This is a genomic window from Nostoc sp. ChiVER01 (assembly GCF_034531155.1).
In the GTDB taxonomy this organism is placed as follows: Bacteria; Cyanobacteriota; Cyanobacteriia; order Cyanobacteriales; family Nostocaceae; genus Nostoc.
On sequence record NZ_JAVRBS010000004.1, the window covers coordinates 115343 to 173013 of the forward strand.

Annotated in this window: 45 protein-coding genes (2 of these 45 running past the window's edge); 15 read left to right on the forward strand and 30 right to left on the reverse strand. The window is 41.9% G+C overall.

All coding sequences use genetic code 11. The features are described 5' to 3' along the window. On the reverse strand, nt 1-625 hold the 5' portion of the coding sequence (locus RMY00_RS07310) for a site-2 protease family protein (protein WP_322646910.1). Its footprint begins 572 nt before the window's first position; the window shows 625 of its 1197 coding nt (coding positions 1-625); its start codon is at nt 623-625; its stop codon lies beyond the left edge, outside the window. 348 nt (nt 626-973) lie between these two features. Beyond that, entirely contained in the window at nt 974-1228 is a 255-nt protein-coding gene (gene psaK / locus RMY00_RS07315) for a photosystem I reaction center subunit PsaK (protein WP_322646911.1), read from the reverse strand. 111 nt (nt 1229-1339) lie between these two features. Here psaK and RMY00_RS07320 point away from each other — a divergent pair, with 111 nt between their 5' ends. After that, on the forward strand, nt 1340-1972 hold the full coding sequence (locus RMY00_RS07320) for a phosphoribosylanthranilate isomerase (RefSeq protein ID WP_322646912.1): 633 nt from the start codon (nt 1340-1342) through the stop codon (nt 1970-1972). A 116-nt stretch (nt 1973-2088) separates the two neighbouring features. Here RMY00_RS07320 and folE read toward each other — a convergent pair whose 3' ends face one another. From folE to RMY00_RS07340, 4 genes are all read right to left on the reverse strand, one after another. Continuing rightward, the gene (folE, locus tag RMY00_RS07325) at nt 2089-2796 is read right to left on the reverse strand and encodes a GTP cyclohydrolase I FolE (RefSeq protein WP_322646913.1); all 708 of its coding nucleotides are present in this window, start codon (nt 2794-2796) and stop codon (nt 2089-2091) included. 109 nt (nt 2797-2905) lie between these two features. Beyond that, a complete protein-coding gene (locus RMY00_RS07330) occupies nt 2906-3631 on the reverse strand; it encodes an SDR family oxidoreductase (protein ID WP_322646914.1) in 726 nt (241 codons plus the stop codon). 359 nt (nt 3632-3990) lie between these two features. Beyond that, on the reverse strand, nt 3991-4971 hold the full coding sequence (locus RMY00_RS07335; protein WP_229494780.1) for an acetyl-CoA carboxylase carboxyltransferase subunit alpha: 981 nt from the start codon (nt 4969-4971) through the stop codon (nt 3991-3993). A 145-nt stretch (nt 4972-5116) separates the two neighbouring features. Next, complete coding sequence (locus RMY00_RS07340; RefSeq protein ID WP_322646915.1) at nt 5117-6136, reverse strand: long-chain acyl-[acyl-carrier-protein] reductase; 1020 nt, start codon at nt 6134-6136, stop codon at nt 5117-5119. Between the two features lie 50 nt (nt 6137-6186). Between RMY00_RS07340 and RMY00_RS07345 the strand changes: the two genes are divergently transcribed. Then, complete coding sequence (locus tag RMY00_RS07345) at nt 6187-6429, forward strand: hypothetical protein (protein WP_322646916.1); 243 nt, start codon at nt 6187-6189, stop codon at nt 6427-6429. On the opposite strand, the gene RMY00_RS07350 is transcribed toward RMY00_RS07345, so the two are convergent. After that, on the reverse strand, nt 6416-7114 hold the full coding sequence (locus RMY00_RS07350) for an aldehyde oxygenase (deformylating) (RefSeq protein ID WP_322646917.1): 699 nt from the start codon (nt 7112-7114) through the stop codon (nt 6416-6418). The two genes, RMY00_RS07345 and RMY00_RS07350, sit on opposite strands and share 14 nt — an antisense overlap. Before the next feature lie 178 nt (nt 7115-7292). Here RMY00_RS07350 and RMY00_RS07355 point away from each other — a divergent pair, with 178 nt between their 5' ends. Then, nucleotides 7293-8120, forward strand: coding sequence for a carbohydrate ABC transporter permease (locus RMY00_RS07355; protein ID WP_322646918.1), 828 nt, complete (start codon nt 7293-7295; stop codon nt 8118-8120). Here RMY00_RS07355 and RMY00_RS07360 read toward each other — a convergent pair. Both RMY00_RS07360 and RMY00_RS07365 read right to left on the reverse strand, forming a co-directional pair. After that, nucleotides 8110-8259 carry a hypothetical protein gene (locus RMY00_RS07360; RefSeq protein WP_322646919.1) on the reverse strand — a complete coding sequence of 50 codons (150 nt, stop codon included), beginning with the start codon at nt 8257-8259 and terminating at the stop codon, nt 8110-8112. The genes RMY00_RS07355 and RMY00_RS07360 overlap by 11 nt on opposite strands. Before the next feature lie 52 nt (nt 8260-8311). Next, nucleotides 8312-9343, reverse strand: coding sequence for a hypothetical protein (locus RMY00_RS07365; protein WP_322646920.1), 1032 nt, complete (start codon nt 9341-9343; stop codon nt 8312-8314). A 166-nt stretch (nt 9344-9509) separates the two neighbouring features. Here RMY00_RS07365 and moaA point away from each other — a divergent pair, with 166 nt between their 5' ends. Next, entirely contained in the window at nt 9510-10496 is a 987-nt protein-coding gene (gene moaA, locus RMY00_RS07370) for a GTP 3',8-cyclase MoaA (protein WP_322646921.1), read from the forward strand. Between the two features lie 50 nt (nt 10497-10546). On the opposite strand, the gene RMY00_RS07375 is transcribed toward moaA, so the two are convergent. After that, nucleotides 10547-11050 carry a hypothetical protein gene (locus tag RMY00_RS07375; protein WP_322646922.1) on the reverse strand — a complete coding sequence of 168 codons (504 nt, stop codon included), beginning with the start codon at nt 11048-11050 and terminating at the stop codon, nt 10547-10549. A gap of 398 nt (nt 11051-11448) precedes the next feature. On the opposite strand from RMY00_RS07375, the gene RMY00_RS07380 reads away from it, so the two are divergent. Further along, a complete protein-coding gene (locus RMY00_RS07380; RefSeq protein ID WP_322646923.1) occupies nt 11449-11943 on the forward strand; it encodes a quercetin 2,3-dioxygenase in 495 nt (164 codons plus the stop codon). A 215-nt stretch (nt 11944-12158) separates the two neighbouring features. On the opposite strand, the gene rpsD is transcribed toward RMY00_RS07380, so the two are convergent. Next, on the reverse strand, nt 12159-12767 hold the full coding sequence (rpsD, locus tag RMY00_RS07385) for a 30S ribosomal protein S4 (RefSeq protein WP_109010946.1): 609 nt from the start codon (nt 12765-12767) through the stop codon (nt 12159-12161). Nucleotides 12768-13232: 465 nt separating this feature from the next. Between rpsD and RMY00_RS07390 the strand changes: the two genes are divergently transcribed. After that, entirely contained in the window at nt 13233-13940 is a 708-nt protein-coding gene (locus tag RMY00_RS07390; protein ID WP_322646924.1) for a hypothetical protein, read from the forward strand. 482 nt (nt 13941-14422) lie between these two features. Here RMY00_RS07390 and hetR read toward each other — a convergent pair whose 3' ends face one another. The 9 genes from hetR to RMY00_RS07435 all read right to left on the reverse strand — a co-directional run bounded on the left by hetR (nt 14423) and on the right by RMY00_RS07435 (nt 29790). Next, nucleotides 14423-15322 (reverse strand): heterocyst differentiation master regulator HetR, encoded by a 900-nt coding sequence (gene hetR, locus RMY00_RS07395; RefSeq protein WP_322646925.1) that lies wholly within the window; start codon nt 15320-15322, stop codon nt 14423-14425. 1926 nt (nt 15323-17248) lie between these two features. After that, nucleotides 17249-17431 carry a hypothetical protein gene (locus tag RMY00_RS07400; RefSeq protein ID WP_322646926.1) on the reverse strand — a complete coding sequence of 61 codons (183 nt, stop codon included), beginning with the start codon at nt 17429-17431 and terminating at the stop codon, nt 17249-17251. Then, on the reverse strand, nt 17432-19840 hold the full coding sequence (locus RMY00_RS07405) for an EamA family transporter (RefSeq protein ID WP_322646927.1): 2409 nt from the start codon (nt 19838-19840) through the stop codon (nt 17432-17434). Between the two features lie 803 nt (nt 19841-20643). Then, a complete protein-coding gene (locus RMY00_RS07410; protein WP_322646928.1) occupies nt 20644-21933 on the reverse strand; it encodes an inorganic phosphate transporter in 1290 nt (429 codons plus the stop codon). Between the two features lie 224 nt (nt 21934-22157). Continuing rightward, nucleotides 22158-23204: a zinc-dependent dehydrogenase gene (locus tag RMY00_RS07415; RefSeq protein ID WP_322647132.1), complete on the reverse strand. Its 1047-nt coding sequence runs from the start codon at nt 23202-23204 to the stop codon at nt 22158-22160. Between the two features lie 55 nt (nt 23205-23259). Continuing rightward, nucleotides 23260-24090, reverse strand: a complete 831-nt coding sequence (locus RMY00_RS07420; RefSeq protein WP_322646929.1) for a PIN domain-containing protein — start codon at nt 24088-24090, stop codon at nt 23260-23262. Between the two features lie 18 nt (nt 24091-24108). Next, a complete protein-coding gene (locus RMY00_RS07425; protein ID WP_322646930.1) occupies nt 24109-24570 on the reverse strand; it encodes a helix-turn-helix domain-containing protein in 462 nt (153 codons plus the stop codon). Between the two features lie 458 nt (nt 24571-25028). Next, nucleotides 25029-26546 carry an efflux RND transporter periplasmic adaptor subunit gene (locus RMY00_RS07430; RefSeq protein ID WP_322646931.1) on the reverse strand — a complete coding sequence of 506 codons (1518 nt, stop codon included), beginning with the start codon at nt 26544-26546 and terminating at the stop codon, nt 25029-25031. Between the two features lie 7 nt (nt 26547-26553). Next, a complete protein-coding gene (locus tag RMY00_RS07435) occupies nt 26554-29790 on the reverse strand; it encodes an efflux RND transporter permease subunit (protein ID WP_322646932.1) in 3237 nt (1078 codons plus the stop codon). Nucleotides 29791-30383: 593 nt separating this feature from the next. Here RMY00_RS07435 and RMY00_RS07440 point away from each other — a divergent pair. Further along, the gene (locus tag RMY00_RS07440; protein WP_322646933.1) at nt 30384-30887 is read left to right on the forward strand and encodes an N-acetyltransferase family protein; all 504 of its coding nucleotides are present in this window, start codon (nt 30384-30386) and stop codon (nt 30885-30887) included. A gap of 204 nt (nt 30888-31091) precedes the next feature. Here the strand turns inward: RMY00_RS07440 and dacB are convergent, their stop codons facing one another. Next, nucleotides 31092-32561 carry a D-alanyl-D-alanine carboxypeptidase/D-alanyl-D-alanine-endopeptidase gene (gene dacB / locus RMY00_RS07445; RefSeq protein WP_322646934.1) on the reverse strand — a complete coding sequence of 490 codons (1470 nt, stop codon included), beginning with the start codon at nt 32559-32561 and terminating at the stop codon, nt 31092-31094. Between the two features lie 234 nt (nt 32562-32795). On the opposite strand from dacB, the gene RMY00_RS07450 reads away from it, so the two are divergent. Next, nucleotides 32796-33395, forward strand: coding sequence for a hypothetical protein (locus RMY00_RS07450; RefSeq protein ID WP_322647133.1), 600 nt, complete (start codon nt 32796-32798; stop codon nt 33393-33395). Nucleotides 33396-33552: 157 nt separating this feature from the next. On the opposite strand, the gene RMY00_RS07455 is transcribed toward RMY00_RS07450, so the two are convergent. The 5 genes from RMY00_RS07455 to RMY00_RS07475 all read right to left on the reverse strand — a co-directional run bounded on the left by RMY00_RS07455 (nt 33553) and on the right by RMY00_RS07475 (nt 38386). Then, nucleotides 33553-34029 (reverse strand): tellurite resistance TerB family protein, encoded by a 477-nt coding sequence (locus RMY00_RS07455; protein WP_322646935.1) that lies wholly within the window; start codon nt 34027-34029, stop codon nt 33553-33555. Between the two features lie 292 nt (nt 34030-34321). Next, nucleotides 34322-36235, reverse strand: a complete 1914-nt coding sequence (ilvB, locus tag RMY00_RS07460; protein ID WP_322646936.1) for a biosynthetic-type acetolactate synthase large subunit — start codon at nt 36233-36235, stop codon at nt 34322-34324. Between the two features lie 133 nt (nt 36236-36368). Continuing rightward, nucleotides 36369-37631, reverse strand: coding sequence for an MFS transporter (locus RMY00_RS07465; RefSeq protein ID WP_322646937.1), 1263 nt, complete (start codon nt 37629-37631; stop codon nt 36369-36371). Further along, the gene (locus RMY00_RS07470; protein ID WP_322646938.1) at nt 37632-37751 is read right to left on the reverse strand and encodes a histidine kinase; all 120 of its coding nucleotides are present in this window, start codon (nt 37749-37751) and stop codon (nt 37632-37634) included. A gap of 41 nt (nt 37752-37792) precedes the next feature. After that, nucleotides 37793-38386 (reverse strand): hypothetical protein, encoded by a 594-nt coding sequence (locus tag RMY00_RS07475; RefSeq protein ID WP_322646939.1) that lies wholly within the window; start codon nt 38384-38386, stop codon nt 37793-37795. 434 nt (nt 38387-38820) lie between these two features. Between RMY00_RS07475 and RMY00_RS07480 the strand changes: the two genes are divergently transcribed. Next, nucleotides 38821-39942, forward strand: coding sequence for a ferrochelatase (locus tag RMY00_RS07480; RefSeq protein WP_322646940.1), 1122 nt, complete (start codon nt 38821-38823; stop codon nt 39940-39942). Between the two features lie 248 nt (nt 39943-40190). Here the strand turns inward: RMY00_RS07480 and RMY00_RS07485 are convergent, their stop codons facing one another. Then, complete coding sequence (locus tag RMY00_RS07485; protein ID WP_322646941.1) at nt 40191-40352, reverse strand: hypothetical protein; 162 nt, start codon at nt 40350-40352, stop codon at nt 40191-40193. A 639-nt stretch (nt 40353-40991) separates the two neighbouring features. On the opposite strand from RMY00_RS07485, the gene RMY00_RS07490 reads away from it, so the two are divergent. From RMY00_RS07490 to RMY00_RS07505, 4 genes are all read left to right on the forward strand, one after another. Further along, on the forward strand, nt 40992-42392 hold the full coding sequence (locus tag RMY00_RS07490) for a hypothetical protein (protein ID WP_322646942.1): 1401 nt from the start codon (nt 40992-40994) through the stop codon (nt 42390-42392). Nucleotides 42393-42591: 199 nt separating this feature from the next. Next, entirely contained in the window at nt 42592-44271 is a 1680-nt protein-coding gene (locus RMY00_RS07495) for a hypothetical protein (RefSeq protein ID WP_322646943.1), read from the forward strand. 160 nt (nt 44272-44431) lie between these two features. Then, nucleotides 44432-49390, forward strand: a complete 4959-nt coding sequence (locus RMY00_RS07500) for an eIF2A-related protein (RefSeq protein ID WP_322646944.1) — start codon at nt 44432-44434, stop codon at nt 49388-49390. A gap of 339 nt (nt 49391-49729) precedes the next feature. Then, nucleotides 49730-51907 carry a lipoxygenase family protein gene (locus tag RMY00_RS07505; protein WP_322646945.1) on the forward strand — a complete coding sequence of 726 codons (2178 nt, stop codon included), beginning with the start codon at nt 49730-49732 and terminating at the stop codon, nt 51905-51907. A gap of 102 nt (nt 51908-52009) precedes the next feature. On the opposite strand, the gene RMY00_RS07510 is transcribed toward RMY00_RS07505, so the two are convergent. Continuing rightward, nucleotides 52010-52555 carry an NADPH-dependent FMN reductase gene (locus tag RMY00_RS07510; RefSeq protein ID WP_322646946.1) on the reverse strand — a complete coding sequence of 182 codons (546 nt, stop codon included), beginning with the start codon at nt 52553-52555 and terminating at the stop codon, nt 52010-52012. Between the two features lie 331 nt (nt 52556-52886). Between RMY00_RS07510 and ftsH the strand changes: the two genes are divergently transcribed. Continuing rightward, a complete protein-coding gene (ftsH, locus tag RMY00_RS07515) occupies nt 52887-54776 on the forward strand; it encodes an ATP-dependent zinc metalloprotease FtsH (protein ID WP_322646947.1) in 1890 nt (629 codons plus the stop codon). Nucleotides 54777-54940: 164 nt separating this feature from the next. On the opposite strand, the gene RMY00_RS07520 is transcribed toward ftsH, so the two are convergent. Both RMY00_RS07520 and RMY00_RS07525 read right to left on the reverse strand, forming a co-directional pair. Beyond that, nucleotides 54941-55423 carry a hypothetical protein gene (locus RMY00_RS07520; protein ID WP_322646948.1) on the reverse strand — a complete coding sequence of 161 codons (483 nt, stop codon included), beginning with the start codon at nt 55421-55423 and terminating at the stop codon, nt 54941-54943. A 190-nt stretch (nt 55424-55613) separates the two neighbouring features. Continuing rightward, complete coding sequence (locus RMY00_RS07525; protein WP_322646949.1) at nt 55614-55793, reverse strand: hypothetical protein; 180 nt, start codon at nt 55791-55793, stop codon at nt 55614-55616. Between the two features lie 155 nt (nt 55794-55948). On the opposite strand from RMY00_RS07525, the gene topA reads away from it, so the two are divergent. Beyond that, nucleotides 55949-57671: the 5' portion of a type I DNA topoisomerase gene (gene topA, locus RMY00_RS07530; protein WP_322646950.1), read on the forward strand. Its footprint extends 446 nt past the window's final position; the window shows 1723 of its 2169 coding nt (coding positions 1-1723); it begins with the start codon at nt 55949-55951; its stop codon lies off the right edge, out of view.

A 57671-nucleotide genomic window follows, 5' to 3' on the forward strand; every position in this document is an offset into this window, starting at 1 on the left:
CAAGTACTAATTCTCTGGTGACAAAATCTACAACAAATCCTAAAGCGATCGCACTGTAACCCAAAATTTGCCCAGCCCTTGCAGCCCAGTGTACGGCTTGAAAACGATTACCTGTCATTTGCCATAGTGCCGCTTTTAACACTTGCCCTCCATCTAGAGGTAAGCCGGGAATCAGGTTAAATAGCGCCACCACCAAGTTAATTCTCGCTAAATCTCCAACCATAATACTGAGTGGACTAGTATCGGGTATCACAATAACTCCCACCCGGAGCAGTAAAAATAGGCCGATACTCACCAAAGGGCCAGCGATCGCTACTTGAAAGGCTTTGAAAGGAGTTTTAGATTCTTCTTCAATAGCAGCAATCCCGCCAAACAGAAATAGGGTAATTGAATTAACTTTAATGCCTTGCGATCGGGCTACTAAGCTATGACCCAATTCATGTAGCAAGACCGAACCAAATAGCAACAGTGCCATCACTATTCCAGCACTCCAAGCTATAACAGGCCCCCATTCCTGATAAGCTACCCCAAAGTTAAGAGTTGCCAACCCTAAAATCACAAACCATAACGGATCTAAAAACAGGGGAATTCCAAATAAAGACCCAATTTTCCAATTTGTTTGCATTACATTGTCCTAAAACTAGATATCGCCAGCAGTTTCTATACTGCAATATTTGCGTATATACTTATACATATATTTCTGAGCATCAATTCGATAGTGCCGAGTTACGAAATGCTCTTATTTCTAGAATAGACAATTAATGCGTGTGAGCAAAGCTCTGAAGTGGGGCATTGGGAAGAGGCAGAGGGGCAGGGAGCAGGGAGCAGAGGTCAATGAAGAGGAAGAGAACCAGGGTGCAGAAGGGAAAATTCTTCTCCCCTGCTCCCTTGCTTCTTCCCCTCTTCCCCTGCTCCCTTTTAGGAGTTTTGTATTGATCGCGGCGTTACAAGCAATGCCGCGATCATCGCAAAACTACAGACGACCGATGTTAGTCAGTCCTAAAACGATGCCAATGCCGATAATATGACCAAAAGCCATTGCTGCAACGAATGTTGGAATACTAATCGGCAGGATGGGGAACTTGGGGCCAACTAAGGGTTTTTCAATTTTAGTACTTAGTAAAACAATTACTAAGCTGCTGATGCTGATGATGATGCCGACTGTAGGATTCCACGCAGGTGTTGCGGGAACAGTTGCCTGAGCTGCTAGTAAAATAGATGAAATCAAGCTTTTGTCTCCTAAAATGTAGACCTACAAAATTATAAAATTACCAAGGCACAAAAATTTTTCGGATAGTTTAGACTTTCTTGATGATTATTGTAAATTTGTTAAATATTCATGCGCGTTAAAATTTGCGGCATCACTCAACCACAGCAGTCTATAGCGATCGCCTCTCTGGGCGCAACGGCACTAGGATTTATTTGTGTGCCAACCTCACCTCGCTACGTGACTACATCCCAAATTCGGGCAGCAGTAGCAGAACTCCCGGCTAATATTGACACAATTGGTGTTTTTGCCAACGCTAGTATCCCCGAAATCAGTCAGATAGTTGTTGATTCTGGGTTGACTGGTGTCCAGTTACACGGAGATGAATTACCAGATTTTTGCTACCAATTACGTCAAGCTTTACCCAATGTCGAAATTATTAGGGCGCTGAGAGTTCGGAGTATTGAGCATCTTGACACAGTGACTGATTACACAAATTACGTAGATACTTTACTGCTTGATGCTTACCATCCCGAACAACTTGGTGGTACAGGCAAAACCTTAGATTGGACAATGCTAGAGCAATTTAAGCCCAATTGCCCTTGGTTTTTAGCTGGGGGACTAACAGCAGATAATATTGTGGAAGCCCTAAGTCAGGTCAATCCTAGCGGCGTTGATTTATCTAGTGGTGTAGAACGCGCACCTGGAGATAAAGATTTAGATAAAGTAGCTAAGTTGTTTGGGAAATTGGGGAGTAGGGAGTAGGGAGTGGGGATGAGGGAGCAGGGGAGCAGGGGAGCAGGGGGAGCAGAGGAGCAGAGGAGCAGAGGGGAAATAACCAATGCCCCATTCCCCATTCCCCATTCCCCACTCCCCATTCCCTAAATGAACGCTGGTTGATGGCGAATCAAATTAAAAAATTCTTCGCGGGTTTTGTGTTCCTCTTGGAACGCACCAACCATTGCGCTAGTGACAGTCCAAGAGCCTGGTTTTTGAACACCGCGCATCACCATACACATGTGGCTAGCTTCCATCACAACCGCTACCCCTTGAGGTTCTAGAATGGTCTGGATTGCTTCGGCAATTTGGCGAGTTAATCTCTCTTGTACTTGTAAGCGCCGAGAATACATCTCAACAATGCGGGCTAGCTTACTCAGTCCCACAACTTTTTGGTTGGGAATATAAGCAACATGTGCTCTACCCATAAATGGCAGCATGTGGTGTTCGCACATACTAAAGAAATTAATATCTCTAACTAGTACCATCTCGTTGTGCCCTTCATCAAAGATGGCATCGTTAACGAGTTCTTCAAGGGATTGGGTGTAGCCACTGGTAAGAAACCGCATTGCTTCGGCCACTCGCTTGGGTGTTTTGAGGAGTCCTTCGCGTTCGGGGTCTTCCCCAACTCCCAATATTAGTGTCCGCACGGCGTTCTTCATTTCCTCCAGATGTTCCTCTTTTGGCGGGGACACATCCGCTTGTTGCCCGTTGTGGGTGTTGCGATCGGGTCTAGGAGTTATGGCTTCAGACAAATCGGGAATCAGAGGCAATTGAGAGGAATTGGAACCGTTGGAACTAGCAATAGTCATGATTAAGTCTTGGTTATGGTTTTGTCATCAGTAGAGACGCGATTAATCGCGTCTGTATAATAATCATTAGTCATTTGCTTTATACAAAGGACAAAGGACGAAGGACTAATTAGAGTGCGCCGGCGCTGGGCATCAGGGTCAATTCATCAATTACTGCCTGTTGTGGTAACAAAACTGTGTGGAGAATTGACTGAGCAACAATTTCCGGGGTTAACATTTTGGAACGGTCTAAGTTGACACGAACTGTTTCTGTATCCCAAAGTTCGGTATTGACTGCGCCGGGACAGATAGCAGTGACACGAATGCCGTGGGTGCGTTCTTCTTGTGCCAGGGTTTGAGAGAGGGCTATCAAACCCGCTTTGCTGACGTTGTATGCTCCCCAACCGGGAAACGGCTGCTTGGCGGCAATTGAGGCGACGTTGATAATTGTGCCTGTGCCTTGATCGCGCATTGAAGGCAAAATCCCTACAATGCACTGAAACACGCTGGTAAGATTTAAGTCAATTACCTGCTGCCAGTCCTCTAGGGGGGTTTCGCTCAAAGTACCTGTGTAGGCAAGGCCCGCATTGTTTATCAGAATGTCTATATCGCCAAAGTCAAGGGCGATCGCTTGGATCTTTTCTTTTACTTCGGAGATCCGTGCTAAATCTACAGTGTAAGCTTTCGCTTCTACCCCAGTATGCTGTACAGCTTCTTTTACCGCCTCCAATTTCTCCGAAGAACGGCTGACTAAGGCGACATCTATTCCTGCTTTTGCAAAAGCTAAAGCCGTTGCTTTCCCAATTCCACTGCTTGCCCCAGTAATCAGGGCGCGTCGTTTTTGCTCAACACTCATTCATGGTGTCTCCCAATTTTTTGGCAGTTCCCAAACTCTATTACCACCCAATTATTCACGCTTCTCGGTCTAGATAGATTAAAGGAATCTAAAAATCTGATGATTTCCGATTAAGCAACTGCTATGATGCAGTGCAATAGTAGGTATATTGTGGGTTTTACCAGTGAAGACAACAAATCGTCGCCTGGAAAACCACGCCGTATACTCAAATTAAATTACTTGATAATACAAAAGCTACTCAATCAAATTGAGTAGATTTACCAAACATGCAAATGCCTATGGCTAGATTGTTAAAAATCTTTAAGCACATAGGCAATTATAGCATTTATGCTCTGCTAATCAATTATTATGCAGGGTTTTTAGTGGGCAACTTCTGTAAAAACGCCAATTTTGCGGAATTTTTCATAGCGCAGTTGACGGCGTTCTGGAGCAGTTAAACGATTGAGTTCGTCCAAATTTTCCAACAGCACTTGCTTGAGAATAGTAGCGGCTTTTAAAGGATCGGAATGAGCGCCGCCAGTGGGTTCAGGCAGTATTTGGTCGATAATTCCTAACTTTTTCAGGTCGTGGGAAATAATTTTTAGAGCAACAGCTGCTTGGGGAGCTTTACCAGCATCTTTCCACAGAATGGCGGCGCAGGCTTCGGGAGTGGCAACGGTATAAACTGAGTGTTCAAACATGAGTAAGCGATCGCCTACACCAATACCGAGTGCGCCACCGGAACCGCCTTCACCAATAACTGTGCAGATAATGGGTACATCTAAGCAGAACATTTCTCGCAAGTTGTAGGCGATCGCTTCTCCTTGACCTTGGTGTTCTGCTTCTACTCCAGACCAAGCTCCTGGTGTGTCGATAAAAGTTAGTATTGGCATACTAAACTTGTTGGCGTGTTCCATTAACCGCATTGCTTTGCGGTAGCCGCCAGGGTAAGGCATTCCAAAGTTACGGGCAATATTGTCTTTGGTGTCACGGCCTTTTTGATGACCCAACATCACCACAGGTTGCCCACACAGACGACCGACACCACCAACTAAAGCCGGATCGTCACCACCACAGCGATCGCCATGTAATTCCATCCATTCATCACTAATAGCCTGAATGTAATCGAGAGTACTGGGGCGACGCGGATGACGAGCGACTTGCAGCCGTTGAGATGGGGATAGACTACTGAAAATTTCCTCACGCAGTTGCATGGCGCGTGCTTCTAGCTGACGAATTTGACCAGAAACATCGACGCCATTTTCCTCTGCAAGTTGCCGAATTTGATCGATTCGGGTTGCTAGTTCTGCTAGGGGCTTTTCAAAATCTAACAGTAGCGGTTTACGCTCGGTAGTTGCCATCGTAGGGGTTATCAATTACGAGTTATGAGTTATCTATCCTTTGTCTTTTATCTTTTGTCCTTTGTCCTTTATCCTTTGCAAATAACAAATGACTAATGACTAAGGACTATCGTAGAGACGCGATTAATCGCGTCTCTACTAATGACTAAACCAGCAGTGGTCTAAATCCATGTTTTACTGATACTCGACCAATCTGCTCCATTTTTTCTACGGTAATCTGATTCCGTCCCCATGAAAAGTTCGTGTATAACTTCTCAAATTCCAACAGCATTGATTCGGCAAAACAAGCAAACAACTGGCGGGCTGGCACGTCCATATTGACGATTTTCATAATTTTCCAGTCAATATCCAGGGAATGCTCTACAATTCCACCATTTAACACATGTACACCAGGATGCTGAATTTTTGTTGCTAAGTTTTTAGGATAACCACCATCAATCAACAAACAGGGTTGTTTCAAAGTGGTAGGTTCAATTTCAACGCCTTTGGGCATACTGGCAACCCAAACTACAACATCAGCTAGGGGTAGTGCTTCTGTCAAACCCATAATTTTTCCCCGTCCCATTTCGCCTTGCAACTCTTTGAGACGTTCTTGATCGCGGGCTATGAGCAGAAGTTCTTGAACATCTGTTTTTGCATCTAGCCAACGTGTAACTGCACTACCAATATCTCCAGTTGCTCCACATATAGCAACAGTTGCTTTTGATAAATCAATTCCCAGTTGTTTCGAGGCTTCTTCCACCTGCTTACAAATAATGTAGGCAGTATGAGTGTTTCCTGTAGTGAAGCGTTCAAACTCTAGTTTAATGTTGCGGACTTGGCTAAACTGCTCTAACTTAAAGTTTTCAAAAATAATTGAGGAAAATCCGCCTAAAGCTGTGATATTAATGCCGTGCTTCTGTGCATGGGCCATGGCGTTAAGAATTTTGCGTGTTGCGGCTTTGATGCGGCGACTAGCTAGCATCTCTGGCAAAAAGCAAGATTCTACATACCGTCCTTCAATTTGTTGCCCAGTTACACTGGTAACAATAATGCTATCAACAATTTGTGGTGGGGCGCTACACCAAAAGTCTAGCCCTTGATCGGCATATTCTGGGTATCCCAATTCTTGGGCTACCGATTGAGCGTGTTCCAAACTAGTCAGATGTCCAATTAGACCAAACATGTAGTGATTATTAGGCTTATGCTGTCTCGAAAGGGTGGAATTTAGTAGAGGTGGAAGTTGGGAGAGACGCGACGCCAGTCGCTACAACGGGGGGAACCCCCCTTCGGGTTCACCAGTCGCCTACGGCGGGAAACCCGCCTACAGCGCTGGATTCACCGCAACGCGCTGGCTCATTAATCGCGTCTGTACAGGAGTTGGGAGTTAGAAGTACAACTCATAATTCTTTAGCGATCATTCCTCACCGGGGGCAAAGCGTCTCCGGTTTTGCTCCTAACTTTTTTAAGCGGCGATAAGTCCGTAGGCTGATAAGCGCATGATATCGCGTGTCGTAAAACCGATGTTACTTAATGCTTCACCGTACTGAATCATAAAGTCTTCTACTAAAGCATCTTTTTCCATTGCCATTGTGTGGGCATCACCTTCTACTTGGTTGAGCATTTTCCAGACGATGGGTAGGTTTTGGCGATTTGCAAGTTCAAGTTCAGCCTTGGATTCTGTAAAGTGTTCTTTTAACCAAACTTCTCCAAAGTTGAGGTGGCTATATTCCTCTTTTACTACTCCCTCAGTAATTTTACGGGCGAAATCGTCGGCGACGGGGATGTAGATGTTATATGCTGCGATCGCAAAACATTCAATAATCAAAGACTGAATCAACAAGCAAGTAACAACCTTTCCTTCTGCGGCAGCTGTTTGGAAATTTTGGTGTAGTCCAGAGAAAAATTCTTTAGCAAATTGCAAATCTGGGGTTACTTGTAAATTGCGCCCGCAAGCTTCAAATCCTTTCTTGTGCCGACTTTCCATCTTGGATAGGCGAACCAATTCATCATGAGATTCTGGCAGCAGTTGGGCTAGTGTGATGTAATTCTCATGGGCTTCTTGTTCCCCTTCAATCACGATCGCATTGATCCGGCTATAAGCATCTTTGTATGTTTCGCTTTTGAAATCTAAGGAATTAGATTGGTCTGTAAGCTGCTGCATGGTATCTTTACTCCTGTAAACCTGATTATTTGACACCAGGATTCAATTTACCCCATGAACTGAGGGTAATAATCACTGTGGTTTAATTTAACTTAACAAGTAGACTATCTTTATAGATTAATGGTTGCTGGGGGCAATGCTCTAGTACTAGCGAAATAAATGCTTTGCGGCTCAAGTTATGTCTAAACCAAACCCGAATGTGAAATCTGGTGATTTTTTGAGCCTACTAGTATTGCTGCTAGGGGCATTTATCGTTCTACTACCTCTGTTTGTGGTCTTTCTCACCTCCTTTGCACCGACGGCCACCAGCCCGGAAAATTTGGCCAAAAATAGCTGGTCTTTAGCTAATTACCGGGTTGCATGGCAACAGGGAAAATTTTTACTGGCGTTTGCTAATTCTACCCTGGTAGCGATCGCTGTGACGGCGTTTCAGATTGTCACTTCTGCTTTAGCGGGTTACGCCCTAGCCCGGCTGAAGTTTCGGGGACGCCAAGCACTGCTTTTGGTCGTTTTAGCAACTTTGGTGGTTCCCTTTCAGTTATTGGTGATTCCCATCTTTTTGGTTTTGAAGTGGGGACACCTGATAAATACATACTGGGCGCTGATTTTACCCACTGCTGTCAACGGGTTTGGAATTTTTTTGTTACGTCAGTATTTCCAGACAATTCCCGTGGAGTTAGAGGAAGCCGCAGCCATAGATGGGGCGAACCGACTACAAATTTTATGGCGGGTGATGTTACCTTTAGCGCGTCCGGCGTTGGTGACGCTGTTTTTGTTCACCTTCATCGGTGAATGGAATGATGTGTTTAAGCCTTTAGTATTTACGACACGACCAGAATTAAGGACGGTGCAATTGGCGTTGGCTGAGTTTCAAGAGCAATTTACGAATAATTGGCCGTTGATGATGGCGGCGGTGACAATAGCGACTGTTCCAGTGATGGTATTATTTCTCATCGGTCAGCGTCAGTTTATTCAAGGTATTGCTGCGACGGGGATTAAGAATTAGTATCGCTAATTTCGCAATTACCTTGATGCAAGCGATCGCACTTTCTACTTAACTCATCTGTTGGTGCGTTGGCATAGCCCGTCGTAGACATCGCTGATTTGATATAACCTTGATGTAAGCGATCGCCCTTTGTATTCAAATCAGGTGTGGTGTGATCGCTTTTTCACTGTAATCTTCACACGCGAATTGTTTTAACTCGTCTCTTGAATTTGCAGACGTATAGTGTGTTCAGTTGCACCACTAAGTTGCAATTCCATGATTTCACCACCCAGAGGTTCCAAGCAAGTGAGGAGTGATCGCAAGTTGGGTGTACTTGCACCAGTATCTACATATAATCGATCTGCTAAATTACTGATTCGTTTCCAAGTCATGTACAATTTAGCGATCGTTTGTTCAATTTGCGATGCTTGATTCACCAAATCAGCAGCAATGCTCAAGCAGCCGACTCTTTGCGCTTCTTCTAAGGCTGTTTCAATATCAATATTTTCCTGCGTCAGCGCCTGAACTTGAGCCGCCCCTTTAAGATACTTGGCCAAGTTACGCGCTTCGTTAGTTACCTGTTTCAGGGTATCCACATCAGGGTTAGCAGCAATTTCCTTTTGGATAAACTTTTGGTGCGATTCTGGCAGTTTTTCCATTTCCTTCACCAGTGGGGCAATGTAGCGCGGGGGAAGGGTGTTATCTGCTGCTTTTTCTTTGACTGCTTCGGGTAATAAATCTGAGGACATGGCTGTCCATTCATCGCTGAGTTGACGCACTTCTCGCCGGGTGATCCGATCGCCTTTTTGGGCGGCTTCACTCACCATCTGTTGAACTTCTGGGACTGCTTTGGAGGTTTCAACAAATGCTCGTTTGCTAAAGTTGTTCACAGTTCCGGGATCGAGTTTACCGTCTTCGATAAGAGTATCGGCACTATTCGCCAGTTGAATCCATGAGTATGCTTGACTTTTGCTGATTTCCCGTTCTTTTAGCCATCGCAGAAAGCCAGTACCGCGTCCGTCACCACCGACTTTCTCTCTGTCGCGGATAGCCCGTAAAATTCGCCCCCGCCAAATTTCAGTTTGCAAATCAAAGCGATCGCATACCTGCCACGCTACTTCTAGCTGCTGTTGAAAATCTGATTCTAGAATCTGTTCATCTTCTGGATCGGGCAGTTCAAAGCTGATATCTGCTGGCTGTAGTAAAGCAGCAGCAAGGTCGTTTATGGAGTCGGTGTCTTGCACGATTGATGACTAACTAGTGGATGCGGTCGGCTTATTATGCCACAATCTGTGGACTCTCACTTAAGGGGGAGTACGGTATCTTGAGTTACAACCAATAAATATAGTAGAAAGCCGTAAACCAACTTTGTAAAGTCTTTAATTAATTAGAGACAATAAAAATAAAACGATGAATCAGGTAGACTACCTCCGCATAAGCTTAATCGATCGCTGCAATTTTCGTTGTCAATACTGTATGCCAGAGGGAGTAGAACTGGACTATATTCTCAAGCAACAGCTGTTGACTGATGAAGAACTACTCACCTTAATTAAAGAAGTATTTATTCCAGTAGGCTTTAAGCAGTTTCGGTTGACTGGGGGTGAACCCTTGTTGCGTCCGCGCGTGGTAGATTTAGTCAGCGCGATCGCAAGTCTCCCCCAAACTCAAGACCTCTCAATGACCACCAACGGTTTTTTGCTGGCTCCGATGGCACAAAACCTCTACAACGCTGGTTTGCGACGAATTAATATTAGTCTGGATTCTCTTGATCCCGACATTTTTGATCAAATTATTGGTAATCACGGGCGTTCTCGTTGGCAACAAGTTTGGCAGGGCATTCAAGCTGCCCATCAGGTCGGATTCGACCCCCTGAAGCTGAATGTGGTGGTGATTCCTGGTGTCAATGACCACGAAGTTCTCGATTTAGCCGCCCTGACAATTGATAAACAGTGGCATGTTCGATTTATTGAATTTATGCCCATTGGTAATGTGCATTTGTTTGGCGATCGCGGTTGGGTATCTTCAGCCGATTTACGAGAACGTATTCGCGATCGCTGGGGCTTGACAGAAGCTCAAGTTCGTGGTGCTGGGCCTGCTGATGTTTTTCAAATTCCCGGTGCGAAGGGGACACTGGGATTTATTAGTCAGATGTCAGAATGTTTTTGCGATCGTTGTAACCGGATGCGCCTGAGTGCTGATGGCTGGCTGCGTCCTTGTTTATTAAATGAAACTGGTCAAATAGATTTAAAAACTGCTTTGCGTTCTGGCACTAGCACCGCTCAATTACAAGAGCAGGTGAGGCATTTACTCGGAATCAAAGCAGAAATTAACTTTAAAGGGCGCGATTCTGGTAATAAGGGTATATACACTCGCACGATGTCGCAAATTGGCGGATAGCTATTGGTCATACTGAATCAAAGGTTAAAAATCTCCAATTTGCTGCAAAACTACAAAATACTTGGCCAGGATAGAGTCAGTAGCATGATTAAATTACTTGACCAAAACAAAAGCAGCAGCCACAAGACACTACTAATTATCCTGAAGTTCCCTCGCTCTACGACGAAATCAGTACTTTTGATGAATTGCTGTTCGTGCCAAAGTTGCCAAACTCGAAATGCAGTGTAAAGTGTACCAATAACTACCACTAAGCTTGGAAACCAAACTTTACTGACTATTTGTTCAGTGACAATTTGGATAATAAGAACTAGCAAGTATAAGCCAAAAATTTTGCGAATTTCAGGATACTTAAACCAAATAACAAACGTAATTGTAGGAACAATAAGCCCAATAGCGATCGCTAATAATATCCAGACTCGAATAAATCTCAGTCCAGCATCGCTATAGTTAATCATTTGACTAATTGGTAATATTCCAATTGATGTTAACCAACCCACAAGTATTACTACTAAAGTTGCCAGTACCATAAAGAGGAATGCCGTTTTCCAAGTCATTAATCGTTTGCTCCACTAAGCAATTGAGCTTGAAAGTTCAACGAACGTCAGTTAGAATTTGACTTTGGACAAAAGAGGTAATAACTTTTATTAAATCTCTGCCTACTAATGGTGTTATCGATCTATTATCCCAAGATATTGTAGTGCCGTTGAGTCAGCAAAGATTAAAAATAAAGAAATAAGTTGAGCGATGGCTACGCCAACGTCTGCGACGAACGCTTTAAATTGAATCATTTTTAGCATTAAAAGTAAGTATCCTATTTCCTTTCGGTACCAACAATCGTAGGAAATCCATTGGAGCTTAATTACTCGACTTTTTAATCATAGCTAGGCTGTGTTTTGTTGATTGGTGCAAGCGGCGCAATCTGTTTGTCATAAAACTCAGGAGATGATTGAAAATGACAATTAATTATGGAATATTATCGCAACCCGGTGAAGGTGATAGTTATTCAGTGGCAGGCGATGTAGCCACCTTTAAAGCTACGAGCGAACAAACAGATGGCAAATATGCACTGTTTGAAGTAGTACTTGCACCTCAATTAGGCCCGCCGCCACATATTCATAGTAGAGAAGATGAAGCATTCTATATTCAAGAGGGTTCGATTGAGTTTCATCTTGATGAACAAACAGTTGTAGCAACTCCGGGAACATTCTTGCATTCTCCCAAAGGCCAACTCCATAGTTTTAAAAATATTGGTTCTGTACCAGCCAAAATGCTGATTTGGGCTACTCCAGGTGGAATAGAAAAGTTTTTTGCACAAGTCGGAACTAAAGTAGAAAATTCATCAGTTCCACCGTTACCCATAACTCAAGAAGTCATTGACCGGATATTAGCAACTGCTCCGGAATATGGAATTACAATTGTTCTTCCTGAAGCTGATAATTCTCCATAAAGCTGTGGTTTTGATTCAATATTGAAAATAATTGGATATTTAGCAGGACAAGAAGGAAAAATTCTTCAATTGATATTTCTGGCAATATTGCCAGAAGTATTGTTTAAATAAATTTAATATTAATTATTCTCAATTAAAAAGTGTGAGCAGAGATTTGTTTCTTCTGCTCACACTTTGGGACTTGCCCTTTGCAAATAACTAAGGACAAATGACTATTACGCTTGTCGTGAGTAGTATTCCACCACAAGTAGTTCGTTAACTTGTAGTGCCACCCATTCCCGTTCAACAACGCCGTTGACTTTACCAACCAACTTATTTTTGTCAAACTCCAAATGACTGGGGAGGTTTGCCAAACCGGGATATTGCAAGTTAGCTTCCACCAACTTCCGTGATTGTGCCCGATCCCTGACGGCAATTTCTTCTCCAGGACGGCATTGATAGCTGGCAATATTAACCACACGACCGTTAACAGTTACGTGACCGTGATTTACCAGTTGACGAGCTGCTGGGATAGTCGGAGCTATACCCAAGCGGAAAACGGTATTATCCAAGCGCATTTCTAGCAATTGCAACAGCACTTGTCCGGTAGAACCAGTAACACGTCTGGCTTTCCGTACATAGCGTAGCAATTGCTTTTCAGTCAAACCGTAGTTGAAGCGGAGCTTTTGCTTTTCTTCTAGACGGATAGCATACTCAGAGCGTTTTTTACGGTTCTGACCATGCTGACCAGGCGGATAAGCGCGTCTGGCGCTTTTACGAGTTAATCCTGGTAAATCGCCCAAGCGGCGTACAATTCTGAGGCGTGGCCCTCTATATCGGGACATGAGTTTCCTTAATCTAATCCTGTTTAAACTTTACCCAAACATTCCATTTTGACATTCCCCTGATAAAAAATCAGGGTATTCTTGGTTTTGTGAGGCTGCTTGCCTTGGTATGACGTATCCTACCAAAGTAGAGGCATCAACTTTTGCGCCAGTTGTTTTAAGTCGGTACCGACAGACTAGCTTCCAAGCTTGAATTCCGACGTGCCCCGCCGTACTCGTGCCAATAAGTTTTTTGTGTTTATTTAGTTTCGTAGGCTACTCAATCATCAGATTAGTTTACGCAGTATTCTTACTCTGAAATACTTTTTACGTTGCCTACTTATCTTTCAAACAGCTATATTAACATAATTTCCGGCATAATTAATTATGTCTATAGCTTGCTACCGCCGAAATTCTTTAATTACAGAGGATTTTTAAGATATTTGAGTTAGCATAACTTTGGGTGTTTGGAGAATGGCAACGTCAATGAGCAATAAAGCGGTTAATAGAGGTAAGAACAAACAAGCCAGTTCCACCTCCAGGATTTTAACAGTACCGATTTTGGCTATAGCTGGATGTTTGGCAACGATCTTACCAAATACAGCGATCGCTGCTTCGTACAACAATGATTATAGTGTTTGTGCGGGTCGCCTCCTAAAAGTGGGTGTAACGGCAGTAGCGGCATCACAAGGTTGTTCAGCAGCACTGCGTCCAAGGGATTTGGCTGCTTGCGTGGTTAAAATTGAGAAGGAAACCCAAATTGCCGCGACAGATGCACTTTCTACTTGTGGAAGGGCCCGGCGTCCTGAGGAGTTAGCTACCTGTGTAGTTGGCGTCAGCTTAAGTACCAAGGAAGAAGCTAATCTGGCAGTTCTAGATTACTGTGGACGTAGTTTGTTACCTGTGCGCTTTGGACAGTGTGTGGTTGGCTTACGTAGTCAAATCGACTTTCCTGCTACACAGGCGTTAGATACTTGTATCAGTGCTGATGATAGTGTTATCGGTGCTTCATCTTCCTCTCCACCGTCAACTATAATACCTGCGGGTTCAAGTCCAAGTTTAGAGACTACCCCATTTCCAACGCAACCGAGTATTCCAACACAACCGAGTGTTCCAATACAACCAAGTGTTCCAACACAACCGGTTATTCCAACGCAACCGATTGTACCAACGCAACCCAGCACGACAAATTGATTACAGCCCTTTGTAATTGACTAAAAATACAGGTTAATTATTAGGGTGTGTAGTAAAATATACACCCTAATAATTTGTCAAATTTAAATTGATGGGTAAGCTGTTCCAGGATTACTATGAACTCATCAAAATTAATGGGACAGACTACTACTCTGATTAAAGCAAAAATATCTATAAAAAACCATAATTATCATCTGCTTGCAAATTATGCAAACTAAACACTCACAATACAAAAGTCACAAAATCGCTTGTGACTTTTGTACTATTATTGCTAGTACAGTGTTACAATCTAAATAGATCAAGCATCTCCCTACTATTAAGAAACGGACAAAATCAGTGGAAAGCTTATAAAGTAAGCTTTTTGAATTTTACGTAGCTCTACTAGTACAGTCCGGCGGAAATAAATTACTATGTCATTACAGCTATAAAGCACACAATTAAAGCATGGGTGGCTATTGACTATTGACTTTTGCCCTGCGGTGCTAGTCTTCTCTTTCGCCAAAAACTGTCTGTAAAATTACTGGAATACCCCCGTCTTGGTGATATTTATCTGCCCAGGCACGGATAATTTCATCTAATTCTTCCATAGCCTGTTCCATTTTTTCTGGGAGGATATCAAGTTCTTCTAGCAAGCGCATGGCATTTCGTCGCCGTTCTGCCCAATTTTTCATCATGCGAAAATACCGAGCGGTATCTTCTACCATGATGTAAGTGCGTTCTTGATCGTCTGCGGGGGCATAAAAAGGACGGGTAAGAGCATAGAAGGGCATTCCCCAAGGAGAATCAATGCGTGTTACCGTTCCTGAGTAGAGCAGACGGCGCTTGATATGCTCACCCAAGGCTTCACTCAAAGGCATTTGGTGTTCGGGTGGCAAGTCTTCTTGCGATCGCTTATGCAAAAACTCAATCAAATCCAGAAACTCAAAAGAGCTAACTAACTGAGCGTCAGGTAAGTTACTGGGCAGTTTTTGCTCAATTTGTCTTTTTTCTTCACTTGTCAGACTTGTACCAGGAACGCGCGATCGCCCCGGTTGCCAAGGATATTTTTCTAGCCAGACATAAGGCAATTGAATTAAATAGCGTGGTTCTTGAGAACCTAGCATCTTTAATAGTTTGCCTTCTGTTAGAGCCTGTCTGACTTCTTCGACAATAATTTTTACCCGTTTCGGCTCTAGGTGGTGCAAATGCCCTGTCATCCGCAGGTTTTGCCCCTGCTCTAGATAGGTCATGTAAATCGCACACTTTGCTGCTGTTGCGGCTGCGTCTAAAAATGCCCCATGCCTGTGCCCACTCGTCCGCATGGCACTAAAAGCCAGATAAAGCATGATCTGATCCATCGCACTGGGGTCAAGACGTTTGATCAGATCTATGTCGTTACTCATATTACAGACAATTGAATAGCACGTTTACAGAATTTTTAATGGATTGAAAATAGGTAGTATACACCTGGCTGAAGGCAATGTTGTCACTTCAGACTATATTAGTATGCGATAACTATGAAATCCGTGGTAGCCCAAACTACCATTTTCTATATTTTCTGGTATTAAGGCAGATTTAGTTGTGGTTACTATAACTGTCTGAAGCATTTGACCAGAAAATTATAGACATCACCAAGTTCAGCTTGACGACCGTTTCCGTCCCAAAAGTCAACTGTGTTGCAAGTAATCTATAAAGCTTTTAAGTTCTCTGAGGTTTTTTATCTTTCTAGAGCAACAACATCAAGCTATTTACACCTTAATTATGGCACTATGCCGACTTGGAGTAAAAACTAGTTTGCGCGGTTCATCTGGGATATCTGTTACTCGAAAAAGATAGTTTTTATTCAGCTTTAACGAATTATTTTTAGCATACAAATGACTAGAAATAATTGGGACTGGTCTAAGAAAAAATCGCTTCCCAGGTGTAGAAACATTCAGAGGTTAAGCCATACGGCTCGTTGCGAACTATGATCATTGTTCACAACCTCCAGTGATGTCTCGCCAGTATAAGCCGTTGGCTTGAGGGAAGACAGTAGACATCAAGTAGAGCAATTAATTCCAATTTACAAAATACCTGTTGTTTTTTCAATTCTTGTTCTTTATCATATCATTCTTTTTTCAGTTTATAACAAATTTATGTGTTTCAAACTTGATAAACAATGTCTATATTAAATACATTTATATTATTCCTAAATCAAGGTTTGATGACATTATTTTCTCCTATTAAATGCGATTTACAATTACCTTTTTGTGTTGATAATTTTACACAGAAAGCCTTAATTGACTCTGAATTAATTGCATAGTTATTAAGGTTTTTTGATTATGCCAATAGCTAGATAATTAGTTATTAGTCAAATCCAAATAAATAAAACATAGTGGATTTTATGATTATTTAGATATTTTTTTCATGAAAGAATTTTAAATTTTCATGATTTAACTAATTCATTGGCTATTTTTAAGTATATTTTTACCTCGCTGTTTTATATATTTTACGGATGTTGAATTGCGTAAATAAAAAGAAGAGAATCCGCAGCAAGCTACGATATAAGCTTCTTTTTCTAGGCATCTGGGCGATACCTACGGTGGGCTACGCCTATGCAGACCAAATTGACTAGTGCAGACCGACATAAATAAAGATACCATTTCACCAAACATAATAAGTTAAGTGGGCATGAATAATTAAAAGTTTATAGTAAGCGGCTATAACCCTATTTTAAGGTCTGAAGGTCTACTACAAGTCAATTTAATTAGCTTTACATTCTGTAACATAGTTCATTTTATTCTTGCCCATTTACTGAGTCTACCATGCTTAAAAACCGGGTTACTCTAAATACTTCTGCTACTTCTTCATCTCATAGTTCCAAAACGTGCTGTAATGGCATTAACTCCTTGCCTATCTTCTTTGTGAGCAAGTACTCGTACTAAATTGCTTGAATCAGTACTACTCGTACTGCTTACATATACGTGTTTACCTATCTGTATCAGGCTAAATTCCTAAAAATATATTACAAGTCAAGTTATTCTAATTACTGTTGACTCATCTATTAAGTGCTGTCTCCACCTATAAGTAGGATGGCGTAAATAATGCGGTGTACCCTAGCGGGGAAGCAAGCTACGCGTAGCGTTTCTAGGAGAGCGCCTCCAGCCGCTCACTACAAACTGATTTCAATATTGGTGTTGCTGATTCCATGTATGAAAATGATTTTGCATAATACCAAAATCCTTGTAGAGAGGTAGCAGTGCTACGTTTCTACATCCAGATTTATACTTCAATTCAGCAATGCCTCAATATTTTTCACATTACATCAGTTAATGTAGTTTGAATTATTCTCACCGACTTAAATCGTAAATTATTGGTAAAAATTGAGATCCCCGGCTTCTGTGAGAAGCCGGGGATGTTGTTTTTTCAAATGATTTAGAGAAGTTGCAACTAGGCGTATTCGTGTCAGGATTTATGCCCAGAGTGATGGGAGCCATACCTCCCACCACACCTAAACTGATTGAACTTGTCATTTAATTGGTGGGATTAGAGGGTTTAACCTGATTTCGCATTGTTTCAAAGCTGAAAGCGGCCGCGCCAAAGGTTACTAACAATACTCCTAGAATTTGCACGATATCCAAATTTTCTTGAATGATTAGCCCAGCGAAAATCACGGTTAAAACTGGGATAGTACCACCGATAAGTGCCGATCGCGAGCCACCTAGTTTACTAATACCAACATTATTCAGCAAATAGCCAGCAAGAGTTAACACACCCAAAATAAATGCACTTAAAACCAGTTCCAGCATCTTAGAGGGATCAACTACCAAGTTCCAATCGCTCGGTAAAGGTAGCATCAAACAGATGAAGCTCAACAGCAACATGGTGGCGAAGTTAATCAAAGTAAAAGTCACGGGATGCAGTTTGCTAGCACAAACCCGCGTCAGAATTATGTAGGCTGCAAAAGCCACGCCGGAAAGAATGGCGGCGCTGCTTCCCATTGAAGTATTACCCATACCTGGGTTGGGAGAACCTCCTAAAACCAATAATTCACCGCAGCAAATTGCGGCGATCGCACTGATGCGAAATAGTGTAGGGCGATCGCGAAACAGAAACCACGACAATAAACCACTAACCATCGGATAGATAAAGAACAGTCCGATCGCCATTCCAGTTGTGACTTGAGCGATCGCAATGTATATGAGAACCTGAGACAAAAACAAAAAACAGCCACTCACAAATGACAACAGCAAAATCTGCTTGGTAGCTGCACTAGCAGGTGTGGGATTTCCTCGGACTGAAGCGGCCAAGTTTTCTAAGTCTTGCCATAAGGTTGGGTGCAGTATCGGAGATAACAATACCATCAGTGGCACTACTACCATAAACCGTAGGGTCAAAATTAAGAAAGTATTGCCCAAAGTCGGCGGCAGCAAGCGCTCTACATCTAATACTCCAAAAATTTGGGAACCTTCGTGGAAAATTATCTTGATGGCTACGTTATAAAGTGACGATAGCACTGCTGATAAGACAATCAATAATAAACCGATTTGGAGCGACGATGAGCCAGAGGAATTGCGCGATCGCGATTGTGGGGATTTTGCTTCCGGCTTTAGCGCAGTAGAAGGCGGAAATTTAGTTTTGCTCGGTGACACGTTCCTGCGGAGGAGAGAAATTGATTCAGCAGCGTTTCTCCTTCGTGAAGGTTGTATTGCTTCCGGCTGTGGCACAGATAGAGTCGGAGGCTCTGATGTCGTTTCGTTTTCCGATAAGTCCTTACTGAGGACAGAAATTGGTTCAGTAGCGTTTTCTTTTGGTGGCGGAACTATAACAGCATTCGACTCTGATTTAGTTTCTCTCTGGGACAAGTCTTGGCTAGGGACAGAAATTGGGTTCGCGGCGTTTTCTCTAACAACAGTCGATTCTGATGTTATTTCCCTTTGGGACAAGTCTTGGCTAGGGACAGAAATTGGGTTCGCGGCGTTTTCTCTAACAACAGTTGGCTCTGATGTTGTTTCCCTTTGGGACGAATCTTTACTGGTGATAGAAATTAAGTTAGCGACATTTTCTCTAAGAACTGGCGGTTGTGATGTTGTTTCCCTTTGGGATAAGTCTTTGCTGGGGGCAGAAATTGGGTTCGCGGGGTTTTCTCTAACAACAGTCGGCTCTGATGTCGTTTCCTTTGGTGAAAATTTATTAGCGATCGGAGAAATTGGCTCAGAGGAATTTCTTATTATTTCGTTAACTTGTGGCGAGGATGCCTCAAAAGAACTGTTTTTTTCTGGCTCAGTAAACTGCAAAACAGTAGGTATACCTGCTGTCGCTGGTTTGCGTGAAGCGACTTCAATAGTTTTGTCTAGTTCTCCATGCAGGCGATTAACAAACTCCGCCAAAATCGTTTCCCCTTGCTGCTGCTGGCTGTACATCCGTGACAACTGTTGGGAAAGATTACTTTGATAGTTCTTCAGCTCCTGTTGCAGCGAGTTAAAGGTAATAGTAACGGTGTCATCCAAGCTGTCAAACATGTGTTCGACTTTTTCATTTATTTCACCTACTACATTGCTGCTTACTTCAGCCGACTTAAGCGCAGCTTGATCGTAAGACTTGCCCTCTATGGTTTGGTTAGCTAAAGTTGCCAGAGAGGATTGCAGTTGGGAAGATATATGCTTTGCCAGAACTTCTGCCAGTTGCCGAATTAACACTTGCTGCTCAGTAATTTGGCGCACTTGTTGTAAATGCTCTTTTTCCTCTACTAAGCTTTGAATCTCATCAGATAATCGGTTTTTTTCTGACTGAAGTCGCTTTACGTCTTCCTGCAATCCTCTGAGGACATTTTGCTGAAGATTTTCTAAATCTTCAACTACAGCCCAAAGAGCATTTTCTGCTGCTCTGGATAGCTCGCCTCTGACTCTTGGGTTTTCTGGTTGCTTCTCGAATCGCCCCATTAGCTTCTAACCTCTAACACCTTGACGATAAAGCTGCTTCCGGTACACTTTATTGACGCTCATACTAACTTCATGTATTTTGTCAGATAAATTAAAAATTTTAACAGCACTTCCGCATTTCAACGTAATTCTGTCATACTGAACACAACTTGGCAAAGCATAAAATTTACCTTACTACTTAATACACAGTGTTTTCTTCAGGATTGACAAGTATTTTGTCATTCGATTTTGGACTTTGGATTACCCGTATGGCTGTAAGTCGCTTCAACTCCAACCTGTTTTGTTTTGGTCAGTTTAATTTATATCAACTATTTGCTAATGAGATTTTTACTTTTAAATAAATCTCACTCCAAATAAACATTTATTGTTTTGCTACCAATAGTAATTGTCAAAGGCTTGCAGATGGGTGCATTATTGCCACAAAATCGTCTGACTCAAGAGGCAGGATAGCAGGGGAATTCTAGTATCTTTCCGCCTGCCACAAGGATTTGAGAGCAAATAAATTTACTTATTATGTATGGGGATTTCCCCCCTGCTCCCAGCAAGAACTGCCCCTTTTCCTCTTCTTGACTTGCAAAATTAACTGTAAATTCGTGTGGAATGTAACTTGTGTGACAGTTTATATCTCTAAATGGAGATTAAAGTATCTTTCTGTGGAAATTCAAAGTTACGTTATCCCCTGCACAACATTCTAATGAATGAGCAGCAGTTCTGCAAAAACCCGCTTTTTTGGCGTTGTTGCAGTCTAGGTTCTACTTTGAGTAGATGAAGTAGAAAAAAATTTAGGAAAATATTAATAATTCTTAGAAGAACAAAATCCGGGCGATGCTAAAGATGGCAGCGCTAAGGACGGCACTCACAGGGATTGTAATTAGCCATGCGGCGGCAATACCTTTTAGTGTTTGAAATTTAATCGACTTGATATTTTGCACTAGTCCAATACCGACTACACCGCCGACGAGAGCGTGGGAAGTGGAGACTGGTAAACCTAGCCGGGAGGCGATGAGGATGGTGGTAGCAGTAGCAAGTTCGGCACAAAATCCACTACTAGGTTGTAAGGCAATAATGTTTTCGCCAATAGTGGCGATGACTTTTTTACCCCAGACAGCTAAACCACCAACAATACCAGCACCACCAAGGATTAAAATCCAAATAGGGATGGTGATACCATTTGTAGGTACGCTACCAGTGCGATTAATGTAGATGATCGCAGCTAAAGGAGCGATCGCATTTCCCACATCATTAGAACCATGAGCAAAGGCGACAAAGCAAGCACTTAGTAGTTGGAATCTTCCGAATAGTCTTTCTACGGGATTAGGGATTGGGGACTGGGGATTGGAGACTGGGGATTGGATAGACTCTTCTGTTTTCCCCAAATTTTCCAATTGTTGCCAACTAATGATTGTCAGTCCAACTGCTGCCACTGCACCAGTTAACAGTGGGATGTCGTAAGGGGGGATGTTGAAACCAAGCTCAATTACAAAATTGGTTAGCGGTTGAGTTAGCGATGGTAATACAATTACGCCGAATATACCTAGCAGCGCAGTACTCAACCAGGGAATCCATTCTTGTAACTGCACGACTTGATTGGGTTGATCTAAAATCCAATGCTTGATTTGACTATAAAATAAAGCAGCGATCGCACCACTAATTAATGGCGTTAAAACCCAGCCAATGGTAATCAAGCGAATTGATGACCAATCAATTGCACCTACTCCCAAAGCTACCCAACTAAATCCAGCGATCGCACCTACAACCGCATGAGAAGATGAGACTGGTAAACCTCGTGATGTGGCAATTTGCAACCACACACCGCAGGATATTAGTACCGTTATCATCCCAGTTACGAATATTTGGGGTGTAGCTGCGAACAAGGCGGGATTAGCAATTTTCGTTGCGAGAGTTTCCGTTACCTCATGTCCAAACAACACAGCACCCGTAAACTCTAAAACCCCAGCAATTATCAGTGCTTGTTTGAGAGTAACAGCTTTGGAACCTACAGAGGTTCCCATCGCGTTAGCGACATCATTTGCTCCGAGATTCCAGGCGACATAGAAAGCTAGTAGAGCTACGAAAAGTAGGGTAATAAGCATTTTAGGGAGATGAAGGAGATGAGCCAATACGGTTCGGACAAGGTTTTTTGATGACAAGCTCTAGATCGCAAAGAAGCGCTGAATGAATCGCCGTCTTTACAATAATCAGTCCTTTGTAGAGACAGCGATTTATCGCGTTTCTTACCTTAACCGAACCCGAACCGTATCGGGAGATGAGGAAAATGAGAGAGAAAAATTGCTTCCTTATTCCCCTCATTTCCTTTTTACGGATAAATTAAGATTTTATAAGTATCGGGTGTAGGTGCGATCGCTTGCTCAACAGCTGCTGATAAATCTTTTAATGGATAGCGATCGCTAATCAACGCTTTTACATCAATTCGCTGATTAAATACAATATCGGCTGATAAACTCTGAAGCCGATAAGATGAGCTATAACTTCCTATCAAGTCAATTTCTCGACGGTAGAGGATATTAGGGTTAATGGGAATTTCCACCTCATCAGGGAATTCGGCGAAAAATAATATTTTGCCACCTTTGCGAGTACTATCAAGTGCTTGAAAGAAAGCTTTTTCGCTAGGAACAGCCAGCAGAGTAATATCAACACCCAGTCCACCAGTTAGGGCATGGATTTTTGCTGTTAAATCGGGATCGCGAGCATCAAAAGCCGCTTCTGCACCGACACTCAAGGCTTTTTCAATTCTAGAGGGTAGTAAATCGGTAGCGATCGCTTTTGCTCCAAAATACTTCACCAACATAATGAACATTAACCCAATTGGCCCAGCACCAGTAACTAATACAGTTTGTCCTGGAGCAATTTGAGCTTTTCTCACTGCTTTCAAGCAGCAGTTTGTCGGTTCTACAAAACTCGCTTCTTCAAAACTGATATTATCCGGGATAGGAATCAGCCCGCCATTTTCCACAATATGTCCGGGAACCTTGACATAATCGGCAAAACCGCCACCACTAGCGTTAAAGCCTGCGGTAGTGGAGATGTTTTTATAAACATCGCACATAGAGAAATTATCATTTAGGCAGTAGGCACAACGCATACAAGGGATGTGGTGCATCACTGCTACCCGTTGTCCAACTTGCCAACCTTTGACATTATTGCCTATTGCTGCGATCGTGCCGGCAGTTTCATGTCCAAAAATGCGCGGCGGTTCATACAGTGGATAACGAATTTTCTTAATATCTGACTGACACAATCCCACAACCCGCACCTGTACCAGCACTTCATCTGGTTCTAGGGTTGGAACTGGGATATCTTCGTAAGAAAGTTGATTAACGCCTCTAAATATCTGTGCTTTCACGTTGGTTTTTCCCCGCTCAACGATACTAGATGTAACATTAGCAGTCAACGTTCGGCTATGAAGTTTGAGATTTTTGGATTTTAGCTTGTTCTAGTTCTTGTTCTAAGCTTTGTTCAAATATTTGGAATGCTTTGACATCCGGCGATGAAAGCTTTCCTTCTATTTTACAATTTTTAACTTGTAGAATCTTCCCTCTACTATCTTTAGCAGTAATTGTTAAAATTTCCTTGTTCCGCCATACCCGATATCGTTCGCCCTCCAAATATTTGCCACTTTCTGGTGATGGCCTTCCTACTATATTTAAAGCTTTATTTGTAGTATTGAAAATACTCTCGCCGTATTCATGCAATAAAATTTTTGCAGTAAATCCAGGTATCTGTTTACTTAATAATTCAAGTAGTTCATCAACAGTCTGGGGCTTCCTTTTATACTTTGATGACTGTCTCTGCACTACTTGAACCATTTCTTCTGGATATTTATCAAATAGATCACTCAGAAAATTATCAGGTGAGTGTGCTTTTATATTCAAAGGAGCCAAAGCACTAGCACTAAAGTCCTTGAGATTATTAGTCACAATAATATCAGCCCTAGCTATTATTGCAGCAGCAAGAACGTGACGATCTTTAGGATGATTAGTCATAGCTGCCTCTATTTCCCAAGGTACTTGTTCAACCATTGCTTCAGGAAAAGCTGTTTTTATTGTCTCCTGTAGTTTTTTAGCTAGTTCGGCTGATACCATCTCCTTAAGAACAAGCTTGTCCATTGCTTCATTCAAGATTTTCTGTGACCAATAGGGCATATATAAGCCAAACTCAGCAGTGGTCAGCAAAGTATCTCGAAGGTACATTGGAAAAAGAACACAGGCATCTAATATCACACTGAGCATAGAAACTTTTCTGAGTACTTATTCATCATACTCATACAGACCAGTTTCTTCACTCATATCAACTAGCTCCTGTAAAAGTTGGTGACGTTTCGCATCCCTTTGTTCCTTATATTTTCTCAAATCCCTAAAACGAACACGTCGATGTGTTCCCACGGTGGCATAAGGAATTTCACCCTGCTCTAGTAACTTGATTAGATAGGGACGTGATACATTGAGAAATTCGGCTGCTTGTTGTGTCGTCAATTCCTGCTCTTGAGGAACTATAGATATAGCCTGACCTAATGCCATCGCATGGACAACTTGACGCAGCACCTGATAAACAGAATCAGGTATAACAATTTCTTCTCCGTTTGTACCTACAAGTTTTGGGTGGGAGCCTTCAAGTTTTAGAAGACGTTCTATTTGCTTGATTGATTGGGTTTCTTTTTCTTGAGCAATCACTGACTCTGTAGGCAGGTTTTGCCTAGATATGATAGCCATTGTGGTGAACCTCAATTCTCTTGATAATGTATCTATAATAATATATTCTACATTACATAAACGCAATATCCGAAACAAAAATGAATAAATTATTGGGAAAGAGGTAAAAGAGCCTTATGATTTACCCTCTGTAAAAAGAAGGTATCGATCACCTTGATGTTGGGTCAGTTAATAGACGGACGAGGGGAATCAATTATAGACGCTATTTGGAGTACGTAAACGAAATATCCGAAAAATAAAATTTCTTGTTTGATCCCAAGCTATCTGGAGAAAATATGTCGAAACTCCAGTGAGGCTAAAGGATGGTTCATCAGGCGTATACTGTGGATATGTTGGTTGTCTGTGGAGGAACTTAGGAACCAGAGCAACGTACTGGCTCCACAACCTACGAATCAAGGAATTTTTCGATTTGGCATTTGCGTAGTGTCTCCTAGACAAGGTATTGACTACATCAGACATTAATTTTTAGTCTTAGGCTTAGATGCAAGTACCTGAACCGATTTCCCATCTTGGAGAGCATCCGTTGGATTAGTAATTAACCTAACATTAGGGCTTAAACCAGAAACAACTTCAACTTCAGTACCATAATCTCGTCCAAGCTCTACTTTCTGGTACTTAACTTTCTTTTCCTTCGTCACAGTGGCTACTTGTACACCATCTGCATTAATCACTAAGGTATTAGCTGGTACTAATAGAGGTGGATTAGCACGTTCAGTCTTAAAAGTGACTTCAGCATACATCCCAGGACGCAACATATTGTCTGAATTCTGTACTTCAATTTCAGTCAAAAGGGTATTAGAAGTAGCATCCAAGGCATCAGCAGTCCGAATAACTTTACCAGAAAAAGATTTTTTCGGTAGCTCACGAACACGAACAAGCGCATTTTGTCCAGGGTGAATTGATTGCACAAAAGCCTGAGGAACATTAATTCGGATACGTAAATTATTTGTCTGAGCAATCTTAAATAACCAGGAATTTCCACTATTATTATTGCTTCCCGCAGAAATTAAAGCTCCTGAATCTACATTGCGAGCAGTAATTACACCCGCAAAAGGGGCAACAATTTGTTTGAATGATTGTAAAGCAGTTATCCGTTGTAAATCTGATTTACTAACACTCCTACTTGCGATAAACGCATTAATGTTAGCTTTTTGGGAATTAATAGCTGCAAGAGCAGTATTTACACTTTCTTGGTCTGAATTAACGCGAGCAATTAAAGTATCTACATTAGCTTGACTTGCATTAAAAGCACTTTCACGTTCATCGGCAGCTTGTGTAGTCACCGCTCCTTGCTTTTGAAGTAATTGCCAACGTTGCCAAGTTTGACGTGCTAGTTCTAGGTTAGTACGTGCTTCGGCTAATTCTGCCTGTCTAGCCTTTAAGTTAGCTTTTGTCTGAGAAAAATTACTTTGCTTTTGTGCTAAATCTGCCTGAACTTGAGCGAGATTAGCCTCAGACTTTGCCAATTCTGCACGAGCTTGCTGTATATCTTGGTCAGTTTCCGGCGCATCAATTATAGCTAGTAGCTGCCCCTTATTTACACGTTCGCCAATATCCACTAATTTTTTTTGTAAATAGCCACTGGTACGGGCATAAATTGTGGTTTCTTGGCTGGCTTGAATACTGCTAGGTAGAACTAATTCGGTGAAATTAGCAGCAATTTTTGGTTTAACTACATTGACCGAAAAAGCTTTTTTTGTTGTAGATTTAGCGAAAGCATTTAATTCTGATTGCTGTTGTAATCGAGGTATAATACCAAGTGTTAAAAGCCCACTGATAACAAACGTAGTCGTAGCAATAATGGTGATAAAATTGAAGCGACTTTTTTTATTTGCCGCAATTGATGCGATTTCAGAATGATCAACTTTGGTATTTTCTTGAGTATCCATACTATAGAGTTCTATTTGATTTATTGATTTATCGAAATTTTTTAAGAACACCGACTTATTAGAGAAGTCGGTGTTCTGATTATTCATAAATAATTTAGCGATTAGCTACAGTTAATTTGATAGTAGAAGATAGTTCTTCCTCTAACTCTAAATTTTGGGGTTGTTTTCGGCGCAAAATACTGTAAATTACGGGTACAAAAATTAAAGTTGCCACTGTTGCTGCTAATAATCCACCAATTACAGCACGTCCTAAAGGAGCATTTTGTTCACCACCTTCTCCTAAACCAAGAGACATTGGTAACATCCCCATAATCATGGCTCCAGCAGTCATTAATACTGGACGCAAACGGGTATAACCAGCAGCTAAAGCCGCAGAAACAGCTTTTTCTCCTATTAAACGTTGCTCATTAGCAAAGGTGACAAGCAAAATACTATTGGCAGTAGCAACCCCAATACTCATAATTGCACCCATTAAAGAAGGTACACTAAACGTTGTATTTGTCACAAATAGTATCCAGACAATTCCTGCTAAAGCATTTGGTAGTGCCATCATAATAATGAATGGGTCAATCCAAGATTGAAAATTAACTACTATTAAGCAATAAACTAATCCAATGGCAAATATCAATCCGACTTCTAATCCTAGAAAAGATGAATTCATCGTTTCTACTTGACCTTTTACGATAATTGAACTTCCGCGTGGTAACTTCTGCTGAAATTGTCCAACTATTTTATAAATATCGTTGGCTACACCACCTAAATCACGACCTTGAACATTGGCGTAAATATTAAATACAGGCTGTACGTTGTAATGATTAACAACAGCAGGAGCTTTCCCACGTTTTACAACAGCAAGATTGCTTAAAAGTTGTGACGAGCTAGAACCGTTAGCTACAGGAGTATTCTGAATTTTTTCTAATGAATTAAGTTTGTATTGAGGAACTTGTACTGCTATTAAATAACTAACTCCTTTGATAGGATCGAGCCAAAAATTAGGTGATGTTTGACCACTAGAACTTAATGATGTGAGTAGGTTATTGGCAACATCTCGTTGAGTTAACCCGCTACGTTGTGCTTGAGAACGATCTACATTAATACGTAGGTCTGGGGCATCAACGACTTGATGTAAATGAACATCAACTGCTCCTGGAATTTGAGCTATTTGATTTTTGATTTGTTTAGCAATTTTGTAGTTATCCCGACGATTTTTAGCTGGGCCTATGACCTGAATATCAATAGGGGCTGGTAAACCGAAATTGAGAATTTGAGTTACTATATCCGCAGGTTGGAAAAAGAAGGTTAATTCAGGAAATTGGGCGGTTAATTTTTGGCGTAGTTGTCTAACATATTGCCAGGTTGAATGATGTTTACCTTCTTTAAGACCGACAAGAATTTCTCCATCACTGGGACCGATGGTTGCTGTGTCGCTAAAAGCCAGGTTGACTCCACCTACAGGTAGACCAATATTGTCAAGAATAATTTCTAATTCTTGCTCAGGAATGACTTGGCGAATCTCATTTTCAACTTGAGTAAAGATCTGTTCTGTCTTTTCAAGTCGTGTTCCCGCAGGAGCGCGGACATGCAACCGAAACTGACCTGCATCTACTTGCGGAAAAAAATCTTGACCAACAAAAGGTAGTAAAACTAAGGCACTTACCCAAAAAGCACCAAACATCGCAAAAACTACACCGCGATGATTTAGAGCTTTGGCTAAAGTATTTCGATAGTTTTGGCGAAATTTCTCAAATTGGCGGTTAAACCGCTCATGAATCCGCCAGAAAATATCTTTTTTAGGAATTACATGACTATTATCATTATTCCCTAAATTTTCATGTTCAGTATAAAGATGTAGTTCCTTACCAAGCAGAAACTTTGCCAACATTGGTACTACTGTACGTGAGAGTAGATAGGAGGCAAGCATGGCAAAAACAACCGCCATTCCTAAAGGCATAAATAGCGATTGTGCTACTCCTGTTAAAAAGATAATTGGGATAAAAACAATACAGATTGCCAAGGTAGAAACGAAAGCCGGAACAGCTATTTGTTGTGCGCCATCTAAAATAGCTTGTTGCAGAGGTTTTCCTTCCCCCAAATTGCGGTGGATATTTTCAATTTCTACTGTGGCATCATCAACTAAAATCCCAACTGCTAGAGATAGACCTCCCAAGGTCATAATATTTAGAGTTTGTCCTATCAATCGCAAAGCAATAATAGAACAAAGAATTGATAAAGGGATGGAGATTGCCACAATTAAAGTGCTGCGCCAACTGCCTAAAAATAATAAAATCATCGCGGCAGTTAAACAAGCAGCAATTAATCCTTCGGTTAAGACTCCGTGGATGGAAGCTTTAACAAATATCGATTGGTCAAATAAGATTTCTAAATCTAATTCTTTAGGTAATGTAGCTTGAATTTTTGGTAGTCTTTCTTTGACTCTAGCTACAACATCTAAAGTTGAAGCACTACCATTTTTGAGAATAGTTAATAAACTAGACCTTCGTCCATCTCGACGAACAATGTTATTCTGCACTGCAAAGCCATCATGGACTTGAGCAACATCACGTATATAAATTACAGTGCCGTTAATTTGTTTAATGGGTAAATTATTTAACGCATCTAAGACTTGGGGACTGCTATTGAGTCGAACACTATACTCGCGATCGCCTAATTTGGCATTTCCCGCAGGTAAGATAAGATTTTGGGCGCTGATTGCGGTTGTTACATCTGTAGCGGAAAGACCTTTGGCAAATAGCGCCTGTGGGTCAATATCTACCATAATTTGCCGAGGTTTACCTCCATAAGGTAACGGTACAGACGCGCCTTGAACAGTCGCTAGCTGAGTCCGTAGAAAATTATTGCCGTTATCGTAAAGTTCTTGCTCTGATAGTGATGTGCTGCTAACACTTAGCTGAAGAATTGGCACATTTGAAGCATTGTAGCGAATAATTAAAGGAGGTGTAATTCCTGGAGGTAAAGCTCGAAGAATTGTTTGAGTATTAGAGGTAAGTTGAGCTACTGCTGCTTCAATTTTTGCTCCTGGTTGGAAGAAAACTTTAATGACGCTAACACCATTGAGTGATTGTGATTCGATGTGTTCAATATCATTAACAGTGGTTGTAAAAGAGCGTTCACTGGTCGTAACAATACGCTGTTCCATTTCTTCTGGTGATACGCCACCATAAGACCAAATTACACTGACAACAGGAATATTAATTTCTGGAAAAATGTCTGTTGCCATGCGCGTAATAGTAACTACTCCTAAGACAAAAATAAGTATAGAAGTAATTACAAAGGTGTAGGGACGACGAAGAGCAAGTTTAACAATCCACATTGTTTTTTAGTTTAAATTATTCTTTCTTCTTCAATCAGGACGCTTTACACTAAAGTTTTAATTTTTATTAGGGACTTTCAAATAAAAAATATTCGATTGTAATTCCTTGTTACAAACTGTTGACAGTTAATGATCACCAAATTCAAGCAGGATAATTTATTTTTTGGAATTCCCTTGATTCATTGCCAAATTAATATTTGCTGAACGCTTTTATTTGTAATCAGCTAGACTCAAATGCAAGCATTAAAAGTCATTTACTACTGTAAACCGATAGACTTGCAGTATTTTATGTGAAATTATCTTTGCATACACTTGTGTAAAATGCAAGATCCTTCTTATATTCCATTTAAGCTAAAACGTAGTATCTTATACAGAAACATCGGCAAAGTTGATTTATAGAGGTGAATTATAAAATGAGAGCCATATCAAGATAAAACAAACTTTGCAAGCTAACTCTTGTGGATGATTTTGACGAAGATCGCGATCGCAGCGCTACGATACCACTTTTTCTAAGAGAGAAAGGTGTGTTTCGGCTTGCGTAACGCTGTATTATTTTTGAATATTTTCTCAAGATTTTTTCTAATACGGTAGCAATGACTATTCGCCATGCGACTGAAACTGACTTGCCTGCAATTGTGGCAATTTATAATGCTGCAATACCTAGTTGCATGGCAACTGCTGATTTAGAGCCAGTATCTGTTGAAAGTCGCCTTCCTTGGTTTAAGGCGCGATCGCCTTCACAACGCCCACTTTGGGTAATCGAAGTGGAGGGAGTAATTGCTGGATGGTTGAGTTTCCAATCCTTTTATGGGCGGCCTGCCTATAGTAAGACTGCCGAAATTAGTATTTACATAGCCCCTAGCTTCCATCGATGTGGTTTAGGACGACAACTATTAGCACAAGCAATTAATGAAAGTCCTAGTTTGGGTTTAAAGACTCTACTATGCTTTATTTTTGCCCACAATCAACCCAGTTTAAAACTTTTTGAAACATTTGGTTTTCAACCTTGGGGACATTTACCTAAAGTTGCCGAAATTGACAGCGTTGAACGGGATTTAGTAATCATGGGACTCCGAATTACTAAATCTGTTGTTTAATTTCATAACTTAAGAAAGAACTTAGAACTTAGTAGTCAAAATATAAACCTATAAAGAGATAGAGCAACTAAATTTATTTTCATAAATAAATTCAAAGATGTATTTTCAGACATGTAGTGCGTAGAAATATAACATCCTTGTTTAAATCTGCTAAATTTATTTATGGGGTATTCTAAATTCTGAATTCTGACTCCTGAATTCTTCTTAACAACGCTGCAACTGCGTTAACAATACAACAATTTCATCAATTGCCTGCCGCACTACTGTTGCAGGTTGTTCCGATTGATTGACAAGAATACTAAAAATCAATGGCTCATATTTAGGGGCATTCATATATCCAGATAGAGAAACTACACCCGTTAACGTACCTGTTTTTGCTTGGACAATCCCCTCAGCAGGTGTATTTTGAAAGCGTCCCTTCAAGGTTCCACTTTTAGCAGCCACAGGTAAAGATGCGCGATATATATATGCTGTTGGTGTTCTTGCGATTCCTCGCAAAGTTTGTACAAAAGCTTCTGGTGTTACTAAGTTACGCCGTGATAAACCTGAACCATCCACTAAAATATAATTTGCTGGATCAACTCCCAATTTAGTTAAACTCGCTTTGACAACTTCCAAACCGACATCAGCACTAGTTTGATTTTTCAGTTTGGGTTTTTCTACAGCTAATGCTCTCAACAGTGCTTCAGCATAAAGATTATTACTATTTTGAAGAGTTTCCATTAATAATTCAGATAAAGGTGGCGACTCTATAAATGCTATTTCCTCTTGATTAACACCACCATTTGCTACTGATATTTGTCCCAAAGGAATTTTTTCTGTTGCCAAAGCTGCACGGAAACGACGTAAGAAGTAATAATTAGGGTCAACTACAGGCAAATCTATTAAAGACGGTTCAGAATTCGTTGTCAGTTGTCCTTGAATTCGTAATACTCTTCCTGATAATTCACGGGTAACATTGACGTAGCTCGGTTGATTTTGGGCAACGGTTACTGACTGATTGATTATCTGCCACTGTCTCGCTTCGCCAGGATCAATCCACACCACTTGTAAAGATTTACCTACAGCCTGCGGTACAAGTTTTAAGCTAAAAATATTTTGATTGAGAATAAAGCTGCTAACTGGTGCGCCATAGTCTGACTGCACATCTTCCCATTGCCAGGTGGAGTTAACAATATCACCTTGAATAAAACTATCATCAGCTATCAATCGCTGAATTTGGGTAATACCTTTCTGTTTTAGTTGCTGTGCTAATGTTTGCAGTTGAGTATCACTTAAGCTGGGATCTCCCCTACCGACAACACGTAAAACACCATTGCCATTCTGATAAATAGAGGTGCGAATCCGAAAATTAGCACCCAATTGCTGCAATGCAGCTGCTGTTGTTAGCAATTTGAGGTTAGACGCGGGAGTAAAGTATTTTTGAGCATCCCGACTGTAAAGAATTGGCCCCGTTGACAGGGGTTGCACTAAAATTCCCCAGCGCACCCGACTAAATAAGGGACGATTGATTACAGCATCTATAGCTGTTCCCAGTTGGCTAGAGCAAATTGATTTTGTAGTAGTTGTTGGCGCGACTTGGGTTTGTGCTTTCGCAATAAAACTAAATCCTATCTGGCTAGTCAAAAATATTAACAAAACACCCAGTGGTTGATTGAAAGCCTTAAGTTTCACCAATTTTCCTTATCCTAAAGAGAGATATTTTTACTTTCCCAAAAACTTCTTTCCGGAGAGAGGAAGATTGGCTCAGTAAAGTTACTTAACTAGTATAAGGAAGATGTTCACATGTTTCATAGATGGGCGATGTCTACGACGGGCTGCGCCTACGCACAAACATAATTTATGGGACTACAAAATAGAAACATAAGTCAATCTGCACATACAGAAATACGAAATCGAGGCAATGGTGTGAGTACATTTTTATCTGGTGTAGCTGTATTACTCTCTACTTTGGCTTTGGGATGTAGCGGCTATGTAGCTTATGAAGTTTTCACGTTGCAGCAGACAATAAATGCTAGTAACACAGTCAGCAACACCATTCCTACTCAAGTTCTAAGTCCTACAGCTACAACTTCTCCACAAGTAACGGCCTCATCATCCCCAGCTACTGCTACAACTTCAACAATTAGCCCTGGTCAATTTTCGCAGCCTGCTTTTGGCAAAAAGGCAGAAGTTGAGTTACTTTCAGCAAAGCGAATTAAAGATCCAGAAACTGGAAACCGTGATGTGGTAAATCTGCAAATGCGTATTCGTCGCCTTGCCACAGACGGAGTTGTTGGTGGTGATATTATATCGGTTGCTAGTACAACAGCCCGCAATCCTGAGACTAGCGTAACCTACAAAGGAGTTGCTCTCAATCGCTCAACAGGAAGCGTTTCTTTGTTCCAAGTCCGTCCACAAGCGTCCGCAGATGCTTATATCTGGCTAAGAGTTCCCGATGGTGTTAACAATTTGGACATTTTTGTGCCAGATACAGCCGCATTTAAAAATGTACCAATTTCTAATTAGTGGTCTATGGAATTAATTTTAATAACGTGCAAAATTCCCAACTTCTTTATGAAGTCAGGAATTTGAATAACTCAACTCAATTAAAATTATTTCTTACTCTAAATTAGCAACCCCAAATTAAAGATGCTAGATGGTTGAGGCTGTAATTGAAAAAGGATTACTCCTCTTCCTCTTCATCTTCGTCTTCGTATTCTTCCTCTCCGAATACTCCATCAATAAGTTCTTGGGCGCGTTCGTCTGAAATATTTAAGGCTTCTTGAAGCTCAGAGATATAATCTTGTTCGTGTTCGGGAACTTCTTCGTCAATCCCTACCACTAAAATAGCTGTGATGTATGCTGCTTCGCGATAATTTCTGTTGGGTAAGGATTCGATGGACTGGGCGATTAAATCTTCTGGTTCTTCTTCTTCAATCAAACTGACGACTTTTTCGGTCAATTCTTCAAAGTCTTCTTCAGAATAATCTTCAAATAAGCCAACCCGACCAAGAAATTCACTTAAAGCATATTCTTCTGTTGAAGAAATACCTTCACCGTCAGCCGCAGCTGAAAATAGTCCAAGAATGGCGATCGCAACTTCTGGTTCTAGAGCAACTGAACTAACACTACGGCCATTTGGCAACTTGCGTTTAGACATAATTATCCTTTAAAAGTTACGTGATATTTCAGGAAGTCATATTTTGCGGTTTCTCTAGCTTCCTAAATTTAGGATTCCCAAAATAATGCGGGAATGTACATTAGGATGAATATTTATTTTCATGAAAAATACGCAGAGAAATATATTCTCTGCGTATAAAAACGATCAATATAATTCGTAATTAAGTTTTGTAATGTGGATTTAGACTCTGCCACACAACTTACCGCTTGTTAATTACGGGGGAATTAAAGCCCCAAAATTTAGTTAAACCGCTCTGAATTATCAAAAAGCGTTACAGCTTCGTCCCACACTCAGCGCAGAAGTTGTGAGTAGGAGCATTTTTGGCATCGCAGTGACTACAATACACTGGCTCTGCTGCTGCTTTAGGCGGTTGCTTCTGCAAACCAACCATTTGAGCGTTGCTCTTGCCAGGGGCTACCATTGGATAGCAGTTTTCGTCTCTGGTTACGTGGACATTTAAGATTACTGGGCCATTGTGTGCTAGCATTTCGGCGATCGCATCTTTTAATTGACTGCGATCGCTAATTACCATACCTTTAATGCCATAAGCTTTTGCCAATAACTCTACGTCTGGCATCCCTACTTCCATGTTGGAGCATGAGTAACGCTCACCATAGAAGGCTTGCTGCCACTGGCGCACCATTCCTTGCCAGCCGTTATTGATAATTATTGTCTTGACATTTATCCCATACTGTGCAAGTGTACCAAGTTCCTGCAAACACATTTGGAAGCTGGCATCACCGCTAATACAAATGACTTCTTCATCAGGAAACGCTACTTTAGCGCCCATTGCCGCAGGTAAGCCAAAACCCATCGTTCCCAAACCAGCACTAGAAATCCAGCGCCTTGGGCCATTCTTCAAGAATTGTGCTGCCCACATTTGATGTTGTCCCACATCTGTAGTGTAGTAAGCTTGCGGTGCTTGGCTATTGACTTCTACAATCACTTCTTGAGGTGAAATGCTGTCGGGATGCTGCGGCACTATTAGAGGATACTCATCGCGCCAACGGTTAACTAAATTTAACCACTCTTGGTTTTGATTAGGGGTAGCCTTAACACCTGTTTCTTTGCAGCGACGCAACAAGTCTACTAACACGTTCCGCACATCGCCAACGATGGGCACTTCAGGAATGCGGTTTTTGCCGACTTCTGCGGGATCGATGTCGATGTGAATTACTTTGGCGCGGGAAGCGAATTCGTCTAACTTGCCTGTAACGCGATCGTCAAATCTAGCGCCGACACAAATCAGCAAGTCACAATCACTAACGGCAAAGTTAGCGTAAGCAGTACCGTGCATCCCCAACATTCCCAAAGCGAGGGGGTGATGTTCGTCAAATGCACCGATCCCCATTAAGGTTGTGGTGACAGGGATGTTGAATAATTCAGCTAGTTGTTTGACTTCTTCATGGGCACTAGCTGCGATCGCACCACCACCCACATACAGTAGAGGACGGCGACTTTCAGTAATCAACTGGATCGCGGCATTAATTTGCCGGGGATTTCCCTTCACTGTGGGACGATAACCGCGTAACTTTACTGAACCTGGTTTTACAGGCACATAGTCAAATTCTTCTAAAGCTACATCTTTGGGGACATCAATCAAAACTGGCCCTGGACGCCCACTACTAGCGATGTGGAAGGCTTCGGCGACAATTCGCGCCATATCTTTAGGATCGCGCACTACATAGGAGTGCTTGACGATTGGTAGTGTAATTCCGTAAATATCGGTTTCCTGAAACGCATCTGTACCAATCGACGGACGTGCTACCTGTCCCGTGACTACAATCATCGGGATTGAATCCATGTAGGCGGTGGCGATGCCTGTTACCAAGTTAGTTGCTCCTGGGCCAGAAGTACCAAAGCATACTCCTACCTTTCCCGTTGCACGGGCGTAACCATCGGCGGCGTGGGCTGCGCCTTGTTCGTGTCTCACGAGAATATGCTTAATAGCACCAGTTGCTTCCACCTTATACAGGTCGTCGTAAATTGGTAGAATTGCCCCACCAGGATAACCAAAGATGAAATCAACGCCGTGGCGATGAAGGCTGTCAAGTAGAGCAAAACCGCCAGATGCACGTTTGGGTACGACTGGGGGGCTAGAAGCACGAGACTGTTTGTGATTCTCGATTTGTGGGAGACTGATTTGGGAAAGCGATTCTCCTGCGGAGACACTTTGTGAACGCACGGTCAAACCTCAGACTATAAGCTAAAGTTAATACTGGATTCTGTATTTAAGATTTCATTTTAATTGAAAACTTCAATCAAAATTTTATTAATTTTTATATTAAATATAAACCTAGACTATTAGCCTACATTAATTAAATTACGTTTTGCAAGACTTTGCGGGTATTTTGCCAAGCCCAAACACCGACAACTACGACAACAATACTCATTGCTATAAGTACAATTCGCAAGCCCAGAGCATCAGTTAATGGCCCAGTAATCGCCAGGGGTAATGCCAGAGCGATGTTAACAGCATGATTTTGAAAACCAAATACTTTACCGTGCATGTTACATGGTGTTTGCTGTTGAATTAAAGTTTGCATGGGTACGCCAATTAGGGAAGCACCTATGCCCAAAAATGCACAGAGTCCTAGCGCCAGTAATAAATTGTGTGTAAAAGTAAACACCCCTAAAACTAGTGCCATCATCAAAAATCCAAGTAAAGGTAGAGGCTTACGATGCAATTTATCACCCCAGTGGCCTAAAATTGCCGCACCAAATACCATACCCACGCCTGCTGCTGCCAAGAAAAAGCCAAACTGTTTTTCCTTTAAACCAAACTCCTCGGCCAATCGAATCGTCAGCACTGTTAAGGCTGCAAACACACAATATAAAGTTGTTAGTTGCAGCATGGCATTCAATATCAAAGGGTTTTTCTTAAGATAGCGCAAGCTTTCGGTGAATTCAGTCCAAGGGTGATTTGATGCCTGGTGTTCCTTTGAAAGTTTGGGTTCTTTAAACTTAATCGGCTGCATAATCGCAGCTGATAATATGTATAATCCACCAACTACAAGCTCTTGACCATATTCTTCTCCCATCAAGCTTTTCGCCAAACTCAAAATTGGCTCTCCTATTGCAAAGCCAACAATTAAAGCTCCCATCATTGTGCTGCTAAACAAGGCATTGGCTGCCAACAAATTTTCTCGCTTCACCAATAAGGGAATGGCTGCTTGTTCAGCTGGTGCGAAAAACTGCGTCACTGTGGAAATGGCAAAAGTTAGGATTAACAAAATCAGGAAATGTCGTGGCAATAAAGGAAGACACAGCGTCAATATTCCCCGCACAATGTCTGAGCCAACCATAATCAGCTTTTTTGGCAAGCGGTCAACAAAGATACCACCAGCAGAGCCGAACAAAATTGCTGGTATTGTAAACGACAGCATCAATGTTGAGTACATCGAGTTTTGTGCCAACCCAGGAAGCGGAGGGTAGTTCTCCAGCAGAGCAATCAGCAAAACGAAGAAGACCTTGTCTGCTAACTGGGACATCAGTTGTCCAATCCACAGGAGCATAAAACTACGATTTTTTAGCAGTGCGCTAAACCCGTTATTGACAGCAGCTGGTTCAGTTGGAAACATTTAGATACTTTCTTTAGGTAGATGGGCATTGAGCATTGGACGTGGGGCATTGGGCATGGGGCATTGGGCATTGGTTATTAATTCTTCTTCCCTTGCTCCCTCATCTCCCTCACTCCTCACTCCTCACTCCTAACTCCTGTTTACTTACTCCATTGTCCGGATTAATCTGCTTCATAGCGCTTTAACAGCATAAGCAAAAATTCAGTTGCTGTCAGACGACCTTTGGGTGGAGAAATTTCAATTGATAAATCTACCCAGCAGCCTTGGACAATTTGGGGCGATCGCCAGATGCACAAATGATCGACTGCTGGCTCTGCATAAAAGTTATTTTGCCCACAACCTAGCAAACAAGAACTCCAATGCGTAAAATAATCATGACTCATCCGATGAATAGGAAAATTACCTTGTAGTGGTACTCCCCATCCATCTATAGCAATAAACGCTTTGACATGACCACCTGAGAGTTGCCACAAATGCGCTGCCCCTATTGCTCCGACTACGCCAGCACTAAAGCTAATAAATATAATTGGTGATTTTATAGAGTCGGTCAAGCCATACCTGCGGTGAGCTAGGCTAACGCGCAAAAACTGCAAAATATGCAAGGCTGATAAAACTAAAAAATCTTTACCCGGATAAACCAGTATATTTGGGGGATTGTGTGCGATCGCGCTATTACGAAGTACGTCTAACAATTCTACTCTAAAGCTTTCAGTTAACTCTGGTTCATGGATTCCAGGGCAAATAATTATACTCATCTTTAACATTACCTTTGATTTTTTTATTCTCCCTAATCTATATAAAAGTGTGTTAAAGTTTGCACCTTTAAGAGAATATTTTGAAACTCTCAACTTGATGTTGGGAATTGTTGAAGACTTAAATCTGGATAGACGCATTTAGCTACAGGGCATCCAAGCTCCGTCCTGGTTTTCCCCTCTGCTCCCAGCAAGAACTGCCCCTTTTACTCTTGCTGATCGCTTTTAGTATCTAGCGACACAACAGATAGGACATTGGTTCAATTTTCCATAGCCAATGCCCCACGTAAATTTTGTATGTCTTTTGATGTATTATTGGTATTTTTCCACCTATCCTATCCCCCTGGATGGGATAATATTTTACTAGTAGGGGAAATATTTAAGGTATTCCCCAACTTCATATCTCTCTGCACTCTGGTTATATTGAGGAACTCATTGTGGTTGCCACGCCGGAAAAAGTACAACACACTCACGAGCATCTATCTGGTAAAGAACGTGTAGCCGTACTGCTTATGGGCTACGGCGAAGTCGAAAGCTACGAAGATTTCGCCAACTATAACGAACAGGCTTTAAATCTACTGACAGCAAAGTTCGCACCAGTGCCAACCTGGATTTATCCTCCTCTGGCAAAGCTTTTGGCGCTATTTGACCGCCATGAGTGGGGACACACACACCACGATTTTATCTCCCCACACAATGCCATCTTTGAACAGCAACGGGCTGGGATTGAGAAGAATTTACAAGAAAAATGGGGTGATAAGGTTCAAGTTTTCAAGGCTTTCAACTTCTGCGCCCCTTTTCTACCCAATCAAGTTTTAGCAGAAATCAAAAACCAAGGCTTCGAGAAGCTGCTGATTTACCCGTTGCTAGTTGTTGATTCTATCTTTACCAGTGGGATTGCGATCGAGCAAGTTAACAACGCTCTCGTTGAGTTGGCTGATGGTGAAGAACACTGGGTTAAAGCACAGCGCTACATTCCTTCTTTCTTTAACGAACCAGCTTACATCGATTTGATGGCTCATCTGGTTGAGGAGAAAATTGCTGAGTTAGGCGCAGCTTATCTACCTTCTCAAATCGGTATTGTGTTAATGAATCACGGCTGTCCTCACAAAGCTAAAGGCTTTACTTCTGGGATTGCTGAAAGTGAAGCAATGTACGATTTGGTTAGAGATAAATTGATTAATCGTTATCCTTTAATCTCAGTGGGTTGGCTCAACCATGACACGCCCTTAATTGATTGGACACAGCCAAATGCAGAGCAAGCGGCAAATAACCTGATTCAACTGGGTGCAAAAGTGGTAATTTTTATGCCAATTGGCTTCGCCACAGAAAACCACGAAACTTTATTGGATGTACACCATATCATCCATGCTTTGGAAAAACAGCATCCTGGTACGAACTACGTGCAAATGGCTTGCGTTAACGATCGCCCAGAATTTTTGGCAATGGTGGCTCAATGGGCTGATACTCATATTGCAGAGTTGTTGTCAGAGCAAACTTTGGCAGTTAATCCACAACTAGCTGGCGATCACCATCACCATCATCACCACCATCATTAATTCGTAATTAAGAGGGACAGAGCAAGTACTGATTACAACTACGAATTATGTTGACACTCCCACCCTTCAAGGCGTGGGATTTTTTTTGTAGATAATCCGTTACTGGAGTGCTTGTTATTACACGCATCCTTTATTTTTTGTCCACCCTCTTTAGGACGCGATCGCTCTTTTTGACTTTTGACCGGAAGAGGCAGGGGGAGCAAGCCCAACACTAGAAGTGGAGCGGAACATGGGTACAAGCCCTGCCCTTATAGGGCGCTTGACCGGGGCGGAGTCTGAGCTTCCGTCTCGGTTTTCCCCCTTGCTCCCAGCAAGAACTGCCCCTTTTTCTCTTGTTGACTTTCCCGTTGACGCAGTGTCTCGTACAGAAGCGAGTGGTCAGGCGATACTCCGTATGTTTCAGTAAACAAAAGTTTTCTTGATCCTTACTTACGCTTAAATTTCACTGTAAGCCTCAGTATGCAGATAAAATTATTTTTTTTTAATCAATCTTAAGTAAAATTCCGCTCATACTCAGTATTATTACTCAGGATATTTAGAATTGGTAAAGTTATCGTGTACCTAATGATATCGACTTAACTACGTGTTAAGCGATCGCAAGCCAGGAAGCTAAATGAGCATCCACAAGGTCTTAATGATGAACCAGCAAGAAATTGACAGGCTTATCCACTAACTCAACCTCTTAACTGCTCTAAAGCAGAAACAATTTTTAGTTGCTTTAGGCGTTAATTATCATACACCAGTTCTCTGTAAAGATGCCCCCAACTCTCTTAAAGCAATGACATGAACTACTAGTCATCTGCCAATCTCAAAATACAGGTGTAAATCTACACAAAAATAAAGAGAGTGAGAAACGCGCCAGAAGTTCGCTGCTTCACAGTGTATCCAAAAGAATTTATTGGTGAAGTATTTGCTTAAGTGTACTTTTAGGCAAAAAAGTTGGCGTGCTGTTATCGAACAGCCAGAATTCTTGTGGAATCAATACACTGTTTTTCTCCGAACTTAGCACCATATATAGAAATCAAACCCTGAGTCATAAGGATTTACGGATGCTAATTGAAGACAAAATCGGAACTTCTTTGAAGTACTATCTAATCGCTTTTGATGCTAATGGTAAAGAACGCGCAAACAATGGAGAGCTAATTAGCCAAAAGGTATTAGAAATCTTATCCAAGTCTGAGAAACCAATAACAGATGTCTTTTTGATGAGTCACGGATGGCAAGGTGACATTCCGGCGGCAAAAGACCAGTATGATAGATGGATTGCAGCTATGGCTAGAAACCAGGCTGATATTGAAAAAATGAAACAGGTGCGACCAGGATTTAACCCCCTGTTGATTGGTCTACATTGGCCTAGTAAGCCTTGGGGAGATGAAGACTTAAGTGCAGTGTCGCCAGACAAAACAATTGTGTCTTTTGACACAACAGATGATTCTCAGGAAGAGTTAGTTGAACAGTATGCTCAACGGATAGCTGATACTGAAACTACTAGAGAAGCACTCAGAACAATTTTCGCTGCGGCTGGAGAATATAACGTTGCACCTGACACATTACCATCAGAGGTGCGTGCAGCTTATGAGGTTTTAATTAAGGAAGCATCTTTGACTAGTGAAGCAGAAGATGCAGATACATGGAGCGAAAACGAATCATTAAATTTAGATCCTGATAGTGTATATGAAGCTACCCTGACAGAAGAAAACGAAGATGTCAGCTTCGGAATTGGGGATAGTGTGAAATCAGCCGGAGATGCATTCTTAAACATTCCAAGATTGTTATCCTTCTGGAAGATGAAAGACCGCGCTCGAAAAATCGGTCAAACTAGCGGCTTCAATTTGTTAAACAGCCTTCAACAGGTGACAAATGAGAGTGTGCGATTTCATTTAATGGGGCACAGTTTTGGATGTATTTTTGTTTCAGCTACCGTAGCAGGTACACAACATAACAAATTAACCCGTCCAGTTAATTCTCTTGTCTTAATACAAGGGGCTTTATCACTCTGGTCTTTCTGCTCAAATGTCCCTCATAGAAAAAATATTCCTGGTTACTTCCGCTCCATTATTAGCGATCGCAAAGTTACAGGGCCGATTGTTACTACTCAATCTCAGTATGATAAAGCTGTCAAAAATGCTTATCCTATGGCGGGAACACTAGGAATATTTGGAGGGCAAGATATAGACTTTGATGTTAATAGTGAGAAGACATATCCCGGTGTCGGTGGCATTGGTTGTTATGGAATTCAGGGTGATGGTTTAGAAGTTATTAATGATGAAAAAGGTATGCTACCCCTGCAAGAATCTTATAACTTTGAACCAGGAAAAATTTACAACTTGGAAAGTAGTAAATATATCGTTGTTCCTCCTAGCCTCTTAGACCTTTTCATGGGCGCTCACAATGCTATTGATAAAGCTGAAGTAGCTCATGCTCTATGGTCGGCAGCAATTGCTAGTTAATGCAACAGTGTTTTAAAAGGTAAAAAGTAAAAAGAGAATTTCCGTAATTAAAATTAGGGAATTTTAAGTGATGCCTACGACAGGCTACGCCTACGCCTTTTTTATCTATCAATAAATTTAGGCGGTTCGCAACCATTTATTTCTTTTACTTTTTACTTTTGCTTTGTTCGGTAAATTCCAAAGACAAGGATTAGGTAAAATGAGCATAGAACAGCTGACAAAAGAGCTATATTTCAATGGAATTGACGGTGCATCAGGAACTTATTTATTGCCTCCATTGACACCAGAGCAGCTTTCTAAAATTGCTCAGGGCGAAGAATTTGATCCTACAGAAATCAACGAACTCAAGAAAAAGGATCTGCATGTTAAAGGTTTAGAACCCGACTTTGCCCCGATAGAAGGAGTAGATCCTAAAGACCTCGCACAAACAGGTTGGGGAGTTATCTTCGCTTTTAATGCCGACCCAGCAATCAAAGAAGCGCTGAAGGAACTGTTAGAACATCGGCAAAAACAAGCGTCGAAAAATCACGAGAACTATTATAAGGAATACACTGGCCCTAAAGGTTATCGTCCAGGGGAATCAAAAAATCAATTTTTGTCGCGTCATGGAGTTGGCCCTGGCCCTGCTGACCCAGATAAAATGCCTTATTATCTGTTGATTGTTGGCGATCCAGAAACCATTCCTTATCGTTTTCAGTACCAACTCGATGTGCAATATGCGGTGGGTCGGATTTACTTTGATACCCCCCAAGAATATGCTCAATATGCTCGCAGTGTCGTACAGGCTGAAACTACTAATTTAAAACTGCCTCGTCGCGCTAGCTTTTTCGGGGTACGTACCAAGGGTGATGCAGCCACTGAACTTAGTGCTGATAACTTGATTCGACCCCTAGCTGATTGGATGCTTGATGAGCAGAAAGACAATAGTTGGACAGTACAAACTTTACTCGCAGAAGAAGCCACCAAAGCACGCTTAGGCAAACTCTTAGGAGGTGAAGAAACACCCGCTTTACTGTTCACCGCTAGTCATGGGATGGGCTTTCCTAATGGGAATGAGCGACAACTACGCCATCAGGGCGCTTTACTCTGTCAGGACTGGCCCGGTAAAGAGTGGAATAAACCAATTCCCGAAGAATTTTACTTCTCTGCGGACGATGTTGGTGATGATGCTAAGTTACTAGGACTAATTGCCTTTCACTTTGCTTGTTATGGTGCTGGGACACCTAAATTTGATGAGTTTGCCCATAGAAAAGGCTCCAATGAAAGACCAGCGATCGCTCCTAACGCCTTTATTGCACCTCTACCCCGCAGACTCTTAAGCCACCCTAACGGCGGTGCTTTGGCTGTCATCGGTCATGTGGAACGAGCTTGGGGTTGCTCTTTCGTATGGGAAAAAACTGGTAAGCAATTGGCAGTTTTTCAAAGTACCTTAAAGCGATTGCTAGATGGTCATCCTGTGGGGTCAGCCGTTGAGTATTTCAATGAGCGCTACGCTGAACTTTCTTCTGATTTGAGTACAGAATTAGAAGAAATTAAATATGGTGCGATCGCCGATCCGATGAATATATCTGGGATGTGGACGGCAAATAATGATGCTCGTAGTTATGCAATTATTGGCGACCCCGCAGTTAAGTTAGTTGTAGGTGACAATCAGACAAGCGATCGCTCTGTTATCTCATCAATAAATTTACCCGTCGCCCCTACAACACCCCAAGCCTCTGATACATCAGCAATTGGGCAAGCCCAGGCAAACTTAACCCAAGCCCTAGAAAAGTTTGTCAACACAGTTGAGCAAGCTTCAGTTGACCGCACAGAAAAACTTCAGGCGGCACTCTCAGCCGTAATGAATCTAGTTGACACTTTGAAGAAATTGAAATAACTGGAAATTTAGAATTAGGCATACGGCATAGGAAAGAGGCAGAGGGGCAGGGTACGGGGAGCAGAGGAGAATGAAGAGGCAAAGGGGCAAAGTGCAGAGTGTAGAGAGGAAAATTCTTCTCCCCTGCCCCCTGCTCCCCATTCCCCACTAATTAAAACCAATGAACACCTTCGAGATTACTATCCAACGTAAATCAGGAGATAGCTGGCCGATTGTAGTAGAACACAGCCAACCGGGTGTTCTCCTACCGTTGCGATCGGAAGGTAATCTCTGCCTAACTGCTGAAGATTTCCAGCATTTAACCAGTCTTTTGGGACAAGTACAAGATTACGGGACATTATTGGGCAAAGCACTATTACGAGACGAAGTGCGAGATGGATTTATTAGGGCACTGAGTCAAAATAAAGAAACACTGCGGGTATTGCTATTTATTGAAGCCCCAGACAAAGAACTCAGAACCTTACGCTGGGAAAGGTTATGCGCTCCTATTGATGGTAACTGGCAGATGTTAGCCATCAACCAACGAGTGCCTTTTTGCTTCTACATTCCCGCCATTACTGACCGACTCTTTCCCGCCATTGGGCGACGAGACTTGCGGGCGTTGGTACTAGTAGCGAGTCCTTCGGATTCTCAAAAGTATAAATTAGACACTTTTAATGTTGAAGCTACGGTGAAAAGTGTCCGGTCAGCCTTGGGAGATATTCCTACTGATGTGCTAGCAACAGTTGATGGTGCTATTGGTTTACCTACCCTAGACGAACTTTGTACTCAACTAACTGACCGGACAAAGCAGTATACAATGTTGCACTTTGTCAGTCACGGCAGGGTGCTTGATGATGGCGAAACTCTTCTCTACTGGTCAAAAGCTGATAATACAGTCGAGGTGGTGACAGCGACTAGATTACTGGAACGAGTACGCCCGTTACGGGGAGCTAGAGGGCTACCTCATTTTACTTTTCTCTGTACTTGTGAGAGCGCTAGCCCAGACGCAGAAGCCGGATTAGGCGGATTAGGACAGCGCTTGGTGCGGGATTTGGGTATGCCTGCGGTGGTGGCAATGACTGAGAAGGTTACTATTAAGACGGCTCAAGTATTAGCAGAGAAATTTTACTCTCAACTTAGAGAGTCGGGGGAGGTGGACTCAGCATTACATGAAGCTACGGCAGCTCTTGCAGAACGTGGTGACGTTACTGTACCGGCACTGTTTAGCCGTTTAGGGGGACGACCCTTATTCAGCGATCAGCTTGACAGAGAATTAACCAATGCTGAAATTCAATATGGTCTGGAGCAACTTTCCAAACTCCTACCAGAGCGATCGCCTATCCTAGAAAAAAGGTTTACAGAACTAGCACAGCAGCTAGGAAACACACTAGGGGCGGATGTTACAGCTTTGAGCAAATCAGCTCTCCAAGAGCGAGAAGAGGCTTTAGAAGAGATTAATAACTTCTGTGAGGAAATACTTGACCTCAACTTTCATGCTTTGGCATTAGGTCAGCAACCACCCATTTATGATTCTCGTTGTCCCTTCCGAGGCTTGTATCCTTTTCGGGAGGAAAACCGCGAGTTTTTCTTTGGGCGAGAACAATTAATTACTCAACTGCAACAAAAGCTGACTGAACACAACTTTTTAGCTGTGTTAGGCGCTTCTGGTAGTGGTAAGTCATCGGTAGTTTTAGCCGGATTGATCCCGATGCTAGAACAGTTGCAATCTGGTGTAGTTACAGCATACATGACACCAAGCAGTAACCCGATTGAACAACTACAAACTACTCTCTCTGCGGTGCAAGGCCAATCTTCAATATTAGTTATTGACCAATTTGAGGAACTGTTTACCCTTTGCACTGATGAAACTATAAAGGTGACTTTCATCGAAAAATTGCTCAGTCTGATTCCATATCAGAAAGTTGTGATTACCATGCGGGCAGACTTTTGGGGCGAGTGTGCAACCTACCGCAACCTGAAAGATTTGATGGAAGCTAGACAAAAACTAATTGGCCCAATGGATGCGGCAGAATTGCGGAAAGCAATGGAAATGCAAGCTGCCCAAGTCGGGTTACGCTTTGAACCAGGATTAAGCAACTCGATTCTCGATGATGTGCAAGGTGAGCCAGGAGCCATGCCACTGTTGCAACATGCATTGTTGGAGATGTGGAAGCGGCGACATGGTAGATGGTTGCGCTGTGTGGAGTATGAAGCGATCGGTGGTGTGAATATGGCGATCGCTCAAACTGCCGATGATGTTTACAATAGTTTGTCACCCTCAGAACAAGACCAAGTTAAGAATATTTTCATTCGTTTAACCCGCTTGGATGAAAGCGCCCTCCAGGGAGAGAAACGCCGGGATACAAGACGGCGAGTTTGGTTAGATGAACTAGTACCTGCGGGTAGTGACTTAGCGAATACTAAGCAGTTAGTACGGCGGTTGGCTGGCGAAGGGGCGCGATTAGTGGTTACGAGTGTAGACGCATCTACAAATCGGGAAGAGGTGGAAGTAGCTCATGAAGCCTTAATCCGCTATTGGCCACGATTGCTTAAGTGGTTAGATGATAACCGGATTAACTTACAACTACGCGAAACTATTCGTCAAGCAGCTTTGGAGTGGGAAAAGCAGCAAAAAGACGAGAACTATTTGGCGCATCGAGGAGGAAGATTAGAAGATGCTCAGGTATTAGCGAAACAAACCAGCTTTTTAAATCAGTTAGAGGCTGATTATGTTAATGCTTGCGTGGAATTACGCCAACGTCAAGAACAAGAGAAAGAAGCACGTCGCCGTCGTGAGATTAGGATAGCTTGGGCAGTAGCTGGAGGAGCAGTTGTAGCCTTAATTGTGACTGCTGGTTTAGGATTAACAGCTTTGTCTCAAAAGCGACAGGCACAAATAACTAAAGCTGAGGCGCTAGGACAATACTCCTTATCACTATTTGCATCTCATGAACATTTTGATGCACTTTTTGAAGGGATAAGAGCAGGAAAAATCCTGAAAGAATATCAAGTCACACAGACCCAGGTTTTAGGAGCATTACAAAAGGCAGTTTATAGAGTCAGAGAGTACAATCGCTTAGATATTGGTGATAACTTCATCTCCTTCAGTCCCGATGGTAAAACCTTAGCTTCTTTTAGCTATGACGGTATCATTAAAATCTGGGATTTAACAGGCAAAAAACTACATACCTTCAAACATGATGAGGTCAATAGTCTGGTCTTTAGTCCTGATGGCAAAACCTTAGCTTCTACTAGTAGTGAGGGTAAGGTCAAACTTTGGGATTTAACAGGCAAAGAACTAGCCACTTTTAAAGAAAATCAGGGCAGTTTGGTCTTTAGCCCTGACGGCAAAACCTTAGCTTCTACTAATAGTGAGGGTAAGGTCAAACTTTGGAATTTAACAGGTAAGCAATTACTCTCTCTTGAAGATCAGGGTGAGTTAATCAATATCATAGTGTTCAGCCCTGACGGCAAAACTTTTGCCTCTGGTAGTAATGAGGGTAAAGTCAAACTTTGGGATCTAACAGGTAAGCCATTATTATCCTTTGACCATAAATCTAAGATTGAAAGCTTAGTCTTTAGCCCTGATGGTAAAACTTTGGCATCCATTGCTGATCGTGATAGTACATTCAAACTCTGGAATTTAAAAACCAAGCAACTATTCACCCTCCAAAATCAGGATAAGGATATTGTCAATATAGTTTTCAGCCCCGACAGCAAAACTCTGGCTTATACTAATCGTCATGGTACGGTTAAACTCTGGGATTTAAAAGCTAAAGAACCACCCACTCTTAGCCATCAAGGTCAGGTCGAAAGTGTGATCTTCAGCCCCGACAGCAAAACCGTGGCCTCTGGTAGTCGTGACGGTACAATCAAACTTTGGGATTTAAAAGGTCAGGAATTATTCACTTTCTACAACCAGAATTTGGTCACTGAATTAGTCTTTACCCCCGACGGCAAAACCCTGGCTTCTGTTAGCGACAATGGTATTATCAAACTTTGGGATTTAACAGGTAAGAAACTACCAACCCTCTACCATCAGGCTGAGGTTGAAAGCGTAGTCTTCAGCCCCGACGGCAAAACTTTGGCTTCTGCTGCTCAAGATGGTATCATCAAACTTTGGAATTTAGAAGGTAAGGAACTACTAAGTCTCCACCATCAGGCTGAAGTTGAAAGCGTAGTCTTCAGCCCCGATGGCAAAATTTTAGCTTCTATTGGTACTGACAAAATACTCAAACTCTGGAATTTAGAAAGTCAAAAACTACCAACCCTTTACCATCACGCTGAGGTTGAAAGCATAGTCTTCAGCCCCGACAGCAAAATTTTAGCTTCTGTTGGTACTGACAAAACACTCAAATTCTGGGATTTAACAGGCCAAGAACTCCAAATTATTCACGAAGAGGCTAAGGTCAATAGCGTGGTCTTTAGCCCTAACGGCAAAATTTTAGTCTGTGCTAATCAAGATGGGATCAAATTTTGGGATTTAACAAGTAAGGAACTAAGTAGCTTCAAACATGAGGCTGCGGTTAAAAGCGTAGTTTTTAGTCCAGATGGTAAAACCCTGGTTTCTGCTAGTGAAGACAAAACCGTCAAACTCTGGGATTTAACGGGTAAGGAACTACGTAGCTTCAAAGACCAGCCTGCGGTCAAAAGCGTGGTTTTTAGTCCAGATGGTAAAACCTTGGCTCTTGCTAGTGAAGAAAAAATCGTCAAACTCTGGAATTTAAAAAGTAACGAATCCCAAACCCTTTACCATCAGGCTGATGTCAATAGTGTGGTGTTTAGCCCGGATAGCAAAACCCTGATTTCTGCTAGCAATAACTATGCTGTCAACGTCTGGGACTTAACGGGCAAACTATTATACACTCTCTATGATAAGCCTGAAGGCGAAAACGAGGTCTTTTACCGTGATGGTAAAAGCAACACTTACCAACCCTTGGGCAAAACTCTGGTCTTTAGTCCAGACGGCAAAGCCCTGGCCGCAGCCGGTCACGACAATACCATCATCCTGTGGGATTGGCAGTTAGATTCGCTCATGGTTAATGCCTGTGATTGGGCAAGCTACTATCTCAACAATAACCAAGAAATACCAAAAAGTAATCGGGATGTGTGCGTAGGCATAGCCCATAGCCCATAGCAATCCTAAATGAATTTCTCGATGAATAGCAAATCAAATAGAACTGTTAAAAGTAGTCTCTACAGATATCAAATCTAAATTTTAAAAATATTTTTTAATAATTAATTTAAAGCATATACAAAAGCTTAAATAGCATCTACTTTAAAAACCTAGATAAATAAAAACAAATTTGCGCTTTAATTATTTTTTATAATTTGCCATGTTTTAATATCTTATGTTATGGTTGAGCGAGTTAAGAAAAAGGTGCTTTTTACCTTTATCTTTTAACTAGAAAAACTGTTTTTCAGACAGCTTTTCTTGGTATTTCAATTAAATATTTACCAAAAGATAGGAGTCAATATGTCCCTCACATCTCATGTCATATCTTCTTCATCAGGACTAACTAAGTCAGATATACAAAGTCTTTTGGTGCTTTTGTATAAATTAGTAAAATTTAGTAAAGCATCGTTGCAATATATGCAATATGAATATAATTATAATTATATTCCACCTCTAGCTATGACAGGCGCTCTGCCATTGCCAGTCATTAAAGTAAAACTCCCAGCTCAAGAGTTACCTAATTTAAAATGGGTACTTTCAGTAGCTCAAAAAATAACGCTAATTTTGGTAAATGATACTGTCAGTAGCTTTTCAAGTTTCTTTGATCGCAGTGTCTCTTTCGGACTGGATGATGATGACCAAAGCGATAACTTGTCCCTCAATACTAAAGTCCAAGTTTTAGAAGATATCGAGCAAAAAATTCAAGATGCTGAAAGTAATCAAGAGTTAGAAAAGATTGCATTTGATCTGGCATCAATTACTCAAGAAATTACCGACGAAATTGTTGCTGCTAGTCCGTCTATTGAGGTTTCATTCGCAATTGAAGAAATTTCTGATTTTGATAGACAGATTATGGCTGTTGATGAGGAATTTGAATCGCATTATTTTCATGGAAATTTAGGAGACATAGATTTTTCTGCGTCATCTAATGCAGAAGATTCAATCACAGACTTGTTAAGTTCTGCTTTCAAGAAAATTATTAATTCTGATGCAAAATTGTTGGAATTAGAAAACACTGAACCCTCGTCCATAGAAGTAGAGTTTTCTATAGGAGCATCTGCAAATAAGCCAAGTTTTGAAGATTATAATAAATTATTTAGAAAAATCTCTCTTCCAGAAATTAGCTCTAGGTTTCAAGAGGATTTGGTTTTTGCTTATATGCAGGTTGCTGGGCCAAATCCATTGATGCTTCAAAAGGTGTCAGAACAGGAAGATCCTTTACAAATTACTAACGAACAATATCAACAAATAATTGGTACATCGGATACCCTGGAAGCTGCTAAGAGAGAAGGTCGGCTTTATAAAGCTGATTATTCTAAGTTAAAAAACATGGAAAACGGGAATTTTCCTAAACAACAAAAGTATATCTATTCGCCTTTAGCATTATTTGCAGTACCACCATCGGGTAGCCCATCTCGGTCTTTAGTACCAGTAGCTATTCAGTGTCAGCCGGAACATCCAGTATTCACCCCTCTAAATGGTAAGGAAAACTGGGCGATCGCTAAAAGCATTGTACAAATGGCAGATAGCAATTACCATGAACTAATCAGTCATCTTGGTCGCACTCACTTATTTATCGAACCTTTTGTAATAGCTACTAAGCGGCGATTACCAGCAAACCACCATTTAAGAATCTTGCTGGAACCTCACTTTGAGGGAACTATATTAATCAATTACGGCGCTCATAAAATCTTGGTTGCTAATGGTCGTGAAGTAGATGCGATTTTAGCTGGTACAATTGAGAGCGATCGCCAGCTAACTGTTGAAGGTGCCCAAGACTATCTGCATCATTTCAACAACGCCATGTTTCCCAATATTTTATCAAGTCGCGGTGTTGATAATACTTCTGAACTACCTGAATATCCTTATCGAGATGACGGACTGCTGATTTGGAATGCTATTCAAAAATGGGTGCGTGCCTATTTAAGCAGTTACTATACTAGTGAGCCACAGCTACTAGCAGACCAAGCTTTACAAAATTGGGCAAAGGAATTAATTTCCGAACAAGGAGGTCGCCTCCAGAATTTTGGTGAAGATGCGAATGGCACAATTAAGACGCTAGATTATCTAATTGACGCTGTTTGCACGATCATTTTTACTGCTAGCGCCCAACACGCTGCGGTTAATTTTCCGCAAGGCGAACTCATGACCTATACGCCTGCTTTTCCTCTAGCTAGTTACTCCCCAGCGCCCACAAATCCCGATGAACCAGGCGATTTGATGAGTATTCTACCTCCTATAGAGCAAGCCAAAACCCAACTTAAGGTAACTTATTTGCTTGGCTCGGTTTACTATACCCAGTTAGGACAATACTCCAACTCATACTTTAAATCCAAGCCACAATTGAGTTCGGCTCTGCTTACTTTCCAAAATGAACTCAAAGGAATTGAGCAAGAAATTAATCAAAAGAATCGTAAAAGGATAATGCCTTACAAGTTCTTGTTACCTTCCCAAATTCCACAAAGTATCAATATCTAGTAGTATGTCAAGCTCGTTCTAAGGGTTTGTAGTAAGCACTTTAGTGATTAGAAAATCAAAATAAGGACTAAAGTCCTTACTACGAACTTACGTACTCTAGAACTAATCAACACCCCGCAGCTTGCGAGTGTTATCAACTAAACTCTGAGCAAATTGATCAAATCTTTGGGAAAGCTTTTCATCTATTAGCTTGCCTTCAGGACTGAATGCACCCCAAGCTTGTCCGATCGCAATTTGCTCTGGAATCACCCAACCATGCACCCATCGGACAATTAGCCGTAGGTCATTTAAAGCATTACTATTAGACTGACCACCCAAAACACTAATTAATCCTGTCACCTTATCAGACAGTTGCTCAAAGCTCATCAAATCTAGAGCATTTTTCAGGACACCACTAACCCCACCATGATATTCAGGTGTCGCTAAAATTAACCCATCGGCGCGGCTGACTGTATCTTGCAACCGCAGAACATCTGGGTAATCTGGATACTCCTTTGCACCAGTGCAAAACGGTAGCTGTAACTGCCGTAAATCGAGAATTTCTACCTCTGCACCCGCCGCTTCAACCCTTTGCACTGCTATTTGTAAAGCAAGCTGGGTATATGAGTTGGGTCTTAAACTACCAGCAATCCCAATAATTTTCACCATAATTAACCCACAAACTATTAACTAGCTACTATTACCAGACTTTTAAAAAGCGGAATCGTTATGACTATGTTTATCTTAGCGATTTGTGCCGGAATGTGTCAAATTGATATCTATTGGGGGCTAGGGACTGGCAACTAGGAAGGAATTATTTTAATCCTATATGTCTAATACCTAATACCTAATACCCAATCCCCAATCCCAAATCCCCAATACCTAGTCTGGAAGTTAGACTAGATAAGAAAAGTGTAATTTCCAGTTATTACAATTTTTGGTAGAAGAATAGGCATAAAACCATAGCTCAACTTGTGCCAGCAGACAAAGGGTAATTATTATGACAAATTTGGGAAAAAAACCATTGATAAAAAGACAGTCGCCAAAGCGTGGTGCTTGGGTTGGTGCGATTGCAGCTAGTTTGATTATGTTACCAGGAATTTTAGGGAGTACTCCCGTCTTGGCACAAAAGGCAGAAAGCACCTCTTTAAATTATGGTGACTTGATCAAGAAAGCGAAGGCGGGAGAAATCCAAAAAGTAGAGCTTGACGAAACAGAACAGCTAGCAAAGGTTTATCTCAAAGGGCAAAAGGCTGATACACCACCGCAACAGGTGAGACTTCTGGCACAAAATACAGAGTTGATTAACATCCTTAAAGATAAGAATGTTGATTTTGGTGAAGTTTCTTCAGCTAATAGTCGAGCTGCTGTTGGACTGTTGATCAATCTCATGTGGATTTTGCCACTAGTAGCTCTAATGCTATTGTTCCTGCGTCGCTCTACGAATGCTTCTAGCCAAGCGATGAATTTCGGTAAATCCAAAGCTCGCTTCCAAATGGAAGCAAAAACTGGAGTAAAATTTGAAGATGTAGCCGGGGTTGAAGAAGCTAAAGAAGACCTCGAAGAAGTTGTTACTTTCCTAAAACAGCCGGAAAGATTTACTGCTGTAGGCGCACGTATTCCCAAAGGAGTGTTGTTAATTGGGCCTCCGGGTACTGGTAAAACTTTACTAGCAAAAGCGATCGCAGGTGAAGCAGGTGTACCATTCTTCAGTATTTCTGGTTCAGAATTCGTAGAAATGTTTGTTGGTGTAGGTGCATCTCGCGTGCGCGACCTCTTCAAGAAAGCTAAAGAGAATGCCCCTTGCCTAATATTTATCGATGAAATTGACGCAGTAGGTAGACAACGGGGTGCTGGTATCGGTGGCGGTAATGACGAGCGCGAACAAACCCTCAATCAACTGCTCACCGAAATGGATGGTTTTGAAGGTAACACAGGGATAATTATTATTGCTGCCACTAACCGCCCAGATGTTCTAGATGCAGCGCTGCTCAGACCAGGACGCTTTGACAGACAAGTAATGGTGGATGCACCGGATCTCAAAGGGCGACTGGAAATTTTGAAAGTCCACGCACGGAATAAGAAAATTGATCCTAGCGTATCATTAGAAGCGATCGCTCGTCGCACTCCTGGTTTTACTGGCGCAGACTTAGCCAACTTACTCAACGAAGCTGCCATTCTCACTGCTAGGAGACGCAAAGAAGCTGTCACCCTTTTAGAAATTGATGCTGCTGTCGATAGAGTCGTTGCAGGTATGGAAGGTACCGCCTTAGTAGACAGCAAAAGCAAGCGGTTGATTGCCTATCATGAAGTTGGACATGCTTTAGTTGGCACATTCCTCGAAGGGCATGACCCTGTACAAAAAGTTACACTTATTCCACGAGGACAAGCACTGGGATTAACTTGGTTTACTCCCAACGAAGAACAGGGGTTAATTTCGCGTTCCCAACTTAAAGCCAGGATTACTGCCACTTTGGGTGGTCGCGCCGCCGAGGAAATTGTTTTTGGTAAGCCAGAAGTGACCACAGGTGCAGGCAATGACCTACAACAAGTTACAGGAATGGCGCGGCAGATGGTGACACGCTTCGGGATGTCAGAATTAGGCCCATTGTCACTAGAAAATCAGAGTGGAGAGGTATTTTTGGGGCGTGACTGGATGAATAAATCAGAATATTCTGAGGAAATCGCCGCCAAAATTGATTCACAGGTGCGCGAAATTGTTAACAAATCCTACATTAGAGCAATAGAACTGTTGCAAGAAAACCGCATAGTTTTGGAGCGTTTAGTAGATTTGTTAATAGAACAGGAAACAATTGAAGGCGATTTATTTCGCAAAATTGTTGCTGACAATACCCAGGTAGCCGATGCACAAGTAGCTGTACCTCATTAGGGAATAGTTGATACTCCCTAGTACACTGTGAATGTAATTCAGTATTTGTGCTTTAGAGTTAGTTGAAGTAGCGGTTGCGTGTCGCACAACCGCTACTTCATCGTGAATCATTGCACGACTATTTAAGTGCAAAGTACCCACACCTTGATAATTAGTAACTTGGGTTAGTAAATCAATAATTCAGCACCAGGATCGATGGAAGGTACATCACCGAAGCCATCGTGGACACAAGCAAGGTCAATCGTCCGCGCGCCGCCGGCATTCGTATACCCGACGCCACTAATTGTGGATGCAAAAGTTGCGCCTGCATTTGCTCCAACATTAGCAGCGTGAACAGAAACAAAAGTACCGTTCACTCGGACACCACACCGGGTAACTTCGTTGGCTTTGGAATTCACTACAGTTGCTGAGTAATTGACTATCCAACTGCCAGGGGGAACATTCCGTCGTAGCAATATGAGTGGAACTCCATCAGCAGCAGGCAATGAAATAGTTTGGCTTGTCTTATCATAATATAATGATGGGATTCCTGTTGCTGATGGTATGAAAACAACTGTCGAGCTAACAATAGCTAACAAAGAACCACATAATGTTAATCGCTTTATCTTTGGCTTGCTCTGAAACAGCATCATTTGAGGTGTAATCATAGCGATTTTTTATTAAACCTACCTTTTCTACAAAACTTTTACACGAATTTTATAATTAACTACATCGAAACCACTACCCACTTCAGAATTTGCAACATTCCCCTTATTTTTATTTAAACTACAAGCATTCATTTTTTCTTTTACTCTTCAACAAGCTTTTATTTAATAAGTAATTTATATAACAGCCAAATCATTTAAGTAGTTGAATGCTGGCAGCAAGGGCATGGGTACGTTGGCGTGTAGCGCCAACGCCACTTTGTTGCAGGCGAGCGCATAAATGGAGTGGTAACAAACACATATCAGCCGATAACGCGCAACTTGGGTTAATAGTTGAGCCAGTTACAACAGCGATCGCACAATCAGGCATCATTTTTTCTAAACTGAGTTAAGCAATCTCCCAAGCTTTTTGGTACAGTATTCTAGAAAATCCATATCACGAGAATAGGCGATCGCCCTTGGCGTTGGCGCAGCCATCGCTCAAAAGCAATTGCCAGTTTATTGCTCAAAATCTAGAACGCAGTTGCTATGATCAAACGCCTGCTTGTGGTAGAATCTCCCGGAAAAGTCAAAAAACTCAGTCAAATTCTGGGTTCGGATTGGAAGGTTCTAGCCAGTTGTGGTCATATCCGGGAACTCAGCAATGAAGGGGACGATTCCTTGGGCTTTGTCATGGACGGGAGTAATGTTAGATGCAACTACGTCCCGCGTGACCAACGAGCGAAGGAAACAATCCAGAAACTTAAGTCTGCGGTGAGGCAGGTTGATGAAGTTGTTTTAGCAACTGACCCAGACCGGGAAGGTGAAACAATCGCTTGGCATCTCAAAGAAACGCTGGGTTTAAGGGAACCGAAACGAGTAATTTATACTGAGATTACAGCATCGGCGGTGCAGAGTGCGATCGCTAATCCCAGAAAGCTAGACCAAAATTTAATCGGTGCTGGGCTGTGCCGAGATTGCCTAGATAAGTTGGTGGGTTACAAGGGTAGCCCTTTAGTTTGGGCATTAAATAACGGCGCTAAGAGTGTTGGCAGAGTCCAAAGCGCGACGTTGCACTTGATTTGTCAGCGAGAAAACGAAATTCTGGCATTTATCCCCCAAGATTACTGGAGTGTCTGGGTAGATTATGCTGAAGGATTTCGAGCTTTTTACAAAGGGACGGTTGATTCTGCAAAAGATGCAGCAGAACAAGAAACTGAAACTCACGATGATGCGAAATTGGGTAATAGTCCAGAAACACCGGAGTCTAAGCGCGTTCTTTCGGAAGCAGAGGCAACACGTTTAGTTGAAGAAGCACAGCAACATCCTCATCAGGTGATTCATTTTGAAGGAAAAATCGTTAACCGCCAGCCACCGCCACCATTTACAACTTCTAGCCTTCAGCAAGCAGCCGGTTCAAAGCTGAGGTTTGCTCCCGATAAAACCATGATTGTGGCTCAAAAGCTCTATGAGGCAGGGCTTATCACATATATGCGAACAGACTCAGTGATGCTGAGTCCAGAATTTTGTGCCAGCGCCCGCAAATGGTTAGAGCAAAATGACCCGCCGAATGTACCGCCGCAAGTCGCCAAGCATCGCAGTAGCAAATCGGCTCAAGAAGCACATGAAGCAATTCGTCCAACCGATGTATTTCGTCCCTCAGCTCAGTTGCGTTTAGAACTCCCTGATGATGAGTTTAATTTGTATGTGATGATTTGGAAACGGTCAATTGCTTCTCAGTGTCGGGCTGCCCAATTGCGTAAAACTTTAGTGATTACTCAGTCTGGTTCCCTACTGTGGTCAGCCAGAGGGCAAGTGATTGAATTTTACGGTTATGCCCGGTACTGGAATAATCTCAGCAAGGATAGTGTTTTACCTTCATTACAACAGGGACGAGCATTGAAACTAGAGAGTGCTGGACATGAAAAGAAACAAACGCAGCCACCACCCCGTTATAGCGAACCAAAGTTGGTGCAACTGATGGAACGTAAAGGAATTGGTCGCCCAAGTACCTATGCTCCTACTGTTGCAACCTTAAAAAAACGAAATTATGTCGAGTTGAAGAAAGACCATCTGCAACCGACAGCGTTAGGATTAGAAGTTGATGCGTTTTTGCTCAAAGCACTGCCGGATTTACTAGAGGCGGAATTCACAGCGAAAATGGAAGATGCCCTTGATGCAATTTCTGAAGGAAAAAACTCTTGGCAGCATTATTTAACTAGTTGGAATCAGAATTACTTTGTACCAGCGCTTTCCAAAGCTAAAACTGTAG

Excerpts from the sequence above, each read along its gene's own strand:
- RMY00_RS07425 (WP_322646930.1), bottom strand. The coding sequence starts at position 24,570 with ATGGCTATCATATCTAGGCAAAACCTGCCTACAGAGTCAGTGATTGCT.
- RMY00_RS07505 (WP_322646945.1), top strand. The coding sequence starts at position 49,730 with ATGTCCCTCACATCTCATGTCATATCTTCTTCATCAGGACTAACTAAG.
- RMY00_RS07340 (WP_322646915.1), bottom strand. The coding sequence starts at position 6,136 with ATGTTTGGTCTAATTGGACATCTGACTAGTTTGGAACACGCTCAATCG.
- RMY00_RS07420 (WP_322646929.1), bottom strand. The coding sequence starts at position 24,090 with ATGCTCAGTGTGATATTAGATGCCTGTGTTCTTTTTCCAATGTACCTT.
- RMY00_RS07510 (WP_322646946.1), bottom strand. The coding sequence starts at position 52,555 with ATGGTGAAAATTATTGGGATTGCTGGTAGTTTAAGACCCAACTCATAT.
- RMY00_RS07500 (WP_322646944.1), top strand. The coding sequence starts at position 44,432 with ATGAACACCTTCGAGATTACTATCCAACGTAAATCAGGAGATAGCTGG.
- RMY00_RS07520 (WP_322646948.1), bottom strand. The coding sequence starts at position 55,423 with ATGATTACACCTCAAATGATGCTGTTTCAGAGCAAGCCAAAGATAAAG.
- rpsD (WP_109010946.1), bottom strand. The coding sequence starts at position 12,767 with ATGTCCCGATATAGAGGGCCACGCCTCAGAATTGTACGCCGCTTGGGC.
- RMY00_RS07455 (WP_322646935.1), bottom strand. The coding sequence starts at position 34,029 with ATGTCTAAACGCAAGTTGCCAAATGGCCGTAGTGTTAGTTCAGTTGCT.
- RMY00_RS07440 (WP_322646933.1), top strand. The coding sequence starts at position 30,384 with ATGACTATTCGCCATGCGACTGAAACTGACTTGCCTGCAATTGTGGCA.
- folE (WP_322646913.1), bottom strand. The coding sequence starts at position 2,796 with ATGACTATTGCTAGTTCCAACGGTTCCAATTCCTCTCAATTGCCTCTG.
- RMY00_RS07435 (WP_322646932.1), bottom strand. The coding sequence starts at position 29,790 with ATGTGGATTGTTAAACTTGCTCTTCGTCGTCCCTACACCTTTGTAATT.
- RMY00_RS07465 (WP_322646937.1), bottom strand. The coding sequence starts at position 37,631 with ATGTTTCCAACTGAACCAGCTGCTGTCAATAACGGGTTTAGCGCACTG.
- RMY00_RS07525 (WP_322646949.1), bottom strand. The coding sequence starts at position 55,793 with ATGATGCCTGATTGTGCGATCGCTGTTGTAACTGGCTCAACTATTAAC.
- RMY00_RS07430 (WP_322646931.1), bottom strand. The coding sequence starts at position 26,546 with ATGAATAATCAGAACACCGACTTCTCTAATAAGTCGGTGTTCTTAAAA.
- RMY00_RS07380 (WP_322646923.1), top strand. The coding sequence starts at position 11,449 with ATGACAATTAATTATGGAATATTATCGCAACCCGGTGAAGGTGATAGT.
- RMY00_RS07335 (WP_229494780.1), bottom strand. The coding sequence starts at position 4,971 with ATGGCAACTACCGAGCGTAAACCGCTACTGTTAGATTTTGAAAAGCCC.
- ftsH (WP_322646947.1), top strand. The coding sequence starts at position 52,887 with ATGACAAATTTGGGAAAAAAACCATTGATAAAAAGACAGTCGCCAAAG.
- RMY00_RS07375 (WP_322646922.1), bottom strand. The coding sequence starts at position 11,050 with ATGACTTGGAAAACGGCATTCCTCTTTATGGTACTGGCAACTTTAGTA.
- RMY00_RS07355 (WP_322646918.1), top strand. The coding sequence starts at position 7,293 with ATGTCTAAACCAAACCCGAATGTGAAATCTGGTGATTTTTTGAGCCTA.
- hetR (WP_322646925.1), bottom strand. The coding sequence starts at position 15,322 with ATGAGTAACGACATAGATCTGATCAAACGTCTTGACCCCAGTGCGATG.
- RMY00_RS07410 (WP_322646928.1), bottom strand. The coding sequence starts at position 21,933 with ATGCTTATTACCCTACTTTTCGTAGCTCTACTAGCTTTCTATGTCGCC.
- RMY00_RS07490 (WP_322646942.1), top strand. The coding sequence starts at position 40,992 with ATGCTAATTGAAGACAAAATCGGAACTTCTTTGAAGTACTATCTAATC.
- RMY00_RS07405 (WP_322646927.1), bottom strand. The coding sequence starts at position 19,840 with ATGGGGCGATTCGAGAAGCAACCAGAAAACCCAAGAGTCAGAGGCGAG.
- RMY00_RS07390 (WP_322646924.1), top strand. The coding sequence starts at position 13,233 with ATGAGCAATAAAGCGGTTAATAGAGGTAAGAACAAACAAGCCAGTTCC.
- RMY00_RS07475 (WP_322646939.1), bottom strand. The coding sequence starts at position 38,386 with ATGAGTATAATTATTTGCCCTGGAATCCATGAACCAGAGTTAACTGAA.
- RMY00_RS07320 (WP_322646912.1), top strand. The coding sequence starts at position 1,340 with ATGCGCGTTAAAATTTGCGGCATCACTCAACCACAGCAGTCTATAGCG.
- RMY00_RS07400 (WP_322646926.1), bottom strand. The coding sequence starts at position 17,431 with ATGACAAGTTCAATCAGTTTAGGTGTGGTGGGAGGTATGGCTCCCATC.
- RMY00_RS07330 (WP_322646914.1), bottom strand. The coding sequence starts at position 3,631 with ATGAGTGTTGAGCAAAAACGACGCGCCCTGATTACTGGGGCAAGCAGT.
- RMY00_RS07495 (WP_322646943.1), top strand. The coding sequence starts at position 42,592 with ATGAGCATAGAACAGCTGACAAAAGAGCTATATTTCAATGGAATTGAC.
- RMY00_RS07350 (WP_322646917.1), bottom strand. The coding sequence starts at position 7,114 with ATGCAGCAGCTTACAGACCAATCTAATTCCTTAGATTTCAAAAGCGAA.
- moaA (WP_322646921.1), top strand. The coding sequence starts at position 9,510 with ATGAATCAGGTAGACTACCTCCGCATAAGCTTAATCGATCGCTGCAAT.